General features: G+C 58.4%; 38 protein-coding genes and 1 tRNA gene. 12 read left to right on the top strand and 27 right to left on the bottom strand.

Annotated elements, in window-relative coordinates:
- Positions 1–223: 223 nt before the first annotated feature.
- Positions 224–1297, bottom strand: coding sequence for a putrescine carbamoyltransferase (gene ptcA / locus ACTM86_RS07770; RefSeq protein WP_154514956.1), 1074 nt, complete (start codon positions 1295–1297; stop codon positions 224–226).
- Between the two features lie 330 nt (positions 1298–1627).
- On the opposite strand from ptcA, the gene ACTM86_RS07775 reads away from it, so the two are divergent.
- Positions 1628–2593 carry a response regulator transcription factor gene (locus ACTM86_RS07775; RefSeq protein ID WP_441016728.1) on the top strand — a complete coding sequence of 322 codons (966 nt, stop codon included), beginning with the start codon at positions 1628–1630 and terminating at the stop codon, positions 2591–2593.
- A 454-nt stretch (positions 2594–3047) separates the two neighbouring features.
- Here the strand turns inward: ACTM86_RS07775 and ACTM86_RS07780 are convergent, their stop codons facing one another.
- The gene (locus ACTM86_RS07780) at positions 3048–5249 is read right to left on the bottom strand and encodes an FtsX-like permease family protein (RefSeq protein ID WP_441016731.1); all 2202 of its coding nucleotides are present in this window, start codon (positions 5247–5249) and stop codon (positions 3048–3050) included.
- Positions 5239–6024: an ABC transporter ATP-binding protein gene (locus ACTM86_RS07785; protein ID WP_427719015.1), complete on the bottom strand. Its 786-nt coding sequence runs from the start codon at positions 6022–6024 to the stop codon at positions 5239–5241. The genes ACTM86_RS07780 and ACTM86_RS07785 overlap by 11 nt, the downstream gene beginning before the upstream one ends.
- A gap of 262 nt (positions 6025–6286) precedes the next feature.
- Between ACTM86_RS07785 and vsr the strand changes: the two genes are divergently transcribed.
- The gene (gene vsr / locus ACTM86_RS07790) at positions 6287–7276 is read left to right on the top strand and encodes a DNA mismatch endonuclease Vsr (RefSeq protein WP_441016734.1); all 990 of its coding nucleotides are present in this window, start codon (positions 6287–6289) and stop codon (positions 7274–7276) included.
- Between the two features lie 698 nt (positions 7277–7974).
- Here vsr and ACTM86_RS07795 read toward each other — a convergent pair.
- On the bottom strand, positions 7975–8832 hold the full coding sequence (locus ACTM86_RS07795) for a class II fructose-bisphosphate aldolase (RefSeq protein WP_022095149.1): 858 nt from the start codon (positions 8830–8832) through the stop codon (positions 7975–7977).
- 334 nt (positions 8833–9166) lie between these two features.
- Here ACTM86_RS07795 and ACTM86_RS07800 point away from each other — a divergent pair, with 334 nt between their 5' ends.
- Positions 9167–9970 carry a DeoR/GlpR family DNA-binding transcription regulator gene (locus ACTM86_RS07800; RefSeq protein WP_441016737.1) on the top strand — a complete coding sequence of 268 codons (804 nt, stop codon included), beginning with the start codon at positions 9167–9169 and terminating at the stop codon, positions 9968–9970.
- A gap of 65 nt (positions 9971–10035) precedes the next feature.
- Here ACTM86_RS07800 and ACTM86_RS07805 read toward each other — a convergent pair whose 3' ends face one another.
- A complete protein-coding gene (locus tag ACTM86_RS07805) occupies positions 10036–11196 on the bottom strand; it encodes an FprA family A-type flavoprotein (protein ID WP_427728570.1) in 1161 nt (386 codons plus the stop codon).
- Between the two features lie 129 nt (positions 11197–11325).
- Positions 11326–12312, bottom strand: coding sequence for a LacI family DNA-binding transcriptional regulator (locus tag ACTM86_RS07810; protein WP_441016785.1), 987 nt, complete (start codon positions 12310–12312; stop codon positions 11326–11328).
- Between the two features lie 383 nt (positions 12313–12695).
- Here ACTM86_RS07810 and ACTM86_RS07815 point away from each other — a divergent pair, with 383 nt between their 5' ends.
- Complete coding sequence (locus tag ACTM86_RS07815) at positions 12696–13901, top strand: galactokinase (RefSeq protein WP_441016740.1); 1206 nt, start codon at positions 12696–12698, stop codon at positions 13899–13901.
- Positions 13892–15520: a UDP-glucose--hexose-1-phosphate uridylyltransferase gene (locus ACTM86_RS07820; protein ID WP_441016743.1), complete on the top strand. Its 1629-nt coding sequence runs from the start codon at positions 13892–13894 to the stop codon at positions 15518–15520. The genes ACTM86_RS07815 and ACTM86_RS07820 overlap by 10 nt, the downstream gene beginning before the upstream one ends.
- Before the next feature lie 269 nt (positions 15521–15789).
- On the opposite strand, the gene ACTM86_RS07825 is transcribed toward ACTM86_RS07820, so the two are convergent.
- The 7 genes from ACTM86_RS07825 to ACTM86_RS07855 all read right to left on the bottom strand — a co-directional run bounded on the left by ACTM86_RS07825 (position 15790) and on the right by ACTM86_RS07855 (position 22348).
- The gene (locus ACTM86_RS07825; RefSeq protein WP_195535118.1) at positions 15790–16725 is read right to left on the bottom strand and encodes a hexose kinase; all 936 of its coding nucleotides are present in this window, start codon (positions 16723–16725) and stop codon (positions 15790–15792) included.
- Between the two features lie 56 nt (positions 16726–16781).
- Positions 16782–17663 carry an aldose 1-epimerase family protein gene (locus ACTM86_RS07830; protein ID WP_441016746.1) on the bottom strand — a complete coding sequence of 294 codons (882 nt, stop codon included), beginning with the start codon at positions 17661–17663 and terminating at the stop codon, positions 16782–16784.
- Positions 17664–18041: 378 nt separating this feature from the next.
- Entirely contained in the window at positions 18042–18566 is a 525-nt protein-coding gene (lacB, locus tag ACTM86_RS07835) for a galactose-6-phosphate isomerase subunit LacB (RefSeq protein ID WP_196032983.1), read from the bottom strand.
- Between the two features lie 63 nt (positions 18567–18629).
- Complete coding sequence (lacA, locus tag ACTM86_RS07840) at positions 18630–19058, bottom strand: galactose-6-phosphate isomerase subunit LacA (protein ID WP_006234830.1); 429 nt, start codon at positions 19056–19058, stop codon at positions 18630–18632.
- 310 nt (positions 19059–19368) lie between these two features.
- The gene (locus ACTM86_RS07845; RefSeq protein WP_441016749.1) at positions 19369–20379 is read right to left on the bottom strand and encodes a hypothetical protein; all 1011 of its coding nucleotides are present in this window, start codon (positions 20377–20379) and stop codon (positions 19369–19371) included.
- Positions 20380–20790: 411 nt separating this feature from the next.
- A complete protein-coding gene (locus ACTM86_RS07850; RefSeq protein WP_055252615.1) occupies positions 20791–21129 on the bottom strand; it encodes a PTS lactose/cellobiose transporter subunit IIA in 339 nt (112 codons plus the stop codon).
- 214 nt (positions 21130–21343) lie between these two features.
- A complete protein-coding gene (locus ACTM86_RS07855) occupies positions 21344–22348 on the bottom strand; it encodes a LacI family DNA-binding transcriptional regulator (protein WP_441016752.1) in 1005 nt (334 codons plus the stop codon).
- 357 nt (positions 22349–22705) lie between these two features.
- Between ACTM86_RS07855 and ACTM86_RS07860 the strand changes: the two genes are divergently transcribed.
- Positions 22706–24481: a PTS lactose transporter subunit IIBC gene (locus ACTM86_RS07860; protein WP_427718986.1), complete on the top strand. Its 1776-nt coding sequence runs from the start codon at positions 22706–22708 to the stop codon at positions 24479–24481.
- A 66-nt stretch (positions 24482–24547) separates the two neighbouring features.
- Positions 24548–25987 carry a 6-phospho-beta-galactosidase gene (gene lacG, locus ACTM86_RS07865; protein ID WP_154514977.1) on the top strand — a complete coding sequence of 480 codons (1440 nt, stop codon included), beginning with the start codon at positions 24548–24550 and terminating at the stop codon, positions 25985–25987.
- A gap of 196 nt (positions 25988–26183) precedes the next feature.
- On the opposite strand, the gene ACTM86_RS07870 is transcribed toward lacG (ACTM86_RS07865), so the two are convergent.
- Positions 26184–27185 carry a LacI family DNA-binding transcriptional regulator gene (locus tag ACTM86_RS07870; RefSeq protein ID WP_441016755.1) on the bottom strand — a complete coding sequence of 334 codons (1002 nt, stop codon included), beginning with the start codon at positions 27183–27185 and terminating at the stop codon, positions 26184–26186.
- Positions 27186–27469: 284 nt separating this feature from the next.
- Here ACTM86_RS07870 and ACTM86_RS07875 point away from each other — a divergent pair, with 284 nt between their 5' ends.
- A complete protein-coding gene (locus ACTM86_RS07875) occupies positions 27470–29248 on the top strand; it encodes a PTS lactose transporter subunit IIBC (RefSeq protein WP_441016758.1) in 1779 nt (592 codons plus the stop codon).
- A 75-nt stretch (positions 29249–29323) separates the two neighbouring features.
- The gene (gene lacG / locus ACTM86_RS07880) at positions 29324–30745 is read left to right on the top strand and encodes a 6-phospho-beta-galactosidase (protein WP_441016761.1); all 1422 of its coding nucleotides are present in this window, start codon (positions 29324–29326) and stop codon (positions 30743–30745) included.
- A gap of 510 nt (positions 30746–31255) precedes the next feature.
- On the opposite strand, the gene ACTM86_RS07885 is transcribed toward lacG (ACTM86_RS07880), so the two are convergent.
- The gene (locus ACTM86_RS07885) at positions 31256–32020 is read right to left on the bottom strand and encodes a DeoR/GlpR family DNA-binding transcription regulator (RefSeq protein ID WP_441016764.1); all 765 of its coding nucleotides are present in this window, start codon (positions 32018–32020) and stop codon (positions 31256–31258) included.
- 205 nt (positions 32021–32225) lie between these two features.
- Here ACTM86_RS07885 and ACTM86_RS07890 point away from each other — a divergent pair, with 205 nt between their 5' ends.
- On the top strand, positions 32226–33278 hold the full coding sequence (locus ACTM86_RS07890; RefSeq protein WP_427747992.1) for an aldose epimerase family protein: 1053 nt from the start codon (positions 32226–32228) through the stop codon (positions 33276–33278).
- A 206-nt stretch (positions 33279–33484) separates the two neighbouring features.
- Positions 33485–33560 (top strand) — tRNA-Thr (locus tag ACTM86_RS07895).
- A gap of 211 nt (positions 33561–33771) precedes the next feature.
- Here ACTM86_RS07895 and ACTM86_RS07900 read toward each other — a convergent pair.
- Genes ACTM86_RS07900 through ACTM86_RS07915 form a run of 4 tightly spaced genes read right to left on the bottom strand, consistent with a single transcriptional unit; the run spans position 33772 to position 36325 of the window.
- A complete protein-coding gene (locus ACTM86_RS07900) occupies positions 33772–34245 on the bottom strand; it encodes a YhcH/YjgK/YiaL family protein (protein ID WP_441016767.1) in 474 nt (157 codons plus the stop codon).
- A 32-nt stretch (positions 34246–34277) separates the two neighbouring features.
- The gene (locus ACTM86_RS07905; RefSeq protein ID WP_441053330.1) at positions 34278–34412 is read right to left on the bottom strand and encodes a hypothetical protein; all 135 of its coding nucleotides are present in this window, start codon (positions 34410–34412) and stop codon (positions 34278–34280) included.
- Positions 34413–34449: 37 nt separating this feature from the next.
- Positions 34450–35385 (bottom strand): hexose kinase, encoded by a 936-nt coding sequence (locus ACTM86_RS07910; RefSeq protein ID WP_441016773.1) that lies wholly within the window; start codon positions 35383–35385, stop codon positions 34450–34452.
- A gap of 58 nt (positions 35386–35443) precedes the next feature.
- Complete coding sequence (locus ACTM86_RS07915) at positions 35444–36325, bottom strand: aldose 1-epimerase family protein (protein WP_441016776.1); 882 nt, start codon at positions 36323–36325, stop codon at positions 35444–35446.
- A gap of 155 nt (positions 36326–36480) precedes the next feature.
- Between ACTM86_RS07915 and ACTM86_RS07920 the strand changes: the two genes are divergently transcribed.
- Positions 36481–37065 carry a flavodoxin domain-containing protein gene (locus tag ACTM86_RS07920; RefSeq protein ID WP_229770598.1) on the top strand — a complete coding sequence of 195 codons (585 nt, stop codon included), beginning with the start codon at positions 36481–36483 and terminating at the stop codon, positions 37063–37065.
- A 75-nt stretch (positions 37066–37140) separates the two neighbouring features.
- On the opposite strand, the gene nagA is transcribed toward ACTM86_RS07920, so the two are convergent.
- From nagA to ACTM86_RS07960, 8 genes are all read right to left on the bottom strand, one after another.
- Positions 37141–38310, bottom strand: coding sequence for an N-acetylglucosamine-6-phosphate deacetylase (gene nagA, locus ACTM86_RS07925; protein WP_154514990.1), 1170 nt, complete (start codon positions 38308–38310; stop codon positions 37141–37143).
- 117 nt (positions 38311–38427) lie between these two features.
- Positions 38428–39594, bottom strand: coding sequence for an SIS domain-containing protein (agaS, locus tag ACTM86_RS07930; protein ID WP_441016779.1), 1167 nt, complete (start codon positions 39592–39594; stop codon positions 38428–38430).
- Positions 39595–39708: 114 nt separating this feature from the next.
- Positions 39709–40440 (bottom strand): GntR family transcriptional regulator, encoded by a 732-nt coding sequence (locus tag ACTM86_RS07935; protein WP_427794005.1) that lies wholly within the window; start codon positions 40438–40440, stop codon positions 39709–39711.
- Between the two features lie 184 nt (positions 40441–40624).
- Positions 40625–41707: a PTS system mannose/fructose/sorbose family transporter subunit IID gene (locus ACTM86_RS07940; protein WP_441016782.1), complete on the bottom strand. Its 1083-nt coding sequence runs from the start codon at positions 41705–41707 to the stop codon at positions 40625–40627.
- Positions 41697–42497, bottom strand: a complete 801-nt coding sequence (locus ACTM86_RS07945; RefSeq protein ID WP_154514996.1) for a PTS mannose/fructose/sorbose/N-acetylgalactosamine transporter subunit IIC — start codon at positions 42495–42497, stop codon at positions 41697–41699. The genes ACTM86_RS07940 and ACTM86_RS07945 overlap by 11 nt, the downstream gene beginning before the upstream one ends.
- Positions 42498–42587: 90 nt before the next feature.
- On the bottom strand, positions 42588–43070 hold the full coding sequence (gene agaV / locus ACTM86_RS07950; protein ID WP_154514998.1) for a PTS N-acetylgalactosamine transporter subunit IIB: 483 nt from the start codon (positions 43068–43070) through the stop codon (positions 42588–42590).
- 36 nt (positions 43071–43106) lie between these two features.
- On the bottom strand, positions 43107–43388 hold the full coding sequence (yajC, locus tag ACTM86_RS07955; RefSeq protein ID WP_022094612.1) for a preprotein translocase subunit YajC: 282 nt from the start codon (positions 43386–43388) through the stop codon (positions 43107–43109).
- Positions 43388–43831, bottom strand: a complete 444-nt coding sequence (locus tag ACTM86_RS07960) for a PTS fructose transporter subunit IIA (RefSeq protein WP_117743271.1) — start codon at positions 43829–43831, stop codon at positions 43388–43390. The genes yajC and ACTM86_RS07960 overlap by 1 nt, the downstream gene beginning before the upstream one ends.
- Positions 43832–44527 lie beyond the last annotated feature (696 nt).

Genomic DNA, 44527 nt, shown 5'->3' on the forward strand with positions numbered 1-44527 from the left:
CAGCAGGAGCGGCGGCCTCGCAAACGAAGACGACGCAGATGATGGTCGAAATGACCGTCAGGAAGGAAAGCTTTTTCTTTCCGTCACTCATATTTAATCCTTTGCTCAGTCTTGGACAGATTCGAGGCCCTAAGGTATTAAGGCAATTGGTTGGGCCTCGGTGAGCGGGCGACAGGAGACGAGCATCCACCGCCCGCAAACATGCTTTTAGAAGCCTTGAGGCTTAGAGCTGCTCGAGAGCCTCGAGAGCGGCGTGGAGCTCAGCCTTGGCGGAGTACTCGACACCCTCGTCGTTGAGCGGAGTGCGCTTGCCCAGGGCGGCAAGGAGAGCACGGATGGAGTGCTTGCGGTTCTCGGCCTCGACCCAGCACAGGGAGCGCTCGGGATCGTCCATGACCTCGTCGACGACTTCCTCGCCACGGGTGGCCGGCAGGCAGTGCATGAACTTGGAGTTGGGGCCGGCGAAGTTCATCATGTCCATGGTGACCTGATACTTGGGATAGAACACGTCCATGTAGTTCTCGCCCGAGACCTCCTCGTCGTACAGGCCATACCACACGTCGGTGTAGATGAAGTCGGCGCCCTTGATGCACTCGATGTCGTCAGAGATGACAACCGAGCCGCCGGAGACCTTGCAGTTCTCCTCGGCGATGGCCATCATCTGCTTGCCGAACTCGGCGCGCTCCTCGGCGGTGCCAACGTGCAGGCCGCCGTCGGGGATCTGGTGGCCCTTAGGTCCAAACTGGACAAACTTCATGCCGACCTTGGAGGCGATGAACATGAGGGAGACGCAGACCTGGGTGGCATCGCCGATGAAGGCCAGGGTGCAGTCCTCGATCTTCTTGCCCTCGGGGAGGTTCTCGAGCATGGTCATGAGGTCGCCCATCTCCTGCGTGGGATGGTTGAACTCGGACATGCCGTTGATGACGGGCACAGCGGAGCCCTCGGCGAGGCCGACGACGTCCTTGTGACGGTCAACGCGAGCCATCATGATGTCGAGCAGCGAGCCCATAACGCGAGCGGTGTCGCCCAGGGACTCGTGACCGCCGAGCTGGATGGTGCCAGGGCCATAGAACTGAGCATGGCCGCCGAGGTCGGTCATGGCCGTCTCGAAGGAGAGACGGGTGCGGGTGGAGACCTGCTGGAAGATCATGCCAAGGCTCTGGTTGCGGAGCAGGTGCGGATAATAACCGTCAACCTTGATGGCCTTCTTCATTGCCAGGCCAAGATCCTCGATAGCCAGGATCTGCTCTTTGGTGAAGTCGTTGGTGTCGATGAAATCCTTAGGCAGTGCCATATCGATTTCCTTTCCGCCGGTCTTGCCGACTTATTTACTGTGAGGCGCTCGTACATCACACCTCGTGTTGACAAGACCATCATTCACCCGTGTGCAATTTTTACCTAGTTTATTCGGGATTAAAGACCGTTCACGGAGTTACACCCTCTATAAACCAATATAAACCCGCAGGCAGCGGGCTTGCAGGGGGTTTACCGTCTGGAACCGCGAACGGTATACGGCTATGCTATGTCTGGCGTCTAATCCGCAATGGAACGACCGGCTGAGACAAGTATACCCGTGGGATATAGCGGGCTCCATAAGAGTTCAAATGAGGCAGGACGGTGACAAATGGACACGCTCATGTTCTTCTATACCTTAGCGATACTCGTAATCTGTATTGTGACGGCAGTGCTTTCGCTTGCCGCCTACGCCTCGTCCCATCGACGCTTCTTTATCTATGGCAGCGGCGTTTTTATTTGCTACGCCATCGAGATGACCGAGATCTTCTTTTTTGAATACACGTTGCAAAACGAGACTTTTCCGGCCAGCGACTATTACGCAATTACCATGCCTGCGTTTCGGACCCTTGTGGCGACCATTTCACAGGCTTTTATTTGGCTGATTGCCATGGACTTGCTCGATAAGCATTCAAAAAAGCAGTTCACTATCCCCGTCTTAATGTTTTTACTGTTAGAGTCGCTGACTATCGTCGCTGTCCCCTCCGGCCCCATGCGTCAGTGGCTCTACTACACGATGCGTCAGGTATTCCTTGTCTTTGTGGGACTGTATATCTTTTGGACGGCTCATAAGAGTACGGAGGTTGAGCTGAAGGCACGCGTTAACAACCAGCGAAAGCACCTGATTATCGGCGCTATTCTGGTCGGTTGCATCGTTGCCGAGGATTTCTACAACATCCTTGTCATCCCCATGAGTCTGGCACCCTCTTGGCTGCAGCTTTATCTATCCGAGCGCAACTTTAGCGAGAACGTCTTTGCGTGCTACTTTGCGATTCTGCTGATCATCTACTCCTACCACGTGCTTTCAATTCGCATGGAGAAGGCGCCCGAGGAAAAGAACGTCAACGATCTTGATCGACACATCGAAGAGCAAATGCCCTTCTATCGCAACGCCTACAGGCTCTCCAACCGCGAGGCCGAGGTTTTGCGTCTGGTTGTGCTGGGCAAGTCGAACCAAGAGATTGCTGACGAGCTATTCCTTGCCGTGGGCACCGTCAAGACCCACATCCACAACATCCTGGTCAAAACCGAGCAGCAAAACCGAACCACGCTCATCCTCCACTTTTGGAAGCGTTAACCTGCCAAAAAGGGACAGGTTTATTTTGGTAGGTTTTATCTGGGCAAACGCCAGTCGCCGCAAGAGAGCTGCTTTCCCTTGCGGCGGTCTTCTAGCAGTAAGAGCAAGTGAGTAGACTTTTTGCAGGAGGTCGAGCACAGCCCAAAACGCCGCGGCTCTGACCTGCGATTTTATTGAACATTTATCGCGATGTGCTCAGCATATCTAAATAAGTCTACTCACTTGCATCCGAGACGCACCAGATAGGCAAATAACCGCCGCGAAGGAAGGGTTACGCGGTTTTACCAAACCGCATAACGGCTCGACGCTGCAAGCGCCCCTGAGCGAGCAATCTGACGTTCAGTCGTCGGTCGCGTACAAAAGTACGCTTCCCTCCTCTTTCACGTCACTTTACTCGCTTAGGGGCGCTTTCGCTGACTTATGCTCAACCTACAATGATTCCAAACTGGATGAGTTACTCGCTGTAGCGGGTGGCTATGGCAGCTCGCACCATTTCGGCACTCATGAGGTAGGTCACCAGAAAGTAGCCACCGTATGCTGCCAGGAAGATCGCGCAGGTGAGGCCCACGGTGCCGCCGATGCTCATATTTCCGAATATGCTCACCAGCTCGATAATCACCTTAAGTGCCACAAAGGAGTGCGCCAGACCCACTGCCAGCGGGAACAGGAAGAATACCGCCTGCTGCGCCATCACCGAATGGCGAATCTGGCGGTCGTCGCAGCCGATCTGTGCCAGCACACGATAGCTGCGGCTGCCGTCGGCCACGTTGGAGAGTTGCTGGATCGACAGAATCGCCGCGCATGCAACGACCAATACAAAGCCGATGTAGATGGCTAGGTAGCTAATCATGCCGTTCATCTGCGCTGCTTGCGTGTACATCTCGGAGCGTGTGATGAAGATTCCCCACGATCCCGGCTCCTTGCCGTCAACGAGCAGATTGTCGAGCAGAGTGTATTTAATGCTCTCGTCTGCCTCGGTCGTATCCATCCCCTGTTTGTAGTTAACGAGCAGGCTACTGGAATACGGCTGCAGATTGAGTTGGGACAACAGCTCGTCGGCAACGACGACGGTACCCGGATTACTGCCCATCGCCGAGTTGGCGATGGCCGCCGTGTCCTCGTCCGACTTATCAGTTGCGGGCTTGAGCGTATGCCCGCCCAAGGTAAGGGCATGGCCGCCAGCCATATACTTGGTGTACAGGTCGACCAGCTCACCGCCCATATCACACGTAAGCAAGTACTGGTCGCGGCCAATGCTCACCGGCTCCTCGCCCATCATCTGACGCAGCTTGTTGTACTGGCTCGCCGGCGTCACAAACAGACCCATCGCATCGGCCTTGCTACCCCCGAACGCCTTGGGAAGCTTTTCGCCCATGGTCTTGCACATCTCACCCGCAGACACCGAAGGGCTCGAACCGCCAAACGGGTAACTTAGATACGAATCGATCTGCACATGCTCACCGGCAACATCGGCGATATTGACCTTCTTGCCGGTCTCGTCGTTGTTGTCCGCCGACTTGTCCTTACCGTGCCATGCGGAGTACAAATCGACCGTACTATCGGCCAGCACCATGCGATCGGTCTCAGACGGATTGACATACTCTTTGTAGTAGTCGAGCGTATCGGGCGTGTAATAGACATACGTCTGCGACATATCGGCCGGCGTATAGCGCTCCAGATTCTCGTTCATCACATTGGCAATCGACATACCGCACGTCACCGAGGTGATGGCCAAAAACAGGAGCATCGCGATGACGCCCATCGAAAAGCACACCGTGTTGACCTTGGCCGCAAGCTGGCGCACGATAAACATGTTGAGGCCGCGCCAATACACGCCGCGCAGGCTCTGCAGCAGCTTGATAAGCATGCCCGAGAGTCCCCAAAACAGGGCAAAGGTACCCACGGTAACCATAGCGGTCGTAATGCCAAACTGGTTCATGGCCTCTTGCAGCTTGCTGTCCGTCGCGGTTAGCGGGAACCCATCACGTAGCAGACGGTAATAGGCCACGCCCACAAGCACCACGCCCACGGCAAAGATGGCAATCGCGATCCAGGGGTTGCGTGTCTTGATGCTCTCGTTGCGACGCTCGGCACCCATAAGCTCGATGAGTTTGGTACGACGCACGGCGCGAAGGTTCAGCAGTAGCGTGAGCACAAACATTACGAGCATGCAGGCAAGGGTCAGGTTGAACGCATGCACCGAGAAAAAGAAGTGGAAATTGGCGATCTGTGTCTTAAAGAGCGAGGCCGTAAAGAACGTCATGAGCTGGGAGAGTCCCACACCCAGCACAATGCCGGCGACAAAGGCCACAACCGATACTATCACGGTCTCGAGCGCCATGATCGTGGCGACGCGCCCGCGCCCCATACCGAGCACCTGGTACAGGCCAAACTCCTTCTTGCGGCGTTTCATGATGAAGTTATTGGCATACACCATCAAAAAGGCCATGACACCGGCCAAAAAGTACGTCAGGTAGCCGAGCATGCTGCCCATAACCTGCGCCAAGCCCTCTTCATCGATTCCGGCGATGTCGACCTGCATCGAGATGGTATTAAAGGCATAGAAGACCGTGACGCCCAGGGTGAGCGTCAAAAGGTAGACGAGGTAGTCGCGGCCGGCGCGGCGGACGTTGCCCCAAGCGAGTTTACAGAGCATCGGAGCCCTCACCGCCCATCATGGCAACGACCTCCATAATGCGGTCGAAGAACTCGCGGCGGTCGGTGTCTCCGCGGCGCAGCTCGGTGAAGATCTTGCCGTCGCGAATAAACAGCACACGGCTCGTGTAGCTGGCGGCAAAGCTGTCGTGCGTGACCATGAGCACGGTGGCGCGCAGGCGGCGGTTAAGGGCCTCCAGGCTCTCGAGCAGCAGGCGAGCGCTCTTGGAATCGAGGGCGCCGGTGGGCTCGTCGGCCATGATCATGGTGGGGTCGGTGACGAGCGCGCGAGCCGCGGCAACGCGCTGCTGCTGACCGCCGGACATCTGGTAGGGATACTTGTCGAGCACCTGACTGATGGACAGGCGCGCTGCCACATCCTGCACGCGGGTCGAGATCTCTGCCGAGTTTGTGCGGGCGATGGTGAGCGGCAGGGCGATGTTCTCGCGTGCCGTGAGCGTATCGAGCAGGTTGGAGTCCTGAAAGATAAAGCCAAGCTCCTCGCGGCGGAACTGCGAAAGCTTAGCCTGCTTCATGCGCGTCACGTCCTGGCCGTTGATGCGGATCGTGCCACTTGTGGCGCTATCGATGGTCGACACGCAGTTGAGCAACGTCGACTTGCCCGAGCCCGAAGCGCCCATGATGCCAACGAATTCGCCGCGGTTGACGGTAAAGCTGACGTCGTTGAGCGCGCGGGTCACGTTGCCCAGCGCTCCGTATACCTTTTCGAGATGCACGACTTCCAGTACCGGGGTCGCCATGTGCGTGGTTTGCATACCGAGTCCTTTCTTGCGATTAGTCTACGGCATCTATAGTCGCAAGAAGCCGAGTCGGCTACCATCGATATCGCTTACGCTTGCCTTACCGTTGCGTAAGGTAGGGGTAGTCTTTTTGGGACGGGGCTTTTTTAGCTACCCTATCCGTAGCCTTCGAAGCATGAGGCCGCATTTGACATAGGGCAGCTAAAAAAGCCCCGTCCCAAAAAGACTACCCAAATGAGCTACCCTGCCACGTGTCGATGCTGAGAGAGGACTCCTGTTGAAGACTGTTCATGTTGCCGCTGGGATCATTCGCAAGGAAGGATCCGATGAGCTGCTTGCCGTGCAGCGCGGCTACGGCGACATGCAGGGACTTTGGGAGTTCCCCGGTGGCAAGCTCATGCGCGGCGAGACGCCCGAGGACGCCGTACGCCGCGAGCTCATGGAAGAGCTGCAGGTAAAAGTCACCAACCTGCGCGATTTTTACACCGTTGAGTATGACTACCCCGATTTTCATCTCTCCATGGAGTGCTACTACTGCTCGCTCGCCGATGAATCCGATGAGCCCCAGAAGCACGACCGCCAGCTCGATATCCGCTGGATTCCGCGCACCTCGCTTGCCACCGTTGAGTGGATGCCCGCCGACAAAGGGCTTATCGATGCTCTGATTGAGTTGAAGGAAGATCGGCTTGAGGCCAACGGCGCCGCCGATGACGCCACGCCCAACACGGCCGACAAACCCGCCGCCAAACCCAAGCGCGCACCTAAGCGCCGCAGCAAAAAGCGTCCCAAACCAGGTCTGCTCGACGGCATCGATACCTCGGACCTCTCCGCTGACGAGCGCGAACTGGTGCGCCGTCGCGCCGCTATAAAAAAGTCCATGAAGGGCAACAAGCGCGCCAACACCAAACCCGAGCTGCTCGTTCGCCAGCGCCTGCGGGCAGCGGGCCTTACGGGATACCGTCTGGAATGGAAGGTACCCGGCAAGCCTGACATCGCCTTTCCCGGGCGCAAGATCGCCATTTTCGTCAACGGCTGCTTTTGGCATCGCTGCCCTAAGTGCAATCCGAGCCAGCCCAAGCGCAATGTTGAGTTTTGGGAGGCAAAGTTTCGCCGCAACGTCGAGCGCGACCGAGCCGCCATCGACGCGCTTACCCAAATGGGCTGGACGCCCATCACCGTCTGGGAATGTGAGCTCAAGAAAGACCGCATCGACGCCACCATGGAAAAGGTCATCGAACAGGTACGCGCCGCCGCACCGCAGCGCTAACAGCGATCATTCACACGCTCCGCACGTCCGCGCCACATCCGAGCCGCAAACCTTAGAAAGCCCTTAAGCTCAAAACCTTTCAAGAGTGTTATTCGATACCTTTGACCTGCAGTTTCACTGTTATAACAAACCTGATTAAGCCTTTCTTTAGTGCTTCTTTGCAGCAGCCGCGGCATAATACTGCCAACGAACGGGACCTAGCAGCACACCCCGTGCGCAACCTTTTGGTGGACATCGAGGAGGCCGCATAAGCATGCATTCTTCCAATGACGCAGCACAGCAGCCATCCCTAAAACATGCAGACCTTTTCTCCTTCCCTCCGACACAGAGAAACGGCCTCCTCGACTCCCCCACCACAAAAGCCAAACGCTCAACCGATCAGAATCTCAACTTGCGAATATCCTTCGATAAGCTCCAAGCATCCCTAAACAAGTCATTCCCAAACCAAGCCCGGGCATACTAACCCCCACCAACAAAGCGTCCCTAGCGCACCACTATTCCGCCCCAACGCCACAAGGGCGATTGAGCAGGGCCGTCCGGAAACGGAAAAGGGCCTATCTCTCAGAACATTCCGCAGGACGGAGGAAGCCCCGCAGCGCGTAGCGCGCAGCGGGGCTTCCGACATGTCCGAGGACGTTCTGAGAGATAGGCCCTTTTCCGTTTCCAGACGGCCCGGTGGGATCAGAGTACCCTTGCTGTTACTCTGCTTTGCCCACAGAGTTGAGGTTGGTCATGCGGATCTTAACCAGCTCGGTGATCTCACGCATGCCCTCCTTGGCCGGCTTCTTGGGATCGAAGCAGGCGGGGTTCTCGGCCATGTAGGCCATGAAGCCCTTGGTGTAGGCCTGACGCAGCTCGGTAGCGTAGTTAACCTTGCAGATGCCGTTCTTCACAGCCTCGGCAACCTGCTCATCGGGCACACCGGAAGTGCCGTGCAGAACCAGCGGCACGTCGACGGCGTCGCGGATGGCCTTGACCACGGACTGCTCGATGTGCGGATCGCTCGTGTACACGCCGTGGCTGGTGCCAACGCCAATGGCCAGCGAGGTGCAGCCGGTGCGCTCGACGAACTCCTTGGCCTCGGCAGGATCGGTGTAGGGGCTCTCGCCCTCAACCGCGGGACCGTCGTCCTCCTTGCCGCCAACCTTGCCGAGCTCGGCCTCGACGGGCACGCCCATGGCGCGGCCAGCGTCGGCGACGGACTTGGTCAGGGCAATGTTGTCCTCAAAGGACTCGTGCGAGCCGTCGATCATGACGGAGGTGTAGCCCGTGCGGAAAGCCTGCATGCAGCGGTCATAGCCATCGCCGTGATCGAGGTGCAGAGCGACGGGCACGGAAGCGCGCTCGGCAGCGGCCTTCACCATGCCGTAGAAGTAGTCCAGACCAGCGGTCTTGATGGTGCCCGGGGTGGTCTGCATGATGACGGGGGACTTGGTCTCCTCGGCAGCGGCCAGAACGGCCATAACAAACTCGAGGTTCTCGACGTTGAACGCGCCGACGGCGTAGTGGCCGGCCTGAGCGTCCTTGAGCATCTTTTCGGTGGTAACAAGTGCCATGAGCGTTTGCTCCTCTCCCTCGCCCGCATCTGGACATCGGGCGTAGTTGTTCACAAGGCGTTTTACCTTGCGTTTTACTGCGCTCATTGTATGAAATTCAGCGGCTTTGCACGTGCGAGATATTGAGTCCATGCAGGCCAATACAGTCGTTTTTGAAAAGTAAACGGAAGGAATCGGAACCGAGTGGGTGTGTTCGATATTGAATTTTGAGCGTTTAGCGTCTTTCTTTTATAGAAAAGATAAGTAATCGAAAGGTGTTTTCTTACTCAAAAAGAAAATGAACGAAAATAGAGTCAACACAATTCCTGCAAATTTAGCCGAGAATGGAGCAAATATGGCCCAAGCTACCAACCGTGCTTTTGCTGACGAGCGCCGTACCGCCATTATGGAAATACTCGAGCATAACGCCTCGGTGCAGGTAGCAGAAATCGCCCAGACCTTTGGCGTGTCCTCCGTCACCGCCCGCGCCGACCTGGACGCGCTCGCCGAAGCAGGCAAGCTGCGTCGCACACATGGTGGTGCCGTATCGCTCCACAAACGCCTGACCGTCTCCACGCAAGATCGCCGCATCAATGTCAACGTCGCCGCCAAGCAGGCCATCGCGCAAAGCGCCATCGAGCTCGTTAATGACGGCGACAGGCTGCTCGTCGACTCGGGCACCACGGCGCTCGAATTCGTCCGGCTCCTCGATCAGCGCGACGGCATCACCGTTATCACGGCCGACATTACCATCGCCGATTTTATTGACGAGAGCATGCCCTCGGTCGATGTCGTCATGCTGGGCGGGGCACTGCGCAAAGGTCATCGCTATCTGTACGGCCCACTTACCATGCAGGCGCTCCAAAAGGTCCACGCCGACCTTGCCGTCATGTGTCCTGGCGCTTTTGTTCCCGGCTGCGGCTTTACGACCGACTTTCCTCAGATGGCCGAGACCAAAGCGGCTATGGTCGGTGCCGCCCGTCAAAGCGTCGCCCTCATGGACGCCAGTAAGGTCAACGGACGCGGCATGTACCGTTTTGCCGAGCTTGCCGACGTCGACATCATCGTGATGGACAGCGACCCCGACGCCGCCGTCGCCACCTCAATCGCCGAGGCCGCCGACAGCGCACGTCCAGCCCTCATCATCGCCGGCGCTTAAACAAAAACCACCACAAAGGGCCTGTCCCCTTTGTGGTGGTTTTGCCCGTTAAAAGCGAAATATCGCTACTTGGAAAGCTCGTCGGCGAGGGCCTCGATCTGGGCGCGTGATGTGTCGTTGAGCGAGCCCAGCACGGTCACCTTGTTCTGCGCCAGGGTGATGTCCTTCATGCCCTCGAGCTCCTTGGTCATAACCTTGGCAGCGGCGGGCGTCCAGGAACCGGCCTCGACGAGCGCCACGGTGCGGTTCTGGTAGGCATGCTCGGCGAGCGTGTGGATAAAGGTGCTCATGAATGGGAAGATCTCGCCCTGATAGGTGATGGAGGCGAGCACCAGGCGGTCATAGCGGAACGCATCCTCAACGGCCTCGGCCATGTCGTCGCGAGCCAGGTCAAAGACGGAAACCTTCTGGCCGCGAGCCTCGAGCGCTGCGGCGAGCTCCTCGACGGCAGCCTTCAGATGTCCATACACACTCGCATAGGCAATCGTGATGCCCTCGTCCTCGGGCTGATAGCTCGACCAGGTGTTGTAGGTGTCAAGGTAATAGCCCAGATTCTCGGTAAGGACAGGACCGTGGAGCGGGCAGATGATCTGAATATCCAGATCGGCAGCCTTTTTGAGCACGGCCTGCACAAACTTGCCGAACTTTCCCACGATGCCAAAGTAGTAGCGGCGAGCCTCGCAAGCCCAGCCCTCGGGATCCTCGATGTCGTTGGCGCCAAACTTGCCAAAGCCGTCGGCGCTAAAGAGCACCTTGTCGGTGGCCTCATAGGAGAAGAGCACCTCGGGCCAGTGAACATTGGGGGCGCCGATAAAGGTCAGGCTGTGGCCGCCCAGGTCGAGCACATCGCCCTCTTTGACAACCATTTTGCGCTCGGGGAAGTCGGTGCCAAAGTAGTTGACCATCATGCGGAAAGCACCCATGCTGGCCACAATCTGCGCCTGGGGATAGCGCTCCATAAAGGCGGCGATACCGGCGGAGTGATCAGGCTCCATATGATGGATGACCAGGTAGTCGGGCGTACGGCCATCGAGCGCGGCCTCGAGGTTGCCGAGCCACTCGTCGACAAAACCACCGTCGACCGAATCGGCGACAGCGATTTTATCGCCCAAGATAACGTAGCTGTTGTATGCCATACCGTTCTCGGACACATCGTACTGGCCCTCGAACAGGTCAATGTCGTGGTCGTCGACGCCAATGTAGCGGATATCCTTGGTGATCTCCATCAGACAAAGCCTCCTAGATAGACAAAATAACTTGTCTATCATAGCACTTGGCAGCATTCCAACTGTTATCTGCCGGCATCCTTACCGATTGTTATTGAAATACGATAAATCGTCGTTTACCTGCGCAAACTATGAGCGTGGCATCGCCGTGCTATGTCGAATAATGAGCTGGCCGGGAATACGGATAGCAACGGTTTTGCCCGCCGCACCCGCCTCGGGAACCGCGTGCTCAAACACCTCGCGTCCACGCTGATGTAAATCGAATCGAACGGTCGTGAGCTCGTTATGCGCGACAAAGTCGTCGAGCGAATCGTCGACGCCCACCACGCTTACGTCCTCGGGCACGCGCAGGCCGCTATCACGCAGCGCGGCAATCGCGCCATTTGCCATCTGATCGTTTGCCGCATAGATCGCCGTCATGGTGCGATCGTGCTCGGCCAGGTACCTGCCGGCCTCGTAGCCGCTGTTGGCAGACCAGTCGCCCTCGAGCGGCGCCTGCGGCTTAATGTGCTTATGCTCGAGCGCATCCTGCCAGCCGGCGCGACGAAATTGCTCGTCGACCGAGAACGACGGGCCGCCAATATAGCGAATTTGCTCGTGCCCCAGCTCAAACAGATGATCCATAAGCAAGAGCGAGCAGCCGTAATGGTCGGAGTCGACCGTGGTCACGCGCGGATGCGCGTACATGGTAACAATAACCGTGCCAATGCCCGGCAGCGGATCAAACGTCTCAAAATCGGGCGCCATGCGGCTCATGCCGATGATAATGCCGTCCACCGGCAGCGCAGCCATACGACGCGTGGCCTCGGCAAGCGAAAACTCCTCGGTCTTGGACATCTCGACCAGCGTGATGGCGCAATTATGCTCGCGAGCAGCGCTGGCGATGCCGTCGATCATTGAGAGGTTGCCAAACTTGGTGATATCGTTGACGCACAGACCGACCGAATGGTAACGGCCGTCGCGCAGCGAGCGACCGGCATAACTCGGACGAAAACCGAGCTCTTGCATAGCGGCCTGCACGCGCTGGCGCGTCTGCTCGTTAACGTTGGGCAAGCCGTTGGCGACGCGCGAAACCGTCTGCTGTGAAACACCGGCAGCGCGGGCGACGTCGGCCATGGAGACCGGACGCGTACCTGTATCGTTGGACGAGTGCCTTGCCACAGAATCACCTTCACCCTTGCGAAATCTGAATAGCGTGCATGCCGACCCGGGCAGAAACACACCCCACGCCGAAGCCCGCTATCGTCGGACGCATGTTAACGTACTCTACTTTTTCTATCTGTATCTCTTCTGCTTTATAAGTCCATACGGCGGTACCGTTCACGGCTGTAATTCTACCGACTACCAGATTCTCAAAAAGTGACAAGCGATCTGTTATGAGTACGTTAACATAGCCCGTAACGTGCGGCATCGTGAACACTTGGTTCATGCCGCTTCAAGCTGTTAACGTACTCATAGCGACGCAAAACTCGCCCGTGCGCGCCAAGGAAAGGACTCCCATGACCACCCCCGACGAAAAGACACTCACCTTGCTCACCAAGCTGTTTGAGGAGGAGTTTGGACCCATCGGCGACCGCCAGGTGCTCTACGTGCACGCACCCGGCCGTTCCGAGATCAGCGGCAACCACACCGATCACGAGGGCGGCCATGTTATCGCCGGCTCGCTCGATGTCGCCGTTGACGGTATCGCCGTGGCAACCGACTCCAACAAGATCCGCGTCGCCGACGAGGGCTATCCTACCTTTGAGATCACGCTCGATACGCTAGATGTTCAGGAGTCCGAGAAGGGCACGTCCGCAAGCCTCGTCCGCGGCATGGCCCATGAAATCGCTGCTCTGGGCGTTGAGCCCCAGGGCTTCGACTTCGCCTTCACCTGCTCCGTCCCCTCGGGCGGCGGTCTTTCCAGCTCTGCCGCCGTCGAGGCGGCGTACGGTCGTGCCATGGAGACGCTCTGGGGCGCACCCGCCATCGAGCCCGTCGCGCTCGCCCAGATGAGCCAGCGCACCGAGAACAACTATTACGGCAAGCCCTGCGGTCTGATGGACCAGGCCGCCGTGTGCCTGGGCGGCCTCGCCTACATGGACTTTGAGGACCAGGCTCAGCCTAAAACCCAGAAGCTCGAACTCAACTTTGAGGATCACGGCTACGCGCTCGTGCTCGTTAAGGTTGGCGCCGACCATGTGGCCGCCACCGACGACTACGCCGCCGTTCCGCGCGAGATGCAGGACGTCGCCGCCGAGTTTGGCAAGACGCGCCTGTGCGAGGTAAACGTGGCGGATTTTGACGCCAAGCTCCCTGAGCTACGCGCCAAGCTGGGCGACCGCGCCTGCCTGCGCGCCGTTCACTACTGGTACGAGAACGGCCTGGTCGATAAGCGCTGGGCAGCCCTTAGCGCCGGCGACATCGACCAGTTCCTGGTCCTGACGCGCGAGTCCGGTGCCAGCTCCGCCATGTACCTGCAGAATGTCGTCGCCAAACTGGGCTCCGAGCAACCTTCCATGTATGCCTTGGCGCTGGCCGAGCATGTGCTCGACGGCCGCGGCGCCGTCCGCATCCACGGTGGCGGCTTTGGTGGCACCATCCAGGCCTTCGTGCCGCTCGACCTGGTCGACACCTTCATCACCAAGATGAACGGCTGGCTGGGCGAGGGCTCTGCCCGCCACTACGCAATTTCTGACAAGGGGGCTTACGCGGCATGGCTGTAATGACTGATGTGCGCGAGGCCGCGCAGGGCCTGATTGAGTATGCCATCCATCGATCCATGATCGGACAGGATGACCGCATCTGGGCCTACAACACCATTCTCGAGTGCATCGGCGCCACGGGTCCTGCCCTCGACATGGCTTGGGCGATGCAGAACGAGAAGCTCTCGCTCTTGCACCCCGATACGCTCCCCAATTTTGACCTGGAGGGCACGCTTGCCGCGCTTTCCGAGGACGCCGTTGCCAACGGCGCTGCCGAGGACACGGCGTCGGGCCGCGACCGCATCGCCATGCGCATCATGGGCGCGCTCATGCCGAGGCCTTCGGTTGTAAACGAGGAGTTCAACGGACGCATGGGCGTCAACGAGCCCCGCGCCGCGACCGACTGGTTCTATGGTCTGTGCTGTGACGCCGGTTACGTGCGCCGCGCCGCCATCGCGCGCAATATCAGATGGAGTACCCCCACCAACTGGGGCGACCTGGAAATCACCATCAACCTGTCGAAGCCCGAGAAGGACCCGCGCGACATTGCCGCGGCCGGCGCCGCAAAGAACACGGGCGAGAAGTATCCCGCCTGTCAACTGTGCATCGAGAACGAGGGCTACCCTGGACGCTCCGCCGCAGCCGACGGCGGCGCCCATCCCGCTCGCCAGAACCTGCGCGTTATCCCCATCCAGCTCAACGGCGAGCGCTGGGGCTTCCAGTACAGCCCGTACGCGTACTTTAACGAACACTGCATTGCTATGAGCGCCGAGCATCGCCCGATGCACGTCGACCGTAAGGGACTGACCTGCCTGCTCGATTTTGTGGACCTGTTCCCGCACTACTTTATTGGCTCCAACGCCGACCTGCCCATCGTGGGCGGCTCGATTCTGTCGCACGACCACTTCCAGGGCGGCGCGCACGAGTTCCCCATGATGCATGCCACCGAAGTCTCGAAGTTTAACGTGTCCGGCTTTGACCAGGTCAGCGGCACCGTGTTGCAGTGGCCGCTTTCGGTGCTGAGACTGCGCTCGCACGACCGCGCCCAGCTGCTCGACGCCGCCGAGAAGATTATCCTCGCCTGGCGCGAGTGGACCGATGAGTCTGTGGGCGTCATCGCGCACACAGCCGACGGCGTGGCGCATAACACTGTGACGCCCGTCATCCGCCGCGTCGACTCTCGCGGCAATGCCGGCGGCAAGATTTACGAGGCCTACCTGGCGCTTCGCTGCAACATCACAACCGACGAGCATCCGCTGGGCGTATTTCACCCGCATGCCGAGTACCACCACATCAAGAAAGAGAACATCGGCTTGATCGAGGTCATGGGCCTGGCCATTTTGCCGCCGCGCTTGGTTCCCGAGCTCGGCGCTGTCCGCGAGCACTTGCTGGCAGCCAAGGCCGATGTCAGTTACGACCTTGCCGGCGCGCTCGAGGGCGACGACCTTTGCCGCAGCCACGCCGCATGGGCCGAGGATGTCTTTGCCCGCCGCGCCGACGAGCTTACGGCGGATAGCGCCATCGACATCCTGCACGAGGAGGTCGGCATGGTGTTTGGCCACGTGCTCGACAACGCCGGCGTCTTTAAATGGGACGAAGCCGGTCGCGCCGCCCAGCAGCGCTTTATCGACTCGCTGTAATGATCCCTTGGGGACGGAGGAAAACGAATCATTTCGTCTTCAAGACAACGGCGCCCGCCGGCAACATCGCCGGCGGGCGCCGTTTTTGGTGCAAGGGCAGCTAATTTGGGACGGGGCTATTTTGACTACTTTGCATCTAGAAGTAGTCAAAATAGCCCCGTCCCAAATTAGCTGCCTCTCATGAGAGTGGAAAATCTCCCACTCTAAGCCCGCTTGCGAGCCCAAAATGGGAGATTATCCACTCTCGTTTTGTTCGGTACGCCGTAACTCTAAAGTTCGGTTACCTCTACGCTGTTGTAGACCTCGTCCCAGCGGTCCATGACCAGGTGGCCGGTCTTGGGATCCATGGCGTTGAGCTTGCCGCAGGTATTGGCGGTCTTGAGCACCGTGACGTCGTCGGCACCAGCAGCAATGGCATGCGCAAAACCGGCGATGGTCGAGTCACCGGAACCCGTCGCGTTTACAGCCGCAATCGCGGGCGTCTTGGCGCGGAACGCGCGGCCCTCATGGAATCCTACCGAACCGGCAGCGCCCATCGAAACGACGACCCAGGGAATACCGGCAAAACGGTCATCGGCGGCGAGCGCTTCGCGCAGGGCATCGACATCATCAGTCGTAAAGGACGTACCCAGCAGGCCGTTAATCTCGGTCAGGTTGGGCTTTACGAGCTCAGGCTTAGCGTCGGACTCCAGCGCGGCCTCCAGCGATGCACCCGAGGTGTCGAGCAGCACCTTGGCACCCGCCTCCTCGGCGATCTTGACGAGCTCGGCATAGTAGCCGGCATCGACGCCACGCGGCAGCGAGCCCGAAAGCGTCACAACGTCCGCCTTCGCTGCAAGCTCGGCAAACTTGGCCGTAAAGGCCTCGAGCTCGGCCGGAGCGATCTGCGGGCCGCTCTCCAGCAGCTCGGTCTGATTACCCTCGTGCAGAATATTCAGGCAAATGCGCGTCTCACCGGCGATGGGCACAAAGTCGTTCTTGACGCCGTCGGCATCCATGAGCTCGGCCATATAGGCACCCATGTGACCGCCAAGCAGGCCAGTCGCGAGCACATCGTCGCCCAACTGCAGCAGCACACGGCTCACGTTGAGGCCCTTGCCGCCAGCGGTCTTTTCGGGCGTCACACGGTTCACGTCGTCGATGATCAGCTTGTCGAGCTGATAGCGCGTATCAATCGACGGGTTCATGGTAACGGTCAGAATCATATTGAACTCCTGTTTCCGGGGCACGACACGCGCGACCCCAAACATACGATAGCTCGTTAAAGGATCTCGATCTCAAAGCCGCGGGTGACGGTCTCCCCCGGCTTGGCCACCAGGCAGCCGCGCTTGTGCTCCAGAATATCGTCCTCGTCGGAGCAGGTGGACAGGCCGCCCCACGGTTCCACGGCCACAAAGTCACCCTCGGGCTTGCTCCACACAATCAGGTACGGCATATCGGGGAACGTCAGGCGCACGCCCTTGTCCTCGGTCTTCTTGGTCAGCGTAACCACGCGGCTCTCGAGCACGTCAAAGATGGTCTCCGCGAAGTCAAAGAGTTCGTGGGTCAGCGGCAGGTCATGGCCAACCATCGGGTTCTTGCTGCGATGCTCAACATCAATCAGGCCCGTCGAGGGAACGGCAGTGCAGAGGTCGGTGGCCTCACGCTGCTCAAAACGAAGCTCGTAGTCGTCATAGGACTCGCCCTCGTCGAGCGGGCACTTAAAGCCGGGGTGACCGCCCACAAAGAACGGCATGTCCTCGGTGCCCTCATTGGTCACCTCGTACGACACGTCAACCTTTTCCGAATCGATCGTGTAACGAGCAACGATCTTAAACGGATACGGGTACTGCTCGAGCAACTCGGCATGGTCGGCAGAGCTTAAGCTCAGCGCAACCATGTTGTCGCTCTGTTCCTCGAGCTTCCACTCCTGCTTGCGCGCAAAGCCGTGGCGGACGAGCTTTACCTCGCGGCCGCCCATGGTCATTGCGTGGCCGTCACGAAGGCCACCGCAGATCGGGAAGCAAATGGGGGCCTGGCCCGACCAGACTGCCGGATCACCCTGCCACAGGTACTCACGGCCGTTGGCCGCAATAGAAGTGAACGACCCGCCCGCCGTGCTCAGTGCCACGCGGATAGAACCGTTATCAAGAACAAACTCCATAGGAGCCTTCCCTTTCTTACGACAGCCCACCAAGTCAATAGGGCTGATAGAAAACCGGCCCGCGCCCCCTCACAGAAACGCGAGCCGTCAATTGAAAAGCTGCAGAATGCCGGGTACCGCCAAGAGCGAAGCACTCAAGCCAAGCAAGCAAACGTGTTATCGGAGCAGCTTACTGAACCAGAAAGCTTCGCAACAACAGCGGTAACCCCACAGGTGCCCCCAACGTCAGCGAGCGGCGATCAGGTGCCCCAGGTCGCCGCGAAAGAGGAGCGACGCGTACTTCATGTACGCGAGCGACGGTTTGAGTGGCGAGATGGGGTGCCTGGGCGTCGCGCAGCGTCGACCCGTTACGCGGTTTGGCAAAACCGCGTAACCCCACTAGTCGTGGTATTCGCCGCGGTCCCACTTCTCCAGGAACTCGTCAAAGAAGTGCGGGTCAGTCTGAGCCTCGGCGTCGGCCTTATTGCAAGCATCGATCTTGGCGATCAGGGCATCGTGCTCGGGGGTCTTCTCGTAAGGCTCCTCCAGGAAGGCAAGCATGATGTCGGCCATCAGGAACTCGCCGGTGATCTTGCCACCAAAGCCCACGATGTTGGCGTTGAGCTCGCGACGGGCATACAGGGCAGAGGTCATGTCGCGAACCAGGGCACAACGGGCGCCGGGAACCTTGTTGACGGCGTTGGTGATGCCGATGCCGGTGCCGCACAGGGCCACGCCAAAGTCGGCCTTGCCGCTGGCAACAGCCTCGCCCACGGCCTTACCGTAGATGGGATAATGCGTACGGGTGTGGCTGTAGGTGCCGCAGTCGAGCACCTTGTAGCCAGCCTGCTCCAGGCGGTCGGCCAGATAGATCTTCTCGTCCGTAACGATATGGTCGCAACCGATTGCGATGGTCTTCTTCATCAGAACGTCCTTTCGTCTGAATTCACAAGTTGAGGTAGAAGTTCGAGTTCTCGGTGGCTCTCGTTAGGCCATCTTGTTGAGCATGTCGACACGGATCTGGTGACGGCCGCCGGCGTACTGTGCACGCAGGAACTCGCGGGCGATCTTCTTGGCGACCTCGGTGCCCACAACGCCCGGGCCCATGGTGACCATGCGCGAGCCGTTGTGCTCGCGGGTCATGTAGGCGGAACGCTCGTCGGAAATGTTGGCGACGACCATGCCCTTGATCTTGACGGCGGCCATATAGGAGCCGACACCGTACTTATCGAATGCGAAGCCCTGGGAATCCTTGTGCTCCAGCAGGTCCTTGGCAACGGCGGTAGCGGAATCGACAAAGTCCGCGGCAGGGGTCTCGGAATAGTCGACGACCTCGTGACCATCGGCGATGAGCATCTCCTTGATGGACTCCTTCATCGACATGCCGTCGGCATCGGAAGCGATTACAACCCTCATGACATCCTCCTTGAGAGATACGCAGGTGCGTTGTTTCTGTTTGGAAGTGTTGAATCTCGTTCAGGTCCGGGCATCTGAATGTGCGATTCTTCACTGTTCATGTTTATTTGAACACATTCGAACAGTAACTGCAACAACTTTTTGTTTATCTTTGTTCTTTTTTGAACAAATACCGTTCACGGATGATTGCTGACCGTTTGGACCGGGCGCGGGCGTAGCGACCATGTGTTCAACAAACAAAAGGGCGGCCGAGAACGTGTCTCGGCCGCCCTTCGGCGGTATTCCCCGGTATATACAGCTGTTTTAGCTACTAGGACTGCCCGCCCTTCTTGGCATGCTTGGACGGAGTGCCCAGAAAGCGGCCCGTCAAATAATTCGTCGGCCCGGAAATATCAATCCCCAGCAGTGTGTGCCCCAGCCACAAAAACGCCGCGAGCACCAGCAATGGGATAACGCACGAGGTCACTATCATCACGATGACACCTTCGATCAGATCGGTCACCTGCTGCACAATCTCATCGGTCATCTGCTTGGCGCCGCTGGTCACCGTCGTGACGAGACCCGAGGCACCGTCGGCAAGCTGTTCAAGCACGTTCTTGGACTCTGCGGACTCAGTCTTTTTCTTGGTTGCTTTGGAGTTATCGCTATCTGCCGCACTCGCAGCGTCAGTCGCCTTTTGCTCGGCCGCCTCGATGCTCACTCGATACGTTTCATCGACCTTCTGCGACACCCATACGCTCGCGGGCACCAACACCATGCTAATGATGGCGACCACCAGCACACGCGTTGCCACGCGACGAATGACCGTGCTCGTGCTCCAGCGTCCGTGAATGCCAAGCGACGCTGCAAAGAGCACCAGCGCAAACGGGATCAGGATGCCCAGGCCAACCGACCACAAAATCGTGAGTAAATATTTCTCTAGGTATAGCACGGCAAGCACGATACCAAGATTACCCGAAAGCTGAGCGAGCTGCTCGGCAACCGGCGTTCCCGTATCACCCGGCAGCGCGGTAATGCCCGCAGATAGGGCGACGCACGAGGTCGTGAGCGCCAATACATTGCCCTTCTTTTGATCGATGACCTCGACGGTAGAGTCCCAAGTCTTGGTATCGGCAAAATGCGGACGAGCCACAAACCCCGACAGCAGCGCCAGTACCACGAGCGCAACGATGAGGCCAATCTGCAGTTTTTTGTTTGCGCACACGACATCGGATAGGCTGGGCTGCAGCTCGGTCACCGTTGTTTGCTCGGTTATCTGGACAGGACGCCCATGAGCCATCTCGCTCGCGTCTCTCTTTTGAATCGATCCGTTGTCCGGCATTTGGATACCTCCTCATTCCGGCCTGTATTGCGGATGGAAGTATACCCACCCAGCGAAAAACCGAACGGCAAGAGGCGCAACAGACTGCTGCATGGCCTGCCCTCCATGAAATGGGCCCATCTACTACGTTTAACCGCCTATCTCCGACCATGCCCCGTGGCGTAAAAACAAAACCACAGGTAGAACGCTTGCAGTTTTTCATGAAACGCAGGTGTGTTCGGGGGTATCGGGTTAAACGTAGTAGATGCGCCAGTTTCGTGGCGACGCTGCCAACCGATCCCCTGGGGACGGAGGAGAACGGATCATTTTGGGCCGTCAGCCCCTATTTCACCGCAACTTGGAGGAGGACAGAAAAAGCCCTGCCGCGGATAGCGGCAGGGCTTTTGGAAGGGGCTTGGTTGTGAGGGCTCGTTAGGCGAGCTTGGCCTCGAGCTCGGCGATGCGCTTGTAGGCATCGATGGTAAAGCGGGCCTGCTTCTCCAAGATCATAGTGGTCATGAGGGTGTCCTGAGCGTGAGCCATGATGAAGGTCATCTCCATCTCGCCGCCGCCGGCCTCCTGCGAAAGCAGCTTGGTCTGCGTGTCGTGGGCGCCGATAAGTGCATCGCTGGCATCCTTGTGCAGCTGTTCGGCCTTCTCAAAGTCACCCTCGCGAGCAGCATCGAGCGCTGCAAGCAGATCGGTCTGGGCGTCACCTGCGTATGCGACAATCTCGAATCCAACCATCGAGATTTCTTCTTTGGTTGCCATATTGCGTTCCTTTCACATATGAACCAACGGAGAGCATCGCGTCCGGGCATCCGCGCTGCGCTGTGTATGACAGAAACATTAACATTCAAACAATAAAGAACAATACAAAACGTAATTTCGAGCTATGAACGGTCACTTTTAACCCGCGAACGGTTTCCAAACCATTTCGAACAATATCAAACATGATTAACGGAAACCCAAACAGGACCGCGCCCTAACGCAAATCGCGCACCGTATCGCCCTCTACGAGCACGCCGGGGATCAGCATGTGCTCCACGCCAGACGCAACTCCCTCGGCGCCGGCGATCTTGTCGACTGCCCACATGCCGACACGCTTGTTGTCAAAGCGCACGGTGGTCAGGCGACGATCGGGCACGATGTCGCCCAGACTATCATCAACCCCCACCACGCTCACGTCCTCGGGCACACGCCTTCCGCGCGACTCGAGTCCGCGAATGCAGCCGTAGGCCATGGCGTCATTGGAGGCATAGATGGCAGTACAGGTCGGATCGTCCGCCAGAGCCTGGCCTGCGGCATATCCACTCCGCGCCGTCCAGTCGCCACGGATGAGTCGCGGCAGCTCAATACCATGCGCGCGCAATGTCTCGCGCCAGCCCTCCTCGCGCTGCATGCCCGAAAGCGAGCGTTCGGGACACGAGATAAAGTGCACGGTCTTGTGCCCCTGCCCCAGCAAGTACTCGACAACCTGGCGCGAGCAATCGAACTGATCGTTATCGACCGTCGAGCACAGCGGGTGCTCCAGCATGGTAACGAGCACCGTCTGCATACCAGGCAGCGGCTCAAAGGTGCCAAAGTCCGCCGGCATGCGATTCATGATCACAACCATGCCATCCACCGGCAGTGCGCTCATGCGCGACGATGCGCTCTCGAGGGTATACGGATGTCCATCTACTTTAGTGAGGGTAATGGCGTAGCCGTGCTTATCGGCGGCGGCGGCAAAGCCCTCCATACGGTCGAGGTTGCCGGTACCGGTAATGTTGAACATGGCGACGCCGACGGTCTTAAACTTGCCGCGGCGCAGCGATCGACCGGCAAAATTGGGGCGATACCCCAGCTCGCGCATGGCGGCACGCACGCGCTCCTTGGTCTCGGGGCGCACGCTGGGTGAATCGTGGACGGTGCGCGAGACCGTCTGTTCTGAGACGCCCGCGAGGAGCGCCACATCCTTAACGGAAACCGATTTTTTAACAGCGGCCATAGGTCGATCTTTCTATGTCAACGATGCCATTGGTGGCACCCTACGCAGTCAAATGAAACGTCTTCAAGTATATCTAACGCCTCCCCCACCATACGCTCACCACCCAAAACCTACCGTTCACCGACATTTTTGCTTCCCCGAACGGCTTTTATCGCCCAAATGTTAACGTTGCCATTGTGCAAATACAGAGCCACCGGGCGGCTCAAACGTTTGCGCGCAAGAAATCGACGGTCCGCAGGCACAGGGGCCATCGGTTCGCGTCTTATTTTGTGTCACAAAATGGCAACGTCAACATTTTGGCAACCAAACGTCAAAAGCTGCTATCGTTGCTAACCCACCGACTCTTAGGAGCTTTGCATGGAGCAACTCATCGCCACCATCGAAAAGGGCCAGCCCTTTTTCAACGCGATCGCCCGCAACAAGTACCTCAAGGCGATCCGCGACGGTTTTATCTCCGTCATCCCCATCATCATCTTCTCGTCCATCTTCTGCCTGGTAGCCTCGGTCCCCAACATCTGGGGTTTCTACTGGCCCGATGACATCAACAACGCCCTGTGGAAGTGCTACAACTACTCCATGGGCATCCTGGCCATCGCCTGCGCCGCTACCACGGCCAAGCATTTCGCCGACGCCCAGAACCGCGATCTGCCCAAGAATAACCAGATCAACTTTATCTCGTGCATGTGCGCGGCCATCATCGGCTTCTTGCTCCTTTCGAGCGACACCATCGCCACGGATGCCGCCAGTGGCTTCAACACCACCTACCTTGGTTCCAAGGGCCTACTGACCGCCTTCATCGCTGCGTTTGTGACCGGCATCATCTACAAGTTCTTTATCAAGCGCAACATCACCGTCAAGATGCCCGAGCAGGTTCCGCCCAACATCTCGCAGACCTTTAAGGACATCATCCCCTTCTCCGTCTGCATCACCGTCTTTTGGGTCTTTGACATCGTCTTCCGCGCTGCCTTTGGCTTCTGCTTTGCCCAGGGCGTCATCCAGGTGTTCCAGCCCCTGTTCACCGCTGCCGACGGCTACATCGGCCTTGCTGTGATTTACGGCGCCATGAGCCTGTTCTGGTTCGTGGGCGTCCACGGCCCCTCGATCGTCGAGCCCGCCATCGCCGCCGCCCTCGTTTCCAACATGACCGACAACCTGGCTGCGTTCCAGGCCGGCCAGCACGCTTCCGCTGTCCTGACCCAGGGTGCCCAGTACTTCGTCGTCTGCATGGGCGGCACCGGCGCCACGCTCGTCCTGGTCTTTATGTTCTGCTTCCTGGCCAAGTCCCAGGAGATGCGCGCTGTCGGTAAGGCCGCCATCGTCCCCGTGTGCTTTGCCGTCAACGAGCCGCTGCTGTTCGCCGCGCCTATCGTGCTCAACCCCGTCTTCTTTGTCCCGTTTGTCTTTGCCCCGATCGCCAACATCTGGATCCTCAAGATCTTTATCGACTTCTTGGGCATGAACGGCTTTATGTACACCCTGCCTTGGACCGTCCCCGGCCCCATCGGCACCATCATGGGCCTGGGCTTCCAGCCGCTCGCCTTTGTGATGCTCGCCCTTATCCTGGTCGTCGACTTCGTTCTGTACTATCCGTTCTTCCGTGCCTATGACGCCCAGAAGTGCGCCGAGGAGGCCGAGATTTCCCAGGAGGAGCTCGCCGCCAAGAACGCCGAGAAGGCCGCCAAGCTCAACGATGCCTTCCAGGGCAAGGCCGACGCCAAGAGCGTTGCCGCCGGCGCTGCTGCCGAGGCCGTGGAAGCCGGCGCTCCCGCCGCTTCCGCAGCACCCGCTGCCGAGGCAACGGCCACCAGCGACCTCAACGGCAAACGCGTGCTCGTGCTCTGCCAGGGTGGCGGTACCTCGGGCCTGCTCGCCAACGCGCTGGCCAAGGCCGCCAAGGAGCGCGGCATCAATCTTGAAACCGCTGCCGAGGCCTATGGCAACCACGTGGACATGCTCCCCGACTTCGATCTGGTCGTCCTGGCCCCGCAAGCCGCAAGCTACCTGGCCGACCTGCAGAAGGACTGCGAGCGCGTGGGCAACAAGTGCGTCGCCTGCCGCGGTAAGCAGTACATTGAGCTTTCCCAGAACGGCGATAAGTCTCTCGCCTTCGTAAGCGAACAACTCTCGAAGTAAGTAACGCACAGGGCCAGCCGACCATCCAAGACCGGCTGGCCCTTCGATTTAGACGATTGGATCATCATGTCCGTTAACCCTGCTAGCGTCACCAACCCGCCTGCGCAGTTTCCCGAGGACTTTGTCTTTGGCGGCGCCACTGCTGCCTACCAGGTAGAGGGCGAGACCCGCACCCACGGTAAAGGCAAGGTTGCCTGGGACGACTTCCTGGAGGCCCAGGGGCGCTTTTCCCCCGATCCCGCTTCGGACTTCTACAACCAGTACCCCGTCGATCTGGAGCTGTGCGAGGAGTTCGGCATCAACGGCATTCGCCTCTCCATTGCCTGGAGCCGCATCTTCCCCAACGGCACCGGCGAGATCAACCCCGAGGGCGTGCAGTTCTACCACGATCTCTTCGCCGAGTGCCACAAGCACCACGTTGAGCCGTTTGTCACGCTGCATCACTTCGACACGCCGCTTGCCCTCTTTGAGAAGGGCGACTTCCTCAACCGCGAGACCATCGATGCCTTTGTGGACTTTGCCACCTTCTGCTTTAAGGAGTACGCCGACCAGGTGACCTACTGGTTCACCTTTAACGAGATCTGGGCCGATGCCTCCAACACCTACATCGAGGGCACCTTCCCCGGCGGCGTCAAGGCGCATCTGGCCGAGGCTTTCCAGTGCGAGCACAACATGATGCTCGCCCACGCCAAGGCCGTACTGGCCTTCCACAACGGCGGTTTTAAGGGCAAAATCGGCGTCATTCAGTCGTTGGAGTTTAAGTATCCGCTCAACGAGAACGACCCCGCCGACATCAAAGCCGCCAACAACGAGCACGTGTTGCAGAACCAGTTCTTGCTCGACGCCACCTTCCGCGGCGACTACGCGCCCGACACCCTCGAGTGCGCCAACCGTCTGGCTGCCGTCTCGGGCGGCACCATCGAGATCCTGGACGAGGACCTCGAGATTATGCGCGAGGCCGCGCTCTACAACGACTACCTGGGCGTCAACAACTACCAGTGCCGCTTCTTGAAGGCTTACGACGGCGAGAACGACCTGCACCACAACGGTACGGGCGAGAAGGGCACCGGCCGCTGGCGCGTTAAGGGTATTGGCGAGCACGTGAACAAGCCTGGCATCCCCACCACCGACTGGGACTGGATCATCTATCCCGAGGGCCTGTTCGATCTGCTCGTCTACATTAAGCAGCGCTACCCCAACTACAAGCAGATCTTCATTACAGAAAACGGCATGGGCTACAAGGATCCCTACAAGGACGGTTTTGTGGACGATCAGCCGCGCATCGACTACATCGAGCAGCACTTGCGCTGGCTGCTCAAGGCCATGGAGGTGGGCGTCAACGTGGGCGGCTACTTCCTGTGGAGTCTGCAGGATCAGTTCTCCTGGACCAATGGTTACAACAAGCGCTATGGCTTCTTCTACGTTGACTTTGAAACCCAGAAGCGCACGCCCAAGGCAAGCGCCTACTGGTACAAGCACGTGGCGCAGACCCGTCGTCTGGACTAGCGGCTGGCGACCAGCGGAATTGCCCCGCTTACATAACCTGTCCCCATTTCTCAGCCGGGGGTGGCACGTCACACGGCGCGCCGCCCCCGGCCTTTTGTTTTTGTTCGGCTGGGGGGCCGTTTGTCTCGATCTGTAACATCTAGCCGAGTATTTCGGTCCTAACTGTTACAGATTGAGATGAACGAGCCGAGCACGTCTACGCCCGTAGGTCTTTCACGCTGGAACGCTCGATCAGCACGCCTGACACAAGCGTGCGGCTTCTGGAGCTCGGAGCCTCAAGACCTGCGACGACCTCGTTAAGCGCACGGACGCCCAGCTCGCGATGGCGAAACTTCACCGACGTCAGAATCGAGTTGGGAATCGTCTTGTAGAGTTCATCGTCGAAGCCGATCACGGACACGTCGTCGGGCACACTGAGCCCTTTGTCACGTAGAGCCATCATCACGCCGTTTGCCATGCAGTCGTTAGCAGCGAGGACCGCCGTGCAATCGGGCTTATCGGCAAGCACAAGGCCCGCGGCATAGCCACTATCCGCATTCCAATCGCCTTGCAGAGGCTCGGGCGGCTCAATGCCACGCGCCTCGAGTGCCGCACGCCAACCTTTCATACGGCACTGGCTCGACAGCGACTCTTTTTTACCAGAAACGAAATACACGTTCTTGTGCCCGTGATTCAAGAAGTACTCGCACGCCATGCGCGCGCCGCCCTCTTGGTCGTCACTGACGGTAGAGCAGGTAGGATGTTCCATCGGCGTGATAATCACCGTCTTGAGGTCTTTCGGCGCCTCAAAGGTATCAAAGTCATCGACCATCTGACGTAGGTTGAAGATCATGCCATCAACAGGCAGCTGCGACATCCTGCGCGCCGCTTCGGCAAGGGTCATCTTCTCCCCCGCCCGCTTTTTGATCATCGTGAGCGCAAAGCCTCGCTCTTCGGCGGCATCGGCGATACCGTCAATCATGTCCACGGCGCCGCCCGACAAGTGGAACATCACCACGCCGATGCACCCGTAACGGCCCAACTTGAGTGAACGCGCGGCAAAGTTCGCCCGGAACCCAAGCGCCTCCATGGCAGCATGGACCCTATCGCGTGTCGACTCTCGTACGCTATCGGGCTCGTTGATTACGCGCGACACCGTCTTGAGAGAAACGCCCGCGGCAATCGCCACATCATTCATTGAGACATTTTTCTTGTCCATCGTTGCCACTGCTTCTCCAGTCGGTTCTCTATCGCTTGTTTTTTGTGTTCTAGCATACACTACCTGCCTGACTGATAAATCAGCCGTTTATCGGACAATATCGACCGTTCACCCGTAAATCCTTGTTGCTCTTCCAAAAATGTCTTACGTTGTCATTAACGAAATGACAACGTTGTCATTTCGCAATGCCTTCCTTAAGCGGGAAGGTTTCCGGGCAGTCCTGACCATCCATCGACGACCAGTTCCATCCACATGCATCGCGCATCAAGTAGCAAAGGAGCTTTATGGACGCCATCGTAAAGATGCTCGAAAAGCATCAACCGTTCTTCGAGAAGATCTCGAGGAACATCTACCTCCAGGCCATCAAGGACGGATTCCTTGGGTGCATGCCCATTGTCCTCACCTCTTCGATCTTCCTGTTGATCGCCACCCTTCCTGGCGTAGTTGGCATCACGCTGCCCCAGCCGCTCATCGACTGGTGCAACAAGCTGTACAACTTCACCATGGGCGTTATGGGCATCATGGTTGCCGGCACCACCGCCAAGAACTTCACGGCTTCCATGAACCGTCGCATGCCCGCCGGCAAGGTGCTCAACGACGGCTCCACCATGGTGGCCGCCCAGTGCAGCATGCTTTTGCTCGCCGTTACGCAGTTCACCACCAAGCTCAACGGCTCCGAACTTTCGGTCTTCGACTGCACCAGCATGGGCACGCGCGGTCTGTTCTCGGCCTATATCGCCGCGTTCATTACCGTGTGGGTCTATAAGTTCTGCGTCTCGCGCGATCTGACCATTAAGCTGCCCAAGGAGGTCCCGGGCGCCATCGCTCAGAACTTCCGCGACATTATCCCCTTTGGCGGCGCCGTCATCATCTGCGGCATCATCGATGTGGTGGTGCGCAACCTCATGGGCGTTCCGTTCTCCGAGCTGCTCATCAAGCTGCTCTCCCCGCTCTTCACTGCGGCAGAGACCTATCCTGGCCTTATCCTTATCCAGGCAGCCACCGCGTTCTTCTGGTTCATCGGTGTCCATGGTCCTTCGATTGTCCAGCCGGGCATCGACCCCATCCGTCTTGCCAACCAGGCCGAGAACCTGCAGGTTCTGCTGGCCGGTGGTCACCCCGCCCATTCCCTCACCTTCAACATGTCGCTCGTGGGTGAGTTCGGCGGCACCGGCGCCACGTTCATCGTGCCGCTTCTGCTGATTCTCTTCATGAAGTCCAAGCAGCTCAAAGCCGTCGGTAAGGCCTCGATCGTACCGGTCGCCTTTGCTGTCAACGAGCCGCTGCTCTTTGGCGCGCCGATGATCCTTAACCCCTACATGCTCATCCCCTTTGTTGCCGCCGGCTGCGTCAACGTGAGTGTTGCCAAGTTCTTTATCGATAACGTGGGTATGAACGGCTTCTCCTTCGTGGTGCCTTGGGCTACCCCTGCCCCCATCGGCATTTTCATCACCACGAACTTCCAGCTTATCGCCCTAGTATTTGTCGCGATCATCATCTTGCTGGATGCCATCATCTACCTGCCGTTCTTGAAGGCATACGATAAGCTGCTCTGCGACCAGGAGGCCGAGCGCGCCGCCGAGCTGGGTCTCGAGTCCGACGGTGCTGCCACCATCGCCGCCAGCACCTCCGCGCCCGCTGCCGAGCAGACTACCGCTTCCGTCGAGCCGACCGCCGCTGCCGGCGACAGCGAGCCTGTCGCCGATCAGCCCGAGCCCGTCGTCGAAGCATCCGCTAAGAAGGATGTCGACGGTCTGAAGGTCCTCGTCCTGTGCGCCGGCGCCGGCACCTCTGCCATGCTTGCCAACGCCATCAAGGAAGGTGCCGCGCAGACCGGAGAGAACATCGCTTCCTCCGCAGGCGCCTATGGCCAGCACACTGCCATCATGGATCAGTACGACGTTATCGTGCTTGCCCCGCAGGTTCGTAGCTACTACAACGACATGAAGGCCGACACCGATCGCCTGGGCATTAAGCTGCTCGCCCCGCGCGGTAAGGAATATATCGACCTTACTCGCGACCCCGCTGGCGCCATCAAGTGGCTCCGCGAGAACCTCGACTAGTTCCTCCCTCTGTTGGTGCCCGGATCCCCAGTTCGGGCACCTCTCCCTATTCGTATCCCACAGAAAGGATGCCTCATGACCAACCCCATGCAGTTCCCCGACGGCTTTGTGTTTGGCGGCGCCACCGCTGCTTACCAGGTTGAGGGCGAGACCCGCACGCACGGCAAGGGCAAAGTGCCCTGGGACGATTTCCTGGCCGCTCAGGGTCGCTTCTCCCCCGACCCCGCAAGCGACTTCTACAACAAATATCCGGTCGATATCGACTTGTGCCAGCGCTTTGGCATTAACGGCATTCGCGTCTCCATCGCTTGGAGCCGCATCTTCCCCAACGGCGCTGGCGAGATCAACCCCGAGGGTGTCGCCTTCTATCACGAGCTCTTTGCCACCTGCAATAAAGCCGGCGTTATCCCCTATGTCACGCTCGATCACTTTGATACGCCCGAGGCCTTTTACCAGGACGGCGGCGAGGGCTTCCTGACGCGCACGACGATCGACGCCTTTGTCGAGTACGCCAAGTTCTGCTTTGCCGAGTTCACCGAGGTCAAGCACTGGTTCACCTTTAACGAGATTCCCGCGACCGCCGAGGGCAGCTTTATCGTCGGCAACTGGCCGCACGGCGAGAAGTACCGCCTGGACAAGGCCTTCCAGCTCATGCACAACATGATGGTGGCCCACGCCAAGGCTGTCGTCGCCTTCCATGAGGGCGGCTTTGAGGGCGAGATCGGCATTGTCCAGAACCTGGAGCCCAAGTATCCCCTCGACCCCAACAACGCCGCCGACTGCGAGGCAGCTCGCATGGCCGACGTCATCAACAACCGATGGGTACTCGACGCCACCTTCCGCGGCCACTATGCCGCCGACACCATGGAGGCTGCGACCAAGCTGGCCCATATCGCCGGCGGCGAGCTCGACGTCCGCGACGAGGACATCGCCGCGCTGACCGCCGCGCTCCCCTACAACGATTGCCTGGGCGTCAACACCTACAAGTGCCAGTTCCTGCGTGCTGCCGAGGGCGAAAACGACATCAACCACAATGGCACCGGCGACAAGGGATCTTCGCGCTGGTTCCTCAAGGGCGTGGGCGAGTCGTGCGTGCGCGAAGGCGTTCCCACCACCGATTGGGACTGGATCATCTATCCCGAGGGCCTGTACGACCTGCTGCTGCGCATTAAGAACGATTACCCCAACTACAAGAAGATCTACATCACCGAGAACGGCATGGGCTATAAGGACGACTTCGAGGATGGCTTTATCGACGACGCCCCTCGTATCGACTACATGCGCCAGCATCTCGCGTGGATCCTCAAGGCGATCGACGGCGGCGTGAACGTCGACGGCTACTTTGTGTGGTCGCTGCAGGACCAGTTCTCCTGGACCAACGGCTACAACAAGCGCTACGGCCTGTTCTACATCGACTTTGAGACCCAGAAGCGCTATCCCAAGGCAAGCGCGTACTGGTACAAGAACGTCGCGGAGACTGGCCTGCTCATGGCCTAGTTTCCGCCGCATACCCCCTGTCGGCCGCATACGAATCCCTCCACGGGTTCGCATGCGGCCTTTTTGTTTTGGCGCGGCCCGAGCAGGTCGTTTGTCTCGATTTGTAACATCTAGCCGAATATTTCGGCCCTAGCTGTTACAAATCGAGACAAACAGAACGCCCGAGCAGAAATATCTCAATCTGTAACATCTAACTCGCTTTTAACCGTCTAACTGTTACAGATCAAGACAAAGGTGATGGCTGGATAGACAAAATCTCGATCTGTAACACCTAGTCGAGTTTTTAGGTCCTAGCTGTTACAGATTGAGACAAACGGAATAGGCCGGGCCAAAATCTCAATCTGTAACATCTGGTTGGTGACTTCACTCCTACCTGTCACAGGTTGAGACAATTTGATAGCGAAGGCCCCATTTGCGCGTCATATCGCATAGCGCTGACGCGCCGATTCCCCACAATGACAGGAGGTAAAAGTCCTCCCGCATCGCCTGTTGGCAATCCCGTAGCGCTAGCTAGCAGATGACCTGCGTATGCTCCTCGATGGCGGCACGATCCTCGGCGGTAATACCCGGCTCGCACACCACGGCATCCAGGCTGTCCAGACGGCAGAAGGTGTAGAAGTCGCGCTTGCCAATCTTGCTGGAATCGGCGATCAGATAGCGCGAGTCTGCCTTGCTAAAGGCGAGCTGCTGGATGCGGCCCTCTTCCATGTTAGACGTAGACACGTCGCCGTCCAAAATGCCGTTGGCGCCGATAAAGGCTGCATCGATACCCAGCGCACGCAGGGTATCCTCGGCCGTCGGTCCCACAAAAGCGGCGGTGCGGCGACGATACATGCCACCCACCAGGCACAGTTCGCAGTCCTCGCGCGCCTCGAGCAGGTTAAACACCGAAAGCGAATTGGTCACAATGCGCAGGCGGCACGCCGGCAGCATCGATGCCATCTGCTCAACCGTAGTGCCCGTACCCAAAAAGATGGTCGAACCTTCCTCGATAAGCTCCACGGCGCGGCGCGCAATCTGCAGCTTTTCCTCGGCATGCTTGGTGCGCTTTTCGCTGTGCGAGTACTCGTGGCGCAACATAGCGTGGGGACGACCCTGCGCACTGCGGGCGCCGCCGTGCACGCGCTCGATCTCGCCCAGGCTCGCAAGCTCCTCAAGATCACGGCGGATCGTCATATCCGAGACGCCCAGTGCATCCGAAATCTCCTTGACCGAGACCGTGCCCTGCTCCTCGAGCAGCTGACGAACCTTATCCTGTCGCTCCGCTTTAATCACGATGAGTCCTCACTGTTCCACGCTCGCGTCAATTCAAACAGTAACGAACAAATTGTATCAGACTCGTGCGCGTCAAAAATGAACGCCCGCACAGCTCCAATCATCACTTTTTTGAGAAAAATACCCCCTGCTTTAGTGGGATGTAGTGATAATCTCGCCTGTTCGCGCTACAGTTTGTCGGAAATACCTCGATGTTAGGAACCAAATGATCACTTCTGAGCTTTTCGGCACCGCGCCGTGCGGTACCCCCGTTCATCGTTACACCCTCAACGGGCCCGAGATCTGCGTTCGCATTATGGACTATGGCGCCACCGTGCTGGGTATCGATGTGCCCGACATTCCCGGCAACGTGCGCGATGTGGTGCTGGGCTTCGATAAGCTCGAGGATTACTTTGACAACCCCGCCTGCTTTGGCGCGACCATCGGCCCCGTGGCAAACCGCACTGCGGGCGCAACGATCACCATCGACGGTACGGACTGGCATATGCCCGCCAACGAGGGCGCCAACAACCTGCACAGCGATCTTGAGCACGGCCTGCACAAGCGCGTGTGGGATGTTGAGCTCGACGAGGCCCACAACGCCGTGCGCATGACCACCTCACTTGAGGATGGCGAGTTGGGCCTGCCCGGCAACCGCACCTTTACGGCCGTGTTTACCGTGACGCACACCGGCCGCTTCCGTATCGAGTATGGCTGCGAGAGCGACCGTGCCACGTACGTGTCCATGACCAACCACACGTACTTTAACCTTGCCGGTCATAATGCCGGCATGGACTGCGAGCACTTCTTTGTTGCCAACGCTGCCCACTACCTGCCCATCGACGACCAGAACATTCCTACTGGCGAGATTGCTCCGGTCGAGGGAACACCGTTTGATTTTCGCGAGTTACGCCCCGTCGCGCCTGGCATGGAGGCCGACCATCCGCAGATTAAGCAGGCACGCGGCTACGATCACTGCCTGTGCATTGGCGGCTATCAGTACGGCCGCAATCTGCGCCGTGCCCTGCACGTCGAGGAGATGTGGACCGGCCGTGAGCTGGACTACTACACCACCGCCCCGGGCGTGCAGCTCTACACCGGCAACTGGCTGGGCGACGAGCACGCCAAGGACGATGCCAACTACGGCTGGGGCGCCGGCTTTGCCCTCGAGGCAGAGATGTACCCCGACACGCCGCACCAGACGCTGTTCCCGCAGGGCATCGTGGGCCCGGGTCATCCCTACAGCAATGTGATCGAATACCACTTTATGAGGCACTAAGCTCATAACGCAACATATCGCACAGCAGCGCCCGCCGGCACACCGCCGACGGGCGTTTTTCTACCTAGTTGTAGGCAACCAGGCACATCCCGGCTTGAATGATTAGTGCATTTAACGTGAGAAAAGCCGTCAGAACCCTTGCGCGGATTTGCGATGTCCCGTATCATAGACAGCCGTTGACGTCTCAGTTGCGTCATCACATGGTCGCCAGCGTAGCTCAGTTGGTAGAGCACCGCTCTCGTAAAGCGGGGGTCACCGGTTCGAGCCCGGTCGCTGGCTCCATTGCACAAGACAGCCGCCTTCGGGCGGCTTTTTTGTTGCCGATTTTGAGTGCGCGTGCCAATCCACGCATCGCAACAGCGTCAACTCCCCTATTCAAAACAGAAACCCCGTTAATCGTGATTCCCCTAGGGGAAACACGATTAACGGGGTCGTAGCGTGCTTCCCTTAGGGGAAACACGCCATCAGACGAACAGCTCAGTCGGGCAGTTCGCTACTCCTCCCAGTAAGCGTCTGCAAGCAGCTTAAAGCAGATTTTCTTGACCGGCTGTGCGCCATCGACCGGGAACTCGAGCGTGGGCATGTGCGGCTCGCCGGCAACAAACAGCGCGAACTTGTCGTCGGCAAGATCGCCGGCGATCGAGGCGTCGGAATCGACCAGATCGTAGTCGTCCTTCTCGTCAAACTCCTGGACCAGCGTCAGGCTGCCCGTAGCGACCTTAAAGGCCTCGCGACCCTCGACGTCGATTTGCAGGTCGTGATAGCGCTGATGCGTCTCATAGTGAGCCTCGGCCTCGGGACGCGTCGTGGGAGCCATGACGTTCGCAAAGACCTTGTCGCCCAGAATCGAATGGCTGCCGACCTCGAGCTCCGCCGGGTCGTTCTCCTCGAGCCAGTCGATCAGCACGTCGAGGCCCTTGAGCATTCCGCGGTACTCCTCGATATCGCCCAATGCACCGTAAATCATCTAAATCCCCTCTCGGATCGTTTCTTTGGCGGCTACTCGGCAAACGCGTTACTAAAGCTGTTGCCACCCACATACGTCTCGACCAGGGTAAGGTCGGGAATGAACACGACAGTATCGGCGTCGCGCCCCGGCATAATGGTACCGCACTTGTCGTTGGCTCTAACCACAAGCAAACAACCGATGCCGGAGCCGACGCCCAAGCTCTTACAGCTCGGTCACGACAACGCCGTTGTAGACCTCGTCCCAACGATCCATAACCAGATGACCGGTCATGGGATCCATGGCATTGAGCTTGCCGCAGGTGTTGGCGGTCCGCAGCACCGTCTCGTCATCCGCACCAGCAGCAATCGCATGCGCGAAGCCGGCAATGGTCGAATCGCCAGAGCCCGTAGCGTTAACGGCGGGGATATCGGGGGTCTTGGCACGGAACGCACGTCCGTTGTGGAAGCCCACGGAGCCGGCAGCGCCCATGGACACGACGACCCAGGGGATATCGGAGAAGCGGGCGTCAGAGGCGAGCGCAGAACGGAGCTCGTCCACATCGTCGGTGGTAAAGCTCGTGCCCAGAAGGCCGTTGATCTCGGTTAGGTTAGGCTTGACCAGCTCGGGCTTGACCTCGGACTTGAGGGCAGCCTCAAGCGAAGCGCCCGAGGTATCGAGCAGCACCTTGGCGCCGGCGTTCTCGGCAATGCCCGTAATCTTGGCATAGTAGTCTGCCTCGACACCGCGGGGCAGCGAACCCGAAATAGTGACGACGTCGGCCTTGCTCGCCAGCTCGGTAAACTTGGTGGTAAAGGCATCCAGCTCCTCGGGGGCAATCGTCGGACCGCTCTCGAGCAGCTCGGTCTGGTTGCCGGCGTGGAGGATGTTGAGGCAAATGCGAGTCTCGCCCTTGATGGGCACAAAGTCGTTGTTAATACCGTTAGCATCCATGAGCTCTGCCATATAGGCGCCCATATGGCCACCGAGCAGACCGGTTGCCACAACGTCGTCGCCCAGCTGGCCCAGCACACGGGCCACGTTGAGACCCTTGCCGCCGGCGGTCTTTTCGGGCGTCACACGGTTGACGTCGTCGATAATGAGCTCATCGAGCTGATAGCGCGTATCGACAGACGGGTTCATCGTAACGGTGAGGATCATTTTAGCTCCTTATCTCGCGGGCTCCTTGTGCCTCGCGATACGAGTCGACAAAACGGAATTACAGAATCTCAATCGTGAACGAGCGAACGACAGTCTCCTTGGGCTTGGCGACAAGGCAGCCGCGCTTATGCTCAAGTACGTCGTCCTCATCGGAGCAGGTCGAGAGGCCGCCCCAGGGCTCAACTGCCACAAAATCGCCCTCGGGCTTACTCCACACGATGAGGTACGGGAAACCCTCAAAACTCAAGCGAACGCCCTTGTCCTCGCCCTTCTTGGAAAGCGTGACCTGACGACTCTCGAGCACGTCAAAGATGGTCTCCGCAAAATCGAAGAGCTCATGCGACAGGGGCAGCGTCTTTCCCACCATGGGGTTCTTGGAGCGGTTGGTAACGTCAATCAAGCCAGTCGAAGGGACAGCGGTGCAGAGCTCCGCAGCCTCGTCCTTCTCGAAGCGCAACTCGTAGTCCGTATAGGCCTCGCCCTCGTCGAGCGGGCACCTAAAGCCGGGGTGTCCACCGATAAAGAACGGCATGTCCTCGGTGCCCTCGTTGGTCACCTCATAGGAAACGCGCACGGCAGCGTCCTCGAGCGTATAACGAGCGACAAGCTTAAACGGGTAGGGATAATCTCTCAGCAGCGCGGCGTTATCCTCCGAAGCCAGGCACATAGCCAGCTCGTTTGCGCTTTGGCTCAGCAGCTTCCACTCCTGCTTGCGCGCAAAGCCGTGGCGGGCGAGCTTCACATGATACCCGGAAAACGTCATGGCACTGCCATCGCGCAGGCCTCCGCAAATCGGGAAGCAAATCGGTGCCTGGCCAGACCACACGGCGGGATCGCCCTGCCACAGATACTCGCGACCTCCAGCCTCAATCGAGGTAAACGAACCACCAGCCGTGGACACCTTAACAGAAATCGAATCGTTGGAGAGAACGTATACCATTGCCCATCCTTTCGAACAACTGCTTTTGCTCGCAAGTATCCGTCTCGGCCCTGACCAAAGGACAAACCCGCACGCTCAACGATGTGTCCGGTATCCCAGCCATGCAACGGGGTACCATACAGACATTGATGCAATTACAGCTGGAAGGCCTTCTTATGCGAACCATCATCCTCTACGCCTCGCGCCATCACGGCAATACGAAAAAGCTCGTGGACGCCATCGTCGAGGCACACCCCGAGATCGATACCCTCGATGTCAAGGCGCTCGGCAAAAACGAGTATCCCAACCTGCACGAATATCATCTGATCGGTGTCGCCACGGGCATCTATTACTCCGAGATCGACAAGGACATGGCACGCGTGCTCACCAACGTGCTGCAGCCGCAGGACAAGGTGTTTGGCCTTATGACCTACGGCGGCAAAAACAAGTGGTATGGCAAGGATATCGACGGCATCTGCCGCATGAGGCAGGCCATCTTTATGGGTGTCTACGGCTGCCCCGGCTTTGATACGTGGGGGCCGTTCAAACTCACCGGCGGTGTCCAAAAGGGACACCCGACCGCTGAGGAAATTAAGGGCGCCGTCGACTTCTTCGACAAGATCGAAGACGAGTATGGCGACATCATCGTCGAAGAGTACGCCAAGCGCGAGAAGCGCCTAGCATACGAGAAGGAGCATCCTGCAGGAGGCCTGGTGGCCGGCGTTAAGCGCACGGTAAAGAAGATCGCTAACAAGCTGTAACTGTGAAGGTACTTTTGAGCGTTTAACCCATGCGGCGGGTCCGAGCAGATTCGGACCCGCCGTCTTTTTCTATCGTTACTCGGTAAAGGCGTTACCGACGCTCTGACCGCCAACATACGTCTCGACGAGGGTGAGCTCATGGTCGAACACGACAAAGTCGGCGTCGCGACCCGGCATGATGCTGCCGCACTTATCCTCGATGTGCACGGAGCGTGCCGGCACCTCGGTTGCCATGCGAATGGCGATATCGGCACTGGCGATGCCCCAGTCGACGATGTTCTTGACGCCCTGGGCAAGCGTGAGCACCGAGCCGGCAATGCTCTTGCCGTCGGCGAGCCAGCACAGGTTGTCCTTCATGATGACGTCCATGCCGCCACTGGTGTAGCTGCCCTCGGGCATGCCGCCGCAACCCAGGCAGTCGGTGATGAGTACCGTATGCTGCCAGCCCTTTGCCTGCAGCAGCGCCTTGATAGCGCCAGGGTTTACGTGCTTGCCGTCACAGATGATCTCGGCGTAGGTCTCGGGCGTGGACATGGCAGCACCCACAACACCAGGCTCACGGTGATGCAGTCCGCGCTGGCCGTTATAGGTATGCGTAAAGCAGCTGGCACCGGCGTTGATGGCGGCGATGCACTCATCGTAGGTGGCGTCGGAGTGACCGATGCTGGTCACCACACCCTTGGCGTTCAGAGCAGCCGCATAAGCAGCGGCACCGTCGTGCTCGGCCGCCATGGCGCTCTTAACGATGCGACCACCCGCAGCCTCCTGCCACTGATCGAAGACCTCCTCGGAGGGATCGATAAGATAAGCGGGGTTCTGCGCGCCCACGTGCTTCATAGTAAAGAAAGGGCCTTCCAGGTAGATGCCCTGAATGCGAGCACCGCAGAAGTCGGGGCCACGGCCTTCGTCCGCCTGAGCGATGGCGGCGCAGGCGTCCTTGATCTGCTCGACGCCATCGGTGAACGTCGTGGGCAGCCAGCTGGTGGTACCGCGACGGGCGAGCTCGGTCGAGCTGATATCGATGCCCTCGGGATCGTTATCGGTAGTCGAATGGTTATAGAAGCCATGGATGTGGGTGTCGACCATGCCCGGCGCGATCCACGATCCCGTGTAGTCCTTGATCTCGCAGGAGGGCTCGTCGGCCTGCCAAGCGCCAAAGACGCCGTCCTCGACCATAAGATAGCCGCCCAGTTGCGGGCCTGCCGGCAAGAAGAACTTGTCAGCCTTAATTGCGTACGTGCTCATATGTACTCCTTACTTCTAAAGCAGTTGACTGTGGTGATGTTTATACCCAGCTCACGTAAAACAAAAAGCGCCCGCCCGCCGTTACGAGCGGACGGGCGCCCTTACAGGGGGACGCGATTAAGCGGTGAAGGGGTGAATCGTCACGCCCTTGACCACGCGGTTGACCGTGCCCGTGGGGCTCGGCGTGTCGGGCGTGTTGCCCACGCGCACGGAGTTAAGCAGGCTGATAGCCTGAGCAAACATCACGAACGGCAGAGCAAGGTAGCCCTCGGGAAGTGCCTCGTAGCCCTTAAAGGTGAAGGACTCACCCTCGTAGACAGTAGCGCCATCCTGCTGAACGGCAACGGTGTGCTGAGCGATCTCGTCGCCACCGATCTCATTGAGGATGTCGATGTCGTACTGACGGGTGTAGGCATCGTTGTTGACGAACACGAACACGAGGGTCTTGTCGTCGACGAAGGACTTGGGTCCGTGACGATAGCCCATGGAAGTGTCGTAAGAAGTGGCAACCAGGCCGTGAGCGAGCTCGAGGATCTTGAGCTGGCTCTCCTGGGCAAGGCCACCGAAGGAGCCAGAACCCAAGTAGGTCACGCGGTTGAAGTCTCCAGCGAGGTAATCGGCGATCTCGGGCTCACGGGAGATGACCTCCTCGCCCATCTTGGCAATCGTCTCGACCCACTCGGCCTTCTGCTCGTCAGAGGCAGTGTCGAAAATAAGGGTGGCGAGCAGGGTCATGCAGGAATAAGAACCGGTCATGGCGAAGCCCTTGTCGTTGGCGCGCGGAATGAGCAGCGTCAGCGCGTTGGGATCATCGGCAGACTCGACGGCGAGCTTGCCCTCGGGAGCGCAGGTGATGTTGAGGAATTTGACGTTGTGGACAAGCTCCTTGGCAACGGCAACGGCGGCAAGGCTCTCGGGGCTGTTGCCAGAGCGGGCAAAGGAAACCACAAGCGTGGGATCCTCGGCACGCAGGAAGTCGCGCGGGGCGCTCACGATGTCGGTCGTGGCAATGGGCTTAAAGTCGTAGAGATCAGTGTTGCCAGCGTGACGCAGGTACGGGGCGCAGGTATCGCCAACGTAGTCAGACGTACCGGCACCGGTGAAGACGACGGACAGACGGCCCTCGCCCATAGCGCGAGCCTCGGCCAGAAAGGCCTCGATGGCCTCCTTGTTCTCACGATAGATGTTGAGCGTATCACGCCAAAGCTCGGGCTGCTGAGCAATCTCGGCCGTGGTGATCTGGGCGCCGAGCTCGGTGAGCTCCTCGACACTCTTCTCGAACATTTCTAATACCTCTCTCTAGAAGTAATCCTCTGACGTGCAATTATACACTTCGGTTGGTTATCTGGTAGTAACCAGTTAAATGCAAGGAATCACCATATGGAAACGATGCGAACACTAGTTACTACGCTGGTGGTAAACCTTGTATTTAAACTGATCGGCACGAGCAACCGAGAGCGTATACTCCACAACCTCGTTTGACTCGTTATACGTAGTCCTGACCAAATCGAGCACAGGCGACCCCTCGACAATTGCCAAAAGGTGGGCATCGGTGGGACGGGCTATGCTCGCATAGAACTCCTCTTCGGCCACGCGAATCTTTTGCTGAAAGTCCTGCTCAATCACATCGTAAAGCGGCTTACTCTCCAGCAGTGGTCGCTTTAGGGACAGAAATTGACGAACCGGCAGATAGCTGCGTTCGACCATCATGGGCATGTTGTCGGCAGAACGAAGGCGCTTGAGCTTAAAAATGCGATCACCGATATGCAATCCCATATGCTCGGCTAGATTCTTATCGGCCTCCATCTCGCAAAACTCGAGAATCGTGGTCTCGGGGTCGCGACCCATCGCGCGCATCTGTTCGGTAAAGCTGTAGGACTGCATAAGATTGGTTGCCTTTGCCGAACGGTCGGTCACAAAGGTACCGCGACCGTGCTGCCGAACCACCAGTCCTAAACGCTCCAGTTCCTGCAGAGCCAGGCGTACCGTGGTGCGCGAGAGACCATAGCGCTCCGAAAGTTCGCGCTCGGAAGGAATCATGTCACCGGCGCGATATTCATGGTCAATCTTTTCGGTCAGAATATCGACCAGCTGATCGTACAGCGGCTGCTTACGCGCCCCGATCGCCATCCTATCCTCCCATTTTCTCAAACTCGGCTACTACCTTGGGTGGTTAACATTATCTGTCTACCACATCCGAATCATCAAGAAAACAAAAGCCGCGCGCTCTTTCGAGCACGCGGCTTTTAACATACACATGGCTTAAGGGGTCGGGGTGTGAGCCGCGTAGGGACACACCCCTCAAGCTAGAGCCTTACCAGATGCTCGGCCAGAGACCAAGCGGGCCAGCGCCCAGGATGCCCAGGACGAAGAGCAGCAGAATGCCCTTGGTCGGGGTCCAGCTGTGCTTAGCGAACATGTAGTAAAGCAGCAGCGTAAGCATAAGCGGGACGAGCTTCGGGACGATGGTGTTGAGGGTGTCGGCAACAGAGAAGTTGACCGGATCCTCGGTAACGGTGCCGTAGGTCACGGACTCCATGCCGTTGCCCAGATCGGTGACGCCGCACTCGACAGCGTTGCCGTCGGCATCGGAAGCGGTGAGGGCGTTGCCGTCCTTATCGGTCATGGCGATGGTACCGGCCTCAGCGGTCTCGGTATCGATGCCCTCCATACCGGTGAAGTTCTCGGCATCCTTCTCGGAGACGATCACGGTAGTAGCGGAGAGGCCACGGGTGGTGCCGTTGGGAATCTGGAGGTTGATCTGGGTGCCACCCATGGTGACGACCAGGCAACCGACGACGAAGACGCCCATGATGGAAGCGGCGCGCGTGAAGGCCTGCATGTTGGCGGTCAGAGCGTCAATAGCGCTGGTGCCAAGCTTGTAGGACCAGTTCATGAGCCAGAAGCGCAGTGCGAACTGGACGGCGTTGAAGATCACCAGGAAGATGATCGGCGCAGCGGCGTTGCCGTTGATGGCCATGTTGGAGGTGATGCCAGCCGTGATAGGCACGAGCGTCAGCCAGAACAGGGCGTCACCGATACCACCGAGCGGGCCCATTGCGGCGACGCGGACGGCGCGAATCGTGGGGATGTCAACCTTGTTCTGCTCGAGCGAAAGCACGATGCCCATAACAAAGGTGACGAGGAACGGGTGAGTGTTGAAGAACTCCAGGTTGTGGCTCATGGAAGCCGCGAGGTCGTTCTTGTTGGTGTGGATCTTCTCCAGACCGGGGATGATGGAGTAGAGCCAGCCAGCGGCCTGCATACGCTCGTAGTTGAACGAGGCCTGCAGGAAGCAGGAGCGCCAAGCCATCTTGTTGAGGGTCTTCTGGTCGAGCTGCGGAGCAGGAGTGAGATCCTCGTAGTGCTCCGGGATCACATACTCATTAGATGCCATCTTCGAAGTCACCTCCGTCAGAAACAGCTGCACCCTTCAGCTCGGTCTGCTGCTGGAAGTCCCAGAAAGCGATGCCGAAGCCGATGAGAGCGAGGATGAGCAGGGCAGGAGTTGCCAGAGAATCGTTGGCAACGGTGATGATCGCGAGGCCAAAGCCCATGAGGAAGAAGCCCCACATATCGCGGTTCATCATAACCTTGAGCAGGACGGCGAAGCCGACGAAGCGCATCATGCCGCCTGCAGCGGAGAGACCGGTCTGCAGCCAAGCCGGGATGGCGGAAGCGATGGTCTGACCGATGGTAGCGCCAGCGATGAAGAACAGGGTGACGACGATAGCGAAGATCAGGCCGAGCAGAGCCATGGCGAAGTAGTTCAGACGCTCGATACCCTTGGTGTCAGCGTTGTGAGCCATGTTGTCCGCGGAGGACATGAGCGGCGACATAAGCGTGAAGACCAGGGTAACGCCGAGCTGACCAAGCAGAGCGAACGGAATGGCAAGGCCGACTGCCGCGTTGGGCTCGAGGCCCGTGGCGATTGCGAGAATGGCTGCCATGATGCCGCCGATGACGGCGTTAGGCGGCTGAGCGCCTCCGATCGGCATGTTGCCGATCGTCATGAGCTGATAGGTACCACCCACGAGAAGACCGGTGTTGAGGTCGCCAAGGATAAGACCGATGACGGCGCCGGTGACGATGGGCTGATAGAGAGACTCGAGGAAGTTGAACTGGTCGATTGCCGCGACGAACGTGACGATGAAGACCAGAGCGACCTGGATGATCGAGTATTCCATCTTGCTCCTCCTTTCAAAATGCATGTACGCACTTTTGATATCACGTACAGAACGTCAGGGTTTCACTCCTGACAATGTGGATCACGAGGATTACGAGAAGAGCTTGCTCGTGTCCTCAACAGGCGTGCTCGGAACGCGCCTGATCTCCAGCTCCACCCCCAATTCCTGCAGCTCTTTAAACGCAGCGACATCCTCGTCGTTAACTGCGACGGAGGTGGCGACTTGGCGCTTTCCTTCCGACATGTGCATGTTGCCGATGTTTACCTTCTTTATAGGCACACCGCCCTTGACGAGCGTAAGCACGTCTTCCGGTGTTTCGGCCACGATGAAGATCTTCTGGCGCGGGCTCGCCTTGCCGATGACGTCGATGGTCTTCTGCAGAGAGAAGAAACGCGTAGCAACGCCGGCGGGAGCGGCCATCTTCATGAGGTTCTGGCGCATGGTATTGGTTGACACGTCGTCGTTGGCGACGAGGATGAGGTTGGAGCCCAGAGTGGAGTTCCACTGGGTGGCAACCTGACCATGAATCAGTCGGTTATCGATGCGGGTAAGAAGAATGTTGGGTTCTGCCATGTTGATCAGCTTCCTTTCGCTATTTGCTGACGACAGTTACTTGATCTCCTGAATCGCGTAACGCGAAACATCTACGACGGCTCCGGATCGGACTTTGATCTGGACCTTCTCGCCTTCGATGCCCTTGACGGTTCCGTAGATACCGCCGGCGAAAAGAACCTCCTGACCCGGCTTGAGCTCGGTGTGCAGCTCCTTGAAGTACTTCTGCTTCTTCTTCATGTTGATTTGCGACCAGATGGTGTAAATCAAGCCCATGATGACAAGCAGGCCTAAAAGAGCGACCGAGGAGCTCAGGACGTTGGCTCCGAAATCGGCCATTAGATGCCGTCCTCGTCGCCGAAGATGTCCTCTTCGTCGGAGCCGGCAACGGATGCGACCGTCTGGGCGGTGATGCCCGTCTGGCCAACGGTCACTGCCTGCTCGCCAAGCTCGGCGAGCGTGGCATTGCCGCGGAGGAACAGAAGCTCAATAACCATGGGGAGGTTAGTGCCGGTCAGAACCTCGACGTTGTCGACATCCTGGGCAATCATCATCGACTGGTTAAACGGGGTGCCGCCAAGCAGGTCGGTAAAGACGAGCACGCCATCGCACTCCTCGCGCATGGCGGTAATAGCGGCGCGGAGATCCTCACCGTAGGAAGCAGCCTGATCGCCCTCAAAAGGAACGACGGTAAAAGCGGGCTGGTCACCGGCAACCATAGCGATAGCGCTTGCGAGACCGGGTGCGAACTGTCCATGACCGGTAAGAATAAAGCCAACCATTCAAATTTCCCTTCCGAAGGTGTGTACGATCTGAGTCCGATGATTTTCGGAAGCCAGCGGGCGCTCGCCCTTAAAGCTTCTTGGAAAGCGTTCTTTGAAGACCAGTGGTTTCTCAACTGGTAGTAACCACGTGACGTGTTGTTGTCACTATATCACCCCAGAAGAGGTCGCTTTCGTTGATTCATACAGTAAAACGTTTTTGCACCGCTCACGGTGATATTTCGACCGTTTACCGGTCGTTAACACATCTACCTGCGGTTTTGAAACCGTTTCGAAATGCTTTGGCAAAAGATCGGATCTTTTTCCGTGTCTAAACAACGCAGGGCGGCTAAAAATAGCGTGTAGAAAAATTGCAGGTCATTGTGAAGATATGTGAATTGGTCTTTTTGACTTAATACCAGTCTGAACCAGTTTTGAGATTATCGGCGAACGGTCGTTTTCGACCGTTCACCGGTAACTTGCAATCGTTTGCAGTTGTTTTCCCAGATGAATTAGGGAGACCCGATGAAGCACGTGCGTGATCATTCAATCTGCCCTTTCCGTCTCAATAGATAGCCCTCCAACGCAAAAAGCCCCCTAGAACGATTGAACTGCCTCCCATTTCTTGGACACGAGAAATGGGAGGCTTTTTATGCGAGTCGACTTGAGGGTGAAGCACGACATCGAGGCCAGGAAGGCGGCGATCGGGCTCTTCGA

It is taken from the genome of Collinsella sp. HCP3S3_E11, from assembly GCF_052067375.1.
In the GTDB taxonomy this organism is placed as follows: Bacteria; Actinomycetota; Coriobacteriia; order Coriobacteriales; family Coriobacteriaceae; genus Collinsella.

Coding starts and splice junctions, on each gene's coding strand:
- ACTM86_RS07945 (WP_154514996.1), bottom strand. CDS start 42,497: ATGGAATACTCGATCATCCAGGTCGCTCTGGTCTTCATCGTCACGTTC.
- ACTM86_RS07850 (WP_055252615.1), bottom strand. CDS start 21,129: ATGGCAACCAAAGAAGAAATCTCGATGGTTGGATTCGAGATTGTCGCA.
- ACTM86_RS07890 (WP_427747992.1), top strand. CDS start 32,226: ATGATCACTTCTGAGCTTTTCGGCACCGCGCCGTGCGGTACCCCCGTT.
- ACTM86_RS07805 (WP_427728570.1), bottom strand. CDS start 11,196: ATGGAGATCACCAAGGATATCCGCTACATTGGCGTCGACGACCACGAC.
- ACTM86_RS07815 (WP_441016740.1), top strand. CDS start 12,696: ATGACCACCCCCGACGAAAAGACACTCACCTTGCTCACCAAGCTGTTT.
- ACTM86_RS07900 (WP_441016767.1), bottom strand. CDS start 34,245: ATGATTTACGGTGCATTGGGCGATATCGAGGAGTACCGCGGAATGCTC.
- ACTM86_RS07860 (WP_427718986.1), top strand. CDS start 22,706: ATGGAGCAACTCATCGCCACCATCGAAAAGGGCCAGCCCTTTTTCAAC.
- ACTM86_RS07780 (WP_441016731.1), bottom strand. CDS start 5,249: ATGCTCTGTAAACTCGCTTGGGGCAACGTCCGCCGCGCCGGCCGCGAC.
- ACTM86_RS07795 (WP_022095149.1), bottom strand. CDS start 8,832: ATGGCACTTGTTACCACCGAAAAGATGCTCAAGGACGCTCAGGCCGGC.
- ACTM86_RS07940 (WP_441016782.1), bottom strand. CDS start 41,707: ATGGCATCTAATGAGTATGTGATCCCGGAGCACTACGAGGATCTCACT.
- ACTM86_RS07960 (WP_117743271.1), bottom strand. CDS start 43,831: ATGGTTGGCTTTATTCTTACCGGTCATGGACAGTTCGCACCCGGTCTC.
- ACTM86_RS07915 (WP_441016776.1), bottom strand. CDS start 36,325: ATGGTATACGTTCTCTCCAACGATTCGATTTCTGTTAAGGTGTCCACG.
- ACTM86_RS07810 (WP_441016785.1), bottom strand. CDS start 12,312: ATGGCCGACGTCGCCCGCGCTGCCGGTGTTTCACAGCAGACGGTTTCG.
- ACTM86_RS07855 (WP_441016752.1), bottom strand. CDS start 22,348: ATGGCCGCTGTTAAAAAATCGGTTTCCGTTAAGGATGTGGCGCTCCTC.
- ACTM86_RS07870 (WP_441016755.1), bottom strand. CDS start 27,185: ATGGACAAGAAAAATGTCTCAATGAATGATGTGGCGATTGCCGCGGGC.
- lacA (WP_006234830.1), bottom strand. CDS start 19,058: ATGAGGGTTGTAATCGCTTCCGATGCCGACGGCATGTCGATGAAGGAG.
- yajC (WP_022094612.1), bottom strand. CDS start 43,388: ATGGCCGATTTCGGAGCCAACGTCCTGAGCTCCTCGGTCGCTCTTTTA.
- ACTM86_RS07935 (WP_427794005.1), bottom strand. CDS start 40,440: ATGGCGATCGGGGCGCGTAAGCAGCCGCTGTACGATCAGCTGGTCGAT.
- ACTM86_RS07800 (WP_441016737.1), top strand. CDS start 9,167: ATGGCCCAAGCTACCAACCGTGCTTTTGCTGACGAGCGCCGTACCGCC.
- ACTM86_RS07775 (WP_441016728.1), top strand. CDS start 1,628: ATGGACACGCTCATGTTCTTCTATACCTTAGCGATACTCGTAATCTGT.
- ACTM86_RS07845 (WP_441016749.1), bottom strand. CDS start 20,379: ATGCCGGACAACGGATCGATTCAAAAGAGAGACGCGAGCGAGATGGCT.
- ACTM86_RS07920 (WP_229770598.1), top strand. CDS start 36,481: ATGCGAACCATCATCCTCTACGCCTCGCGCCATCACGGCAATACGAAA.
- agaS (WP_441016779.1), bottom strand. CDS start 39,594: ATGTTCGAGAAGAGTGTCGAGGAGCTCACCGAGCTCGGCGCCCAGATC.
- ACTM86_RS07910 (WP_441016773.1), bottom strand. CDS start 35,385: ATGATCCTCACCGTTACGATGAACCCGTCTGTCGATACGCGCTATCAG.
- ACTM86_RS07785 (WP_427719015.1), bottom strand. CDS start 6,024: ATGCAAACCACGCACATGGCGACCCCGGTACTGGAAGTCGTGCATCTC.
- ACTM86_RS07820 (WP_441016743.1), top strand. CDS start 13,892: ATGGCTGTAATGACTGATGTGCGCGAGGCCGCGCAGGGCCTGATTGAG.
- agaV (WP_154514998.1), bottom strand. CDS start 43,070: ATGGCAGAACCCAACATTCTTCTTACCCGCATCGATAACCGACTGATT.
- ptcA (WP_154514956.1), bottom strand. CDS start 1,297: ATGGCACTGCCTAAGGATTTCATCGACACCAACGACTTCACCAAAGAG.
- ACTM86_RS07825 (WP_195535118.1), bottom strand. CDS start 16,725: ATGATTCTGACCGTTACCATGAACCCGTCGATTGATACGCGCTATCAG.
- lacB (WP_196032983.1), bottom strand. CDS start 18,566: ATGAAGAAGACCATCGCAATCGGTTGCGACCATATCGTTACGGACGAG.
- ACTM86_RS07875 (WP_441016758.1), top strand. CDS start 27,470: ATGGACGCCATCGTAAAGATGCTCGAAAAGCATCAACCGTTCTTCGAG.
- lacG (WP_154514977.1), top strand. CDS start 24,548: ATGTCCGTTAACCCTGCTAGCGTCACCAACCCGCCTGCGCAGTTTCCC.
- ACTM86_RS07830 (WP_441016746.1), bottom strand. CDS start 17,663: ATGGAGTTTGTTCTTGATAACGGTTCTATCCGCGTGGCACTGAGCACG.
- nagA (WP_154514990.1), bottom strand. CDS start 38,310: ATGAGCACGTACGCAATTAAGGCTGACAAGTTCTTCTTGCCGGCAGGC.
- lacG (WP_441016761.1), top strand. CDS start 29,324: ATGACCAACCCCATGCAGTTCCCCGACGGCTTTGTGTTTGGCGGCGCC.